A 56,143-nucleotide genomic window follows, 5' to 3' on the forward strand; every position below is an offset into this window, starting at 1 on the left:
GTCGACACGCCCGCGGCCGTGCGCATCGGCCCGCTGCGCAGCCGCGCGGCCAGCACGTCGGCCATGGTGAACCGCCCGGTGTTGCGCAGCAGTTCGGCCACCAGCAGCAGCGCGACCAGCCAGGCGACCAGGAAGCCGATCGAGTAGAGGAAGCCGTCGTACCCGGCCAGCGCGATGATCCCGGCGATGCCGAGGAACGAGGCCGCGGACAGGTAGTCGCCCGAGATCGCGATCCCGTTCTGCAGCGCCGAGAACTGGCCGCCGCCGGTGTAGAAGCCGCCGGTGCCCCGGGTGCTGCGGCGCGCCCAGAGGGTGATCACGAGGGTCACCGCCACGAGGGCGACGAACAGGCCGATGGTCAGGCCCTTGTGCGAGGCCGGCTGCGCCGCCGCGGCGGCGAGCTCGAGGTGCTGGGTCATGCCTGGGCCTCCGTCGCTTCCCGGGTGCCACGACCGGCCGGAGCCGCCGGGCGGTTCGCCGTCACGTCGCGCAGGGCCGCGGCCAGCGGGTCCAGCCGCCGGGCCGCGAACCGCCCGTAGGCCAGGGCGATGCCGAACGTCGAGACGAACTGCAGCAGCCCGAAGACCAGGGCCACGTTGACGTTCCCGGCGACCTTGGTCGCCATGAAGCCGCGGGCGTAGGCCGAGCAGAGCACGTACGCCAGGAACCAGAGCAGGAACGCCGCCGTCACCGGGAAGACGAACCTGCGGTAGGAGGCGCGCAACTCGGTGAAGCGCGGATCGTCGCCGATCCAGGGCGTGTCGCGGCGCGACGACACGGCGGGGTCGATCATGTCAGTCCTTCGGAGCGGTGCGGAACTTGCCGATGGACCGACCGTAGGAACCCGACGTCGACGCACGGTCAACGCGCCGTCAACGCGCGTCAACCGATCCGTCGGAGGCGTCCGGCCCCCGGCGGAGTGAGGCCGGGCAGGAGCGTCAGGCGCGGCCGAGGACGCGGTCGACGGTGATCTCCAGGACGACGCGGTCCGGGTTGACGCGCGGCTCGCGGTAGCGGGCGGCGTAGCGGCGCTCGGCGTCGGCCACCTCCTCGGCGGCGGAACGCACGACGGCGACGCCCTCCAGCGTGGACCAGCGGGCGCGGTCGACCTGGCAGACGGCGACGCGCTGGCCGCCGGGGCCGGCTTCGGCGACGTTGCGGGCCTTGCGGCTGGTGCGGCTGGTGATCACCCGGGCGATGCCGGTCTGCGGGTCGAAGGTGACGCCGACGGGTACGACGTGCGGGGAGCCGTCGGGGCGCCGAGTGGTGAGGGTGGCGATGTGACGCTCGCGCCAGAAGGCGAGGAACGCGTCGTCGAGGTCGCGGGGGTCGTGGGCCATGGCCGTGATCGTACGGCCCCCGGGGCGGGCGCACCCGCCCCGGGGCCGCCGGGCGTCAGTGCCCGCGGGCGATCCATTCGGGCAGGGCCGGGGCCTCGGCGCCGATCGTGGTCGGGTCGCCGTGGCCGGTGCGGACCACCGTCTCGGGCGGGAGGGTGAGGAGGCGGTCCCGGATGGAGTCGATGATCGTCGGGAAGTGCGAGAACGACCGGCCCGTCGCGCCCGGCCCGCCGTGGAAGAGGGTGTCGCCGGTGAAGACGGTGCCGAGCTCCGGGGCGTGCAGGCAGACGGCGCCCGGCGCGTGGCCGGGGGTGTGCAGGACGGTCAGCGCGGTGCCGGCCACCTCGATCCGCTGGCCGTCGGCGAGTTCGCCGTCCGGGAGGCGCTCGGGGTGGGTGAGCTTCCACAGCGGGAGGTCGTCGGGGTGCAGCAGGATCGGCGCGCCGGTGCGCTCGGCGAGCGCGGGGGCGGCGTCGACGTGGTCGTTGTGGGCGTGGGTGGAGACGATCGCCAGCAGTCGGCGCCCGCCGAGCGCGGCCTCGATCGCGTCGGCGTCGTGCGCGGCGTCGATCACCACGGCCTCGGTGTCGTCGCCGACGATCCAGACGTTGTTCTCCACCTCCCAGCTGCCGCCGTCGAGTTCGAAGACCCCGGCCGTCACGAGACGGTCCACGCGCGCGGTCACAGGACCACCACCGAGCGGAGCACGTCGCCCTGGTGCATGCGCTCGAACGCCTGCTCCACCGCGTCGAGTTCGATGGTCTCGGTGACGAACGCGCCGAGGTCCAGGCGGCCCTGGAGGTAGAGGTCGATGAGCATCGGGAAGTCCCGGGAGGGCAGGCAGTCGCCGTACCAGGAGGACTTGAGGGCGCCGCCGCGGCCGAAGACGTCGAGCAGCGGGAGCTCCAGCGTCATCTCCGGGGTGGGCACGCCGACCAGGACGACGGTGCCGGCGAGGTCGCGCGCGTAGAACGCTTGCTTGTAGGTCTCGGGGCGGCCGACCGCCTCGACGACGACGTCCGCGCCGTGGCCGCCGGTGAGCTCGCGGATGGCCTCGACCGGGTCGGTGGTGCGGGAGTTGACGGTGTGGGTGGCGCCGAGGCCGCGGGCCGTCTCCAGCTTGCGGTCGTCGATGTCGACGGCGATGATCCGCGCCGCGCCCGCCAGCCGGGAGCCCAGGACCGCCGCGCCGCCGACGCCGCCGCAGCCGATCACGGCGACCGAGTCGCCCCGCCCGACGCCGCCGGTGTTGATCGCGGCGCCGAGGCCCGCCATCACGCCGCAGCCCAGCAGGCCCGCGACGGCCGGCTCGGCGGCCGGGTCGACCTTGGTGCACTGGCCGGCCGCGACGAGGGTCTTCTCGGCGAACGCGCCGATGCCGAGCGCCGGGGACAGCTCGGTGCCGTCCAGCAGCGTCATCTTCTGCTTCGCGTTGTGGGTGTCGAAGCAGTACTGCGGACGGCCGCGCCGGCACGCCCGGCACTGGCCGCACACCGCGCGCCAGTTGAGGACGACGAAGTCGCCCGGGGCGACCTCGGTGACGCCCTCGCCGACCGACTCGACGACGCCCGCGGCCTCGTGGCCGAGGAGGAACGGGAACTCGTCGTTGATCCCGCCCTCGCGGTAGTGGAGGTCGGTGTGGCACACGCCGCAGGCCTGGATCCGGACGACGGCCTCGCCCGGCCCCGGGTCCGGCACGACGATCGTGGTCACCTCCACGGGCGCGCCCTTGGCACGCGCGATGACTGCCTTGACCTGCTGGGCCATCCGTTTCCACCTCCGTCGGCCGGGGCGCCGTCGCACCCGGCGTGACCTGCGTCGAACCACTTGCCCACGAAGCGTATCGTCCACGCCCGCGCCCGCCCGGCGGGCGGGTCCGGTCACCGGATCACCGTCCGCCCAGGTCCCGGGATATGACGGCGGCATACCCGGAGCCGATCGCGGCCCAGCTCGGCCGGGGGCGCACGGAGGGCGCCGGGCGCCCGTGCGTGCGCGCCGAAGTGCCCGGAAAGCATCGGCGTTGGCCGGAAGTACCGCAGACGCGCGGACCGCCGCCCACGTACGGTCGTAGCAGAAGCGGTCCACGCGATGACGCTCAGCACACTCCCGTGACGACCGGCGCGCCCCGGCACGACCGGCGCGCCCGACCTCGCCCGCCCCGGTCCCACCCGGTCCCACCCGTCGGCCGGGTCCGCGTACCCGGACCCCGGTCCCGTCCGATCCCGGTCCCACCCGCCGGCCAGAGCCGAGCCGTCCGCCGGCCCGCCCCACCCGTCCCCCGCACCTCCCCGGTTCCACCCCCCGCCGGGCCGCCCGCGCGGCCCACCGCCCTGGAGTCTGGAGTACGGATGTCCGCCGAGAACAGTGCGACCGGTGCCGGCACCGGCACCGCCCCGCTCACGCCGCTGCACTGCCCGCGCCACGCCGAGGCCGGTCCGCCCCGGCTCTCCGCGCTGCCCACCGGCACCCCGGTCTGGCTGGTCAGCCGGCACGCCGACGTGCGGCAGGTCCTCACCGACCCGCGGCTCGGCCGCGCTCCGCTGTACGCGCCGGACGCGCCGCCGCTCACCAACGCGCCCAACCTGCTGGACGATCCGAACAGCATGCTGAACATCGACGGCACCGAGCACCAGCGGCTGCGCCGCACCGTGCAGCGGGCGTTCACGCCGCGCGCGATCGCGCGCTGGCGGCCCTGGGTGGCCTCGGTGATCGAGGGCCTGATCGACGAGCTGATCGACCACGGCAACCCGGCCGACATCGTCGCCGGTTACACCCGCCCGCTGCCGGTCGCGGTGATCAGCCGGCTGATGGGGCTGGACAACCTGGACAGCAAGCGGCTCGCCCACTGGAGCGACCACGCGCTCTCCACCACCGCCCACAGCGCCGAGGCGATCGTCACCGCGATGGGCGAGTTCGCCGAATTCGGCTCCGCCGTGATCGCCGAGCGGCGCGCCGACCCGGGCGAGGACCTGGTCAGCAGCCTGCTGGCGGCCGCCGCCGAGGACGGCTCGATCACCGAGGGGCAGCTGGTCACGCTCGTGATCGGGCTCGTCGTGGCCGGGCACGAGACCACGATGACGTCCCTCGGCAACGCGCTCGTCTACCTCCTGGGCGACGGGCGCGACGCCTGGCAGCGGCTGGCCGCCGACGAGGCCAGCGCCGCCGCCGCGACCGAACAGCTGCTGCGGGCCGTGCCGCTCGGGGACACCGACTACTTCCCCGGCCTGCTGCGGCGCACCGTGGAGGAGGTCGAGATCGGCGGGGTGGTCATCCCGGCCGGCAGCGTGGTCGCCGCCGACACCAGCGCGGCCAACATGGACCCGGAGGTCTTCACCGGGGACCTGCTGACCGAGCTGTTCTCCCCGCTCGTCGCGCCGATGTACACCTTCGGCGCCGGACCGCACCACTGCCTGGGCGCGTGGCTGGCCCGGATGGAGCTCGAACTGGCCCTGCACCGGCTGGCCCGCCGGCTGCCCTCGCTGCGGCTCACCGACCCGGCCGGCTCGATCGACTGGCGGCGCGGGCTGCTGACCCGCAGTCCGAACTCGCTGCAGGTGGCCTGGTGACGGCCGGTCCAGAGACGGGTGCCGAGACCGGCTCCGCGGCGGGCGCCGAGACGGTCGTCGTCCGCGTCGACCGGGACCGCTGCATCGGCTCCGGGATGTGCGCCCTCAGCGCGCCCGATTCGCTGGCGCTCGGGGCGGAGGGCCTGGCCGAGCCGGTGGCCGGGTACGGCGGGGACGGCGCGGAGCTGACGGCCGAACTGACCGAGGCGGTCGACTTCTGTCCGGTCGAGGCGCTGACGCTGTACTCGGCGCGCGGCGGGTACCGGATCGCCCCGGCGGAGTGAGTCCCCGCGGTGCCGCCCGTCTCGCCGACACGGGCGGCACCGCGGCCGGGCGTGATTCATGAGCCGTGCTAATCAATGCATGAGCTGATCGATCTTGCTCGCCCCCGGGCCGGCTGATGAGCTTGGGCCATGAAGAACGCGGAAGTCCTCACTCCAGCCAACTCGCCTTCCACCGAGGCCCGTTGGTCCCCCGTCGTCGCCGTCGCCCTGAGCACGTTCACCGTGGTGTCCGCCGAGATGATGCCGGTCGGGCTGCTGACGCCGATGTCGGACAGCCTCTCCGTCACCGACGGTGTCACCGGCCTCTCCCTGACGATCACCGGGCTCATCGGCGCGGGCGTCTCCCCCTTCGTCCCGGCCCTCATCGGGCTGCGCGACCGCAGGAGCGTGCTCGTCGGCCACATGCTGCTGCTCGCCGTCGCCAACGCGGTGACCGCGATCGCCCCCGATTTCACCGTCCTGGTCGCCGGCCGGATCCTGCTCGGCCTGGCGATGGGCATCGTGTGGGGGCTCGTGCCCGGGCTGGCCCCTCGCCTCGTCGACGGGCCGCGGATCGCCCTCGCCTCCACCATGGTCTTCTCCGGCGTCTCGATCGCCTCCGTCCTCGGCGTCCCGCTGGGCACCTACCTCGCCGCGCTGCTCGACTGGCGCGCCGCGTTCTGGGCGCTCGCGCTCCTCGGCGTGGTCTGCGCCGCCGTCCTCGCGCGCACGCTGCCCGCCCTGCCCGTGCACGAGCGCGGCCGGCTCGACGGGATCGCGGGTGTGCTGCGACACCGGGGCGTCGCGACCGGGCTGGCCGTCACGACGCTCGTCGTCCTCGGCCACTTCGCCGGCTACACGTACGTCCGCCCGGTGCTCGAAGCCGACGCGGGCCTGGGCACCGGCGTCATCGCGGCCTGCCTCCTGGTGTACGGGCTCGCGGGCGTGGCCGGGAACTTCACGCTCGGCCCGCTCGCCGGCCGCAGCCCCAGGGCGGCCGTGACCACCGCCCTCGCGGGGGTCACGCTGGCGACCGGCCTGCTGCCCGTCCTCACCGGCAGCGTCGTGACGGTGGTGCTCGCGCTCGTCCTCTGGGGCGCGTCGTACGGCGGGGTGTCGGTCTCCACGCAGACCTGGGTCCGCACCGCCGACCCGGCCCGGATCGAGGCCTCGGGGGCGCTGTGGGCGGGCGTGTTCAACGCGAGCATCGCGGTCGGCTCCCTGGCGGGCGGCCTCGTCATCGACCACGCCGGGAACCGTGCGGTGCTCCTCGCGGCGGCGCTGGCGACGGCCTCCGGGCTGCTCGTCGCCGTCGCCTCCCGGCCGCGGCGCTAGCGGACGGGAGGGCCGGAGGGAGAGCGGATTGCCACGATGAGTGATCGACCGGATACTCGGCGTAGGGCGCCGTCGCGGCCCGCCACCTACGCAGGAGGACATCACATGACCGGCAAGGCCAGCATCGTCTTCGCCCACGGGCTCTGGGCCGACGGGTCGTGCTTCGGCAGGCTCATCCCCGCGCTCCAGGCCGAGGGCCACGAGGTCCTCAGCTCGCAGCACGGCCTCGACTCGCTCGAAGGCGACGTCGCGTGCGTCACCCGCGCGATCAACCGCGTGCCGGGACCGGTCGTGCTGGTCGGCCACTCCTACGGCGGGACCCTGATCACCAAGGCCGGCGTCCACGACCGGGTGGGCGCGCTGGTGTACATCGCGGCGCTCGCCCCCGACGAGGACGAGACCTCGCAGGGCCAGCAGGAGAAGTTCCCCGGCACGCCCGTCTTCAAGAACATCGAGGTCGCCGACGGCCGCATCTGGCTCCAGGAGTCGGGCCTCGGCGACTTCTGCGGCGATCTGCCGGAGACCGAGCAGAAGCTCGTCCTCGCGACGGGCGCCGTACCGGTCGCCGACCTGTTCACCCAGCAGGTCCCCGGCACCGCCTGGCGCACGAAGCCGAGCTGGTACATCGTCGCGAACGACGACCGCACCGTGCACCCCGACCTGGAGCGGGCCGCCGCCGAGCGCATGGGCGCGAAGACCTACGCCGTCGACAGCAGCCACGTGCCGATGCTCTCGCACCCGGCCTTCGTCCTCGACGTCATCCGCGACGCCGCGAGGAGCCTGGAGGCATAGGAAGGCGCTGGAAGGCCCAACGGCGCGACAGGTCAGCCGACGGATTCCGCGAGAAGCCCGAGGAAACGTTCCGTCAGTCCGTGCACCGCCCGCTCCCGCCGGACGACGAGCAGGGTCGACGGCTCCAGGTCGGGCACCGGGAGGTAGCGGATGTCCGGGCGCTGGACGTACCGCACGCTCGCCTCGCAGAGCAGCAGGCCCTGCGCGGTGCTGGCCACCGTCGACAACCCCTCCTGGAGCGTGGCGGCGCCCGCCGGGTACGCCAGGTCCCGCCCGTCGGGCAGCCGCCGGGGCGCGTTCGCCAGGCGCCAGTAGTCCGGCGCGGGGCCGCGCGGTTCGATGAGCCCGAGCCCGGCGAGGTCCCCGGCGGAGACCCCGGCCGCCCGGGCCAGCCGGTGGGCGGCGGACAGGGCGATGCGGACCGGCTGCCGCGAGAACTCCATGAGCACGCGCAGCCCCGGCTCCCGGCACGGCGCGAGCACGATGGCGAGGTCGACGTCGCCCTGCGCCAGCCGGGAGAACGGATCCCCCCAGGGCAGTTCGACGAGCTGGACCGAACCCTCCGGCAGGCCCGCGACGGCCCGCGCCACCGGCTCGTACACCACGCACTGGAAGCCGACCCGCATCGGCCGGTCCGCCGACGCCGCCCGCGCCCGGGCGGCGTCGAAGCCCTCCCGCAGCCGCTCGAAGGCCGGCACCACCTGCTCGGCCAGCTCCCGCCCCAGCTCCGTCAGTTCCACCCGGCGGCTGGTCCGCTCGAACACCGGCGCCCCGACCCGGCCCTCCAGCCGCTTGATCAGCTGCGAGACCCGGCCCTGCGACACCCCGAGCAGCCCGGCCGTGCGGCCGAAGTGCAGCTGGTGGACCAGCACGGAGAAGCACTCCAGCTCCTGGAGCGGCAGCTCGGGGAGTACGGGCGGTGTCCTGCGGTCCATCCCGGGAGTGTACGACCCGGCACCGACGGACCACAGTGGTCGTACGCCCCGAATCCGGGCCGGGTGCTACAGCCGCTCGGCCAGGGCCGCGTGGACGCGGCGCCAGGCGTCGGCGGTGGCGGCGGCGTCGTGGTCCGCCGGGCGGTCGGCGGCGAAGCCGTGGCGGGCGCCCGGGTAGGTGACCAGCTCGTGGCCGACCTCGGCCTCGGTGAGCTTCCGCTCGGCCTCCTGCCACTCCTCGGGCGGGAGGATGTGGTCCAGCTCGCCGCAGAAACCCAGCAGGTACACGCCGTTGGCGGCGATGCGCCCGGCCGTCTCCAGCGGCGGGACCGGGCCGACCAGCGGGAAGCCGGAGTTGAGCAGCCAGCCCGGGTAGAACACGGCGGCCAGGTCGAAGCGCAGCTCGGTGGCCGCGCGCACCGCGATGTGGCCGCCCATGCTCGTGCCCACGAAGGCCACGCCGTGGTCGTCGGCCCAGGCGACGGCCGAGTCCAGCGCCTCGGCGGCGTCGGCGACGAGCTCGTCGCGGTCCAGGGCGCGCATCAGCGTCAGGCCCTCTTCACGCTCCTCCGCGCTGTAGCCGAGCTCGGTGTGCCGCCGGCTGCGCCAGTAGAAGTCGGGGGCCAGCGCCACGTACCCGAGCCCGGCGAGCTCCGCGCAGATCCCGCGGACGTAGGCGTTCACCCCGTACAGCTCCGGGCAGACCACCACCGCGCCGCGCACCTCGCCCACCGGGCCGTGGACGTACGCCTCGATACCGCCCGGCGTGCCGAGCTCCAGCCACCGGCCACTCGTCTGATCAGTCATCAATTCCCCCGTGGAATGGACCCGCAGGTCCGGACGATGTCGCGCGCATCCTAGCGCCGCCCGGCACCCCCACCCCACCCGGCCACTATTCACACCCCTGTATACATGGTGTGTATAGTTCCCGGCATGTCACTAGGTCAGATGCTCCTCGGCCTGCTGGAAGGCCGGCCCCGCCACGGATACGACATCAAACGGCGCTACGACGAACACTTCGGGCGCGACCGCTCCCTGCACTACGGGCAGGTGTACTCGACGCTGTCCCGGCTCCTGAAGAACGGGCTCGTCGTCGTGGAGGGCGTCGAGGCGGGCGGCGGTCCCGACCGCAAGAAGTACGCGATCACCGAGGCCGGCGTCACCGACCTCGCCGACTGGCTCGGCCACCCGGAGAGCCCGCAGCCGTACCTGCAGAGCACGCTCTACCAGAAGGTCGTGCTCGCCCTGCTGACCGGCCGCCCGGCCGCCGACGTCCTCGACCTCCAGCGCGCCGAACACCTCAAGGCGATGCGCGAGCTGACCCGCCGCAAGCTCGACGGCGACCTCGCCGACGAACTGGTCTGCGACCACGCGCTGTTCCACCTGGAGGCCGACCTGCGCTGGCTCGAACTCACCGCCGCGCGCCTCGACGAACTCGCCGCCCGAATCACGGAGTCCCAGCGTTGACCGCCCCCGAACCCCTGCTCTCCGCCGAGGACCTGCACAAGTCCTACGGGCCCACCCCCGCCCTGGAGGGCGCCTCGCTCACCGTCGCGGCCGGCGAACTCGTCGCCGTGATGGGCCCGTCCGGCTCCGGCAAGTCCACGCTGCTGCACTGCCTCGCCGGGATCGCCCGCCCCGACAGCGGCACGATCACCTACCGCGGGCGTGACCTCACCGCCTGCTCGGACGCCGAGCTCTCCGCCCTGCGGCGCACCGAATTCGGGTTCCTCTTCCAGTTCGGCCAGCTCGTCCCCGAGCTGTCCTGCCTGGAGAACGTCGCCCTGCCGCTGCGCCTCAACGGGATCCGCCGCCGGGCCGCCGAGGCGCGCGCCGCCGAGTGGCTGGAGCGCCTGGAGGTGGCGGACGTCGCCGCCAAGCGCCCCGGCGAGGTCTCCGGCGGCCAGGGCCAGCGCGTGGGCGCCGCCCGGGCGCTGATCACCGAGCCCAGGGCCGTCTTCGCCGACGAGCCGACCGGCGCGCTCGACTCCCTCAACGGCGAGCGGGTCATGAAGCTCCTGACCCGCGCCGCCCGCGAGTCCGGCGCGGCCGTCGTCCTCGTCACCCACGAGGTCCGGGTCGCCGCCTACGCCGACCGCGAGGTCGTCGTCCGCGACGGCCGCACCCGCGACCTGGCGGCGGCGATATGAGCACCCGGACGGACGGGACGGTCCGCTCCCCCTTCCTCGACCACCTCGGCCTCGGAGTGCGCCTGGCACTGAACGGCGGCCGGGACGGCTGGGGCCGGCTGCTGCTCACCGCGTGCGGCGTCGGCCTCGGGGTGGCGCTGCTGCTGTTCACCGCGTCCTTCCCCGGCATCGTCCAGCACCGCAACGACCGCCTGTACACCCAGAACGACACCTTCCAGGACGAGGTCATCCCCTCCCCCGGCGACCGGACCGTCCTGATCGCCACCGCCGACACGACCTTCCGCGGCACCCCCGTCCGCGGCCGCGTCGTCCAGCCCGAGGGCGCCAACCCGCCGCTCCCGCCGGGCGTGGGCGCCTACCCCGGGCCCGGCCGGATGGTGGTCTCCCCCGCCCTCGCCGACCTCCTCCGGGACCCGGCCAACCAGCTCCTGCGCGACCGCCTCCCCTACCCCGTCGTCGGCACCATCGGCCCCGCCGGGCTGCTCGGACCGGCCCAGGCCGACTACGTGCTCGGCGGCGACGGCCTGACGGTGGACACCGGGGCCGTCCGGATCGACGCGTACGGGCACTTCTCGCCGCCCAAGCCGATGGACCCCAAGCTGATCCTGCTCAACGCCGTCGGCCTCATGGTGATGCTCGCGCCGGTCGGCGTCTTCCTCGCCGCCGCCGCGCGCTTCGGCGGCGAGCGGCGCGACCGCAGGCTCGCCGCACTGCGCCTGGGCGGCGCGGACCGCCGGATGACCGCCCGGATCGCCGCCGGGGAGTCGCTGGTGGGCGCCGTGCTCGGACTGGTCGCCGGCGCGGGCCTGTTCGCGGCCGCCCGGCAGCTGATCGGGCGGATCAGGCTCGCGGACCTCAGCTTCTACCCGCAGGACGTCGCGCCACACCCGGCGATCGCCGCCGTGATCGCGGTCGTCGTGCCGCTGCTGGCCGTCGGCGTCACCCTGGCCGCCCTGCGCCGGGTCGTCGTCGACCCGCTCGGCGTGGTCCGCCGCAGCGGCCCGGGCCGGCGCCGGATCGGCTGGCGGCTGTTGCTCCCGCCGGCCGGACTGGCCGTGACGGTCTTCGCGCTCGTGCTGCCCTCGCAGGACAACCCGAGCGGACTGCCGCGCACCGCCTTCCTCAACTCCGTGCAGGACACCCGCGGTTCGCTGCTGGTCGCGTTCGGCCTGCTGCTGATGCTGATCGGCGTCTGCGCGCTGCTGCCCTGGCTGGTCGAGGCCGTCACCCGGCGGGCGGGCGGCGGCGGGCTGTCCTGGCAGCTGGCGGTCCGCCGCCTCCAGCTGGGCTCCGGGCCCGCGTCGGCCGCCGTCAGCGGCGTCGTCGTGGCCATCGCCGGGTCGATCGCCCTGCAGACGCTCTTCCTCGGCGTCAGCGCGGGCTACGAGCGACTGCCCCGCCACCGCCCCGAGACCGGCCCGTACCAGCAGTCGGTCACCTTCCCCGGCGGCGCGCCCCGGGCCGACGGACTCGGCCAGCGGCTGGCCGGCACGACCGGGGTCGCCGCGACCGCCGCCTACACCGAGTTCTCCCTGGAGAGCCCCACCGGGAAGCCGTGGGAGATGCCCTCGGTGCGGATCGCCGGCTGCGCCGTGCTGCGCGGCTTCGTGACACTGCCCGACTGCAAGGACGGCGACGCGTTCGTCCTCAAGGGACCGGAGACGAGGCCGAGCAGCGGGGCGGAGCCCGGAACGACCGTCCACGCCGCCTTCTTCCGCGGCCAGGGCGAACCGGCGGCCTGGCAGCTGCCCGCCGCCACGCCCGTCCCGGGCATCGTGGGCGGCGACCCCGACGGGCGGATGGGCAGCGGCATGCTCCTGCTCACCCCCGGCTCCGTGCCCGCCGCCGCGCTGCGCGGCCAGCCGGCGACCGTCCTGGTGTCGATGGAGCCCGGACTGCCGGACACCAAGGAGCAGTTGACCAGCAAAGTCATGGCGATCGACCCGCAGGCGCGCACCGAGTTCCCGCTCGACCGCACGCTCGACCCGACCTACCTCGCCGTCAAGCGCCTGCTCACCGCGGGCTCCGCGGTCACCGTGCTGCTCGTCGCGCTCGGCCTGCTGGTCGGCCAGCTGGAGCGCTTCCGCGAGCAGCGCCGCGTCCTCGGCGTGCTGAACGCCGTCGGCACCCGGCGCAGGGTCCTCGGCCTCTCGGTGCTCTGGCAGACGCTCGTCCCGATGGCGCTCGGCGTGCTGCTGGCGACGGCGGGCGGCCTGGGGATGGGCGCGGTGCTGCAGTACACGGCCGGGCTCGACTTCGCCGTCGACTGGGGCGCGATGCTGTCCACGGCCGCGATCGCCGCCGGTGCCGTGCTCCTCACGACCGCCCTCGGACTGCCGCAACTCCTGCGCCTGATGCGGCCGAGCGGCCTGCGCTACGAGTGAGACGGGGTCAGGTCAGGGCCGGGCCAGCACGACGAAGCGCAGGTCCGGCCGGCCGCCGGGGCTGAGCACCTGGGCGACGACCTCGACGGGCTCGGGGCGGACGTGCGGCAGGTGCAGGCTGAACCGGTCGCCGTCGCGGTTGGCGACCACGCAGGCCCGGCCGGCCCACAGCCGGCGGCAGACCGGGTCGCGCAGGACCTCGGTGAGCAGCGCGACGAGCTGTTCGTCGCCGGGGTAGCCGGCCATGGCGAAGCGGATCATGGCGAGGGTCATCCGGGCCTGCCAGGTCCAGTCGGCCATCTGCGCGCGGGCCTCGGGGTCGGTCAGCAGCCAGCGGACGAAGTTGGCGCCGGGGCGGGCGACCCACGGGAACCACTCGGCGGCGGCCCGGTTGTGGCCGACGACGTTCCAGGCGTGGTCCGCGAGGTAGGCGGGCTCCGGCATCTGACGGTCGACCAGTTCCTGGAGGTTGCTCAGGTCACCGGGCGCGTGCGGTCCGACGGCCGGGGTGCCGCCCATCGCGTACAGGTACAGCGAGGCCCGCTCGTCGGCGTCGAGCAGCAGGACGTCGGCGAGCCTGCCCAGCAGCCTGGGGTCGAAGCGGGCGCTGCCGCCGCGCTCCAGGTCGCGGTACCAGCGCTCGCTCATGCCGAGCGTGGTGGCGACGGTCATCTGCGGCAGCGGCTTGCCGAGGCCGAGCCGCTGCCCGGCCCGGGCCCGCCAGTCGCGTAACAGGCTGGCGAGCCCCGGGAGTTCGGCGACGGCCGACTCGTCGTGGTCGAGGGGCGCGGGAATGTCCAGTGCCTCGCGCGGCACCGTGAGTCTCTCCGCCGACAAGAGTCCCCACCCCCATGGTTCCGTGCCGGAGGGGTGTCCTCGGCACGTTCAGGGGAGCCTAACTCCTGGCGTGTATTCAATCAAGCAACTATATACCTACTCAAGCAACACAGAGTGACATCAGCTGGTCAGCGCCTCCGGTTCGGCCGTGGAGGTGGCCCGCTCGGCCGCGACGGCGCCGCGCGAGGCGAGGACGGTGACGGCGGTGGCCCCGGCGAACAGCGCGGCGAGCAGCACCCAGCCCGCCGCGCCGGCCGGCAGCAGCAGGCCGGTGGCCAGGAACGGACCGATGATCAGCTGCGCGCTCATGCCGGTGCTGAACAGCGACAGGTAGCTGGACCGGCCCGCCGGCGGCGCGAGTTCGTAGGAGATCTCCCAGCGCGAGACGGCGTGGAGGTTCTCCCCGACGGTCAGCATCGCGACGGCGACCACCGCGGCCCCCAGCGCCAGGTACTCGCCCCGTCCGTCGGCGAAGGCGAAGAACGCGCAGGCCAGCACCAGGAACAGGCACGCGACGCGGAGCATCTTCAGCGCCCTGGCGAGCCCCTGCGCGAGGCGGCCCACGGAGAGTTGGAGCACCACGGTGAGGACGGTGTTGATCGCCAGCAGGCCGGAGCTGGCGCTGGCCGGCAGCCCGGCCCGCTCCACCACCCAGAGCGGGAGCAGGATGAACAGCACGCAGTCGTGCAGCATCAGGATCGCGTTGGCGGCGGTGACCAGCAGGAACCGCCGGTCCCGGTAGGGCGATCCGCCCGTCGCGGCGGCCTCGGCCGGTGCGGCCCCGGCGGCGGGCGCCGGCGCTTCGGCACCGCCCGCGACCCGGCCGGCCCGCACCACGGCGAGGGCCACCGCCGTGAAGGCCGCCGCGTTGAACAGGAACAGGGCGACGAACGCGGCCCGGGAGTGGGCGGCCTGCACCAGCGCGGCCAGCAGGAAGCCCGCGGTGAGGCCGATGTTGGTGATGGCCCGCAGCGAGGCCATGGTCTTCGTGCGCTCGGCGGCCCCCTCGAACTCGCCGACGATCACCTGCAGCAGCGGTGAACAGGCCCGCGCCGCCGCGATGGTGAAGCACGTGACGACGAGGTACCCGGCGTAGCTGCCGACCAGGGCGTACCCGATGAACCCGGCGCCGCGCGCGAGCGTGAGCGCGACGTAGACCGGGCGGGCGCCGAACCGGTCGGCGACCGGCCCGAAGACCAGCGGGCTGATCAGGCCCACGACGTTGGCGGAGGCGATCGCGGTGCCGACGGCGACGGCGCTGATGTTCAGGTAGTGGACGAAGTACAGCGTGGCGGTGGCCAGGTAGAGGCCGTTGGCCACGGCGTCCACGGTGGTGCCGGCGGCCATGATCCGGCCCTGCCGGGAGCCCGGCAGCAACGACGCAGTGAGCCGGCGCAGCAGACTCGCCGCCGGCGGGGCGGTGGCAGTCGTCGTCACTCGGACTCCACGGTGAAGCGGACCGAGTCGGCGAGTTCGCGGGCGAGCTTGCGGGCCTGGGCGGGGGTGTCGGCGCCGACGACGATGACGCCGGCCCGGTCCCCGGAGGTGCGCAGCGGGCGGACGGTGCCGCCGGGCGCGACGGCGAGTTCGGCGCGGAGCACGTCGGGGTGGGCCGCGGCCTCCTCCCAGCCGTCGACGGCGACGACCTTCCCCGGCGGCGGGGCGAGGTAGCGGGCGGCGGCGGCCCGGACCGGCGTCAGGTCGGCCGCTTCGCGCGGGAGGCCGAGCAGGTCGTCGTAGATGAGGCCGTAGACCTGGAACCCGGGGATCACGTGGCCGAGCATGCGGTGGATCCAGTCGCCGCCGTAGCGGTTGTGGACCTCGCCGAGCACGATGCCGTCGGGGCCGAGCCAGAGCTCGACGTGGAAGGCGCCGCGGCGCAGGCCGAGGACGTCGAGCGCCGCCGCGACCGTCCGCTCGATCTCCGTCCGCCGCGCGTCCGGGAGTTCGGCCGGGAGGATGTGGCCGACCTCGACGAAGAACGGCGGCTCGACCTTCTCCTTCTCGGTGACGGCGAGGACGACCGGCGCGCCGTCGAGGAAGAGCCCCTCGACGCTGTACTCGGCGCCCTCGACGAACTCCTCGACCAGGAACGGGCCGGTGCCGGGCAGCAGGGCGACGGCGTCCGCCAGCCCGTCCGGGCCGGTGATCCGGCTCACGCCCGTGCTGCCCATCGCGTCCCGGGGCTTGACGATCCAGGGCCCGGTGGACGCGGCGAGGAAGGCCGCGGCCTCGTCGGTGCCGGCGCAGAGGCGGACGGCGGGCTGGCGGAAGCCGGCCGCGGCGAGCGCCTCGCGGCAGGCGTCCTTGGTGCGCACGCGGCGGACGGCCTCCGGCGGGTTGCCCGGCAGCGCGAGGGCCTCGGCGGTGTCGGCGGCGGCGACCTGGGCCATCTCCTGGAGGGCGAGGACGGCGTCGAACCGGGTACCGTCCGCGACCTGGCGGCGCGCCCAGGCGGCCGTCTCGCCGGGGACGGTGAAGTCCACCGCCGAGACGGCGCCGGCCCGGCCGGTCACCGCCTCCGTGGCGGCGAGCACCGCCTCCTGGTTGGTGAGGTGGGTGCGCAGCCCCCGCTCGTGGGCTTGGTCGAGGGCGAGTTCCGCCATGTCGAGGCCGAGCGACACCGCCCGTACCCCGCCGACCAGCAACAGCGTGGCGGGGTCGGTTCCTGCGGACATGCGAGGGCTCCTTGCTCCAGGGGGTGGGTGGTGCGTGGGTCAGGCGTCGTCGTCGGCGGGCGCGAGTTCGACCAGGACCTGCTCGGTGGCGACCAGGTCGCGCACGGCGCACGTGATCGCGGTGACGACGCCGGTGAAGGGCGCGAGGATGCGGTTCTCCATCTTCATCGCCTCGACGACGACGAGGGCGGCCCCCTCCTCGACCCGGTCGCCGACCTCGCAGAGGAGGCCGACCACGGTGCCCGGCATCGGCGTCTTGACGGCGTTGTCGGCGGCCGCGGCGCCCGCGCCGGCGACGCTCCGGTCGGCCAGGGCCACCCGGTGCCCGTCGATGCCGAGCTCCCAGCCGGCCGCGGTGCGCAGGCCCGTCCAGGCGAGGCCGTCGACGGTCCCGCGGAACAGGCCCGGGCTGCCGGGCACGGCGGTGGCGGCGACGGTGAACGGCCGGCCCTCGACCTGCACCTCGACGCTCGCGCCGCGGCGGGCGGTGAGGCCGACGCCCAGGGTTCGTCTGCCGTGGCGCAGTTCGACCCGCCCGAACGGCGCGACCGGGTCGAGCCGGCGGCGGTCGGACGGGCCGACGGTGCCCTGCCAGGGGGAGGCGGGGGCGCCGTCGAGCGGCGGGAGCTGCATCGCGGCCGCGCACGCGGCGGCGGCCTCGGCGCGCTCGGCCGGGGTGGTGCTGCCCTCCGCCGGGGTGGCGACCAGGGCGTCCACCAGGTGGGTGTCCATCCGGCCGGCGACGACGGCGGGCGCCCGCAGGAGCTCGACGAGGAAGCCCAGGTTGGTGGTCAGGCCGAGCAGGGCGGTGCCGCGGACGGCGTCGGCCAGGCGGCGCAGCGCGGCCGGGCGGTCGGGCGCGTGGGCGATCAGCTTGGCGACCATGGGGTCGTAGAAGGCGGGCACCTCGGCGCCGCCGGTGAAGGCGGATCCGCCGAACTCCGGCTCGAAGGGGTCGAGTCCGGCATCGAATCCGGCGTCGAGGCCGGTGTCGAATCCCGCGTCGAATCCGGCCGCGCCGGTGCCGTGGCCGGTCGCGGTGTCGTCGAAGGCGGCCTCGACCCGGACGCCGGCCGGCCAGCGCACCGCGGCGGCGCGGCCGGGCGCGGGGCGGAAGCCCTCGGCCGGGTCCTCGGCGTAGACGCGGACCTCGACGGCGTGGCCGGTGGCGGTGATCTCGTCCTGGGCGAGCGGGAGCGGCTGCCCGTCGGCGACGCGCAGCTGCCACTCGACCAGGTCGACGCCGGTGATCTCCTCGGTGACCGGGTGCTCCACCTGGAGGCGGGTGTTGACCTCCAGGAAGTAGCAGCGGTCGGCCGGGTCGACGATGAACTCGAAGGTGCCGGCGTTGACGTAGCCGAGCGAACGGGCGCCGCGGACGGCCGCTTCCAGGAGCTCGGCGCGGACGGCGTCGGGCAGGTTGGCGGCCGGGGCCTCCTCGACGACCTTCTGGTGGCGGCGCTGCAGCGAGCACTCGCGCTCGAAGAGGTGGACGACGTTGCCGTGGCGGTCGCCGAAGACCTGGACCTCCAGGTGGCGGGGCCGCTCGACGTAGCGCTCGACGAGCAGCCGGCCGTCGCCGAAGCTGCTGCGGCCGAGCCGGACGGCCTCGGCGACGGCGTCGGGCAGTTCGGCGGCGGCGCGCACGACGCGCATGCCCTTGCCGCCGCCGCCCGCCACGGGCTTGAGCATCACGGGGTAGCCGATCCGCTCGGCGTCGGCGAGGATCGCCTCCGCCGATTCGGTGGCGGTCTCGGAGCCGGGCAGGACGGGCACGCCGGCGGCGGCCATCAGGGCGCGGGCGGTCGACTTGTCGCCCATGGCCGTGATCATCTCGGCGTCGGGGCCGACCCAGACCAGCCCGGCGGCGGCGACGGCCGCGGCGAAGCCGGGGTGCTCGGAGAGGAAGCCGTAGCCGGGGTGGACGGCGTCGCAGCCGGTGCGTAAGGCCGCGTCCACGAGCGCGGTGACGTCGAGGTAGCTCTCGGCGGCCGCGGCCGGCCCGATCCGGACGCGTTCGACGGCGCCTTCGAGGTGGGCGGAGCGGTGGTCCGCGTCGGAGTGCACGGCGACGTACTCGACGCCCAGGCGGCGGCAGGTGCGGGCGATCCGCCGGGCGATCTCGCCGCGGTTGGCGATCAGGACTCGTTTGATCATTTCGTCATCACATCCGGAACACGCCGAAGCGCGTCTCCTGCTTGGGAGCGTCGACGGACATGGCCAGGCACAGCGCCAGCCATTCGCGGGTCTCGGTCGGGTCCACCACGGCGTCCACCCACATCCGGGCGGCGTAGTAGAGCGGGTGGGACTGCCGCTCGTAGGTCTCGATGATGGGGCGCTTGATCGACTCCTCCTCCTCGGGGGAGAGGATCTTGCCCTCCTTCGCCAGCTGGTCGCTGCGCAGGAGCGCCATCACCGTCGCGGTCTGCTCGGCGCCGACCACCGTGGACTTGGCGCTCGGCCACATCGCCATCAGCCGCGGGCCCATCGAGCGCCCGCACATGGCGAGGTTGCCGGCGCCGTAGCTGCCGCCGACGACCAGGCTGAACTTGGGCACCTTGGCGGTGGAGACGGCGTTGACGAGCTTGGCGCCGTGCTTGGCGATGCCGTCGGCCTCGTACTCGGCGCCGACCATGAAACCGTTGATGTTGTGCAGGAACAGCAGCGGGATGTCCCGCTGGGTGCACAGCTCGATGAAGTTGGCGGCCTTCTGGGCGCTCTCCGGGAAGAGGACGCCGTCGTTGATCAGGACGCCCACCGGGTAGCCGCCGATGTGGCCGGTGCCGCAGACGATCGTCGGGCCGTAGCGGGCGCGGTACTCGACGAGCTCGCTGCCGTCCAGGAGGCGGGCGAGGACGTCCCTGGCCGGGATGTGCTCGCGCAGGGTCGCGCTGACGATGCCGGGCAGTTCCGCCGGGTCGTACAGCGGCGGGCGCGGGGCCCGCGGCGGCGGGGCGAGTGCCGGGCGGCTGTCGCGGGCCATGATCTCCCGGACGATCGCGAGCGCGTGCTCGTCGTCCTCGGCCAGGTGGTCGGCCACGCCGCTGACCCGGGTGTGCAGGTCGGCGCCGCCGAGGGTCTCGGCGTCCACCATCTCGCCGGTGGCGGCGCGCACGAGCTGCGGGCCGCCGAGGAACACCGTGCCGGTGCCGCGCACGATCACCGTCTCGTCGCACATCGAGGGGATGTACGCGCCGCCGGCGGTGCAGCTGCCCATGACCGCGGCGATCTGCGGCAGGCCGAGGGCGGACAGCTCGGCGATGTTGCGGAACATCCGGCCCAGGTGGTGCTCGCCCGGGAACAGGTGCTCCTGCAGCGGGAGGTAGACGCCGCCGGAGTCGACCAGGTAGATGCAGGGCAGGCCGTTCTCGCGGGCCACGTTCTGGGCGCGCAGCTGCTTCTCGACGGTCAGCGGGAAGTAGCTGCCGCCCTTGACGGTCGCGTCGTTGGCGAAGATCACGGCCGGCCGGCCGCTCACCACACCGATGCCGGTGACCAGGGCGGCCGAGGGCACGTGCTCGTCGTAGACCTCGTGCCCGGCCAGCTGGCCCAGCTCCATGAACGGCGTGCCCGGGTCCAGGAGCCGGTGCACGCGCTGACGGGCGGTCATCTTGCCGCGCTCGGTGTGGCGCCGCCGCGAGCGCTCGTCGCCGCCGGCCACGGCGGTGGCCCTGGCCCGCGCGATGACCTGCCGCTTCTCGTCGAACGCCGCCGAGTTGCGGCGGAACGCCTCGGAGGAGGTGTCGACGTGGGACTGCAGGACGGTCATCGGCGCTGCTCCTGGGCGCCTGCGGCCTTGGCTGCCAGGCCCTCGGCACGCAGGCCGTCGTTGAGGGCGGTGCAGAAGTCCCGGATCTCCGCCTCGGCCATGTTGGCGCGCAGCATCAGGCGCAGGCCGGCCTTGCCGCGGCCGATGACCGGGAAGAAGATCGGCGAGGTGTAGTAGCCGCGCTTCAGGAGCTCCCCGGCGAGGCGGATGGTGGCCTCCTCGGAGCCGATGTCCACGAAGCGGATCGGCAGGCCGTCGCCGCTGAACGAGGTGTCCACGAGCGAGTCGAAGAGGGAGATGTTGTCCTGCAGCCGCAGCTGGAGCTCCTTCAGCTCCGGGGAGCGGTGCAGTTCGACGGAGGCCATGACGGCGCCCAAGCCGGCGGTGTTGATGCGCTGCGACCACATCAGCGGGCCGCCGTTGCGCAGCGCGGTGTCACGGCGCTTCTGATCGCCGTTGCGGCCGAGGAAGATCGCCCCGCCGGACGCGCCGAAGCCCTTGTTGAGCGAAGTGATGATCAGCGTGCGGTCGTTCATGCCGCCGCGTGCGGCCATCTCCTCCAGGACGGCGCCGCGGCCGCGCTCGCCGACGGTGGAGACGCCGTGTGCCTCGTCGAAGAACAGGAACAGCCCGTACTTCTCCTGGAGGCGCAGCAGTTCGGCGATCGGGGCGGCGCCGCCGGTGCTGTAGACGCCGTCGGCGACGAAGGCGACCTGCGGGTGCTTGCGGCAGAGGTCTTCCAGGGCCGCCATGTCGTTGTGCGCGATGGTGACGATCTCGGCCTCGTCGGCGACGGCGGGCTTGAGCGCGTTGAGGCAGAAGTGCGCGTTCTTGTCGAAGACCATCAGCGGCGGCACGTCGTCGGTGAGCAGTCCGGAGGCGAGCAGCGGCAGGCTCGCCCAGGCCGCGGCGGCGCACGAGGCGACGGTGACGGCCTCGACGTCGAACAGCTCGGACAGCGCGGTCTCGGCGTCGCGCAGCGAACCGAAGCGGATGCGCATGCGGGAGGTCGAGCTGTTGAGCGCGCCCTCGGCGAGCACTGCGTCGGCGGCGGCCCGCACGATCCGGGGGTGGGTGTCGAGGCCGAGGTAGGAGTAGGAGGACATGTTCACGAACTCGTGGCCGTCGGCCAGCGCCCGGTGCCGCCCGTCACCGAGGCCGGACACCACGATGTCGAACATCCCGGCCTCGGAGGTGACCTCCCAGAAGTCGTGGCTGATCCGCGCGGACTTCTTGAGGTTCAGGTAAGTGTGCACGCCGGTTTCCTTGTCGGATTGCGGTACAAAAATGCAAGGCGAAGCCACCCGGAATGACGACGTCATTCGGGACCATCGGGGTCATTGGGGGAAAGGGCAACGCCGCTCAGCGAACGGAAGCATTGATCCAAAGAATTCAATACCCCGGAACGACTGTCAACCGGAAACTATTTGCCGCCTCGCAAAACGGACAGACCGGTATGCGCCGGGTGCACCGGAAAATATTTGCCGGTCGGCCGCCATTGACACCCCTCGGGCCATTGGATAAAAACCGGGGCGCATTGTGCCGACCGACCGGTCGGGTGGGAACCCGGGATTACCGGATCGGGACGGCGGCGCCCGAGACGCGGACGCGGGCGTCGCCCTCGCGCAGCTCGACGTGCAGCAGACCCGGGCGGCCGAGGTCCTCGCCCTGGTGGAGCGTCAGGACGGCCGGCGCGCCGACGGCGCCCAGCTCGCGCAGGTAGGCGCCGAACGCGGCGGCGGCCGTGCCGGTGGCCGGGTCCTCCACCACGCCGCCGACGGGGAACGGGTCGCGGACGTGGAAGACGTGCGCGCTCTCCCGCCACACCAGCTGGAGGGTCAGCAGGTCCCGGGCCGTCATGTAGGCGGCGAGGCCGTCGAAGTCGTACGCGAGGCGGGCCAGGCGGTCGCGGGTGGCGGCGGCGAGCACGAGGTGACGGGCCCCGGCGTAGGCGACGCGGGGCGGCAGGTCCGGGTCCAGATCGGCGGCGGCCCAGCCGAGGAGGGCGAGCGCCTCGGCGACGTCGCCCTCGCTCACGTCCTCGACCTTCGGCTCGACGCTGGTGAGGGTGGCGCGCAGCACGCCGTCCGCGTCCGCTGCCACCTCGACCGGGACCTCCCCGACCGCGGTGCTGAAGACGAACCGCCCGGGGCCGGTGCGCGCGGCGAGGGCGACGGCCGAGGCCACGGTCGCGTGCCCGCAGAACGGCACCTCGGCGAGCGGGCTGAAGTACCGGACGGCGTAGGCGCCCCGGCCGGTGCCGGGGGTGAGGAAGGCGGTCTCCGAGTAGCCGAGCTCGGCGGCGATGGCGAGCATCCGCCCGTCGGACAGCCCGGTGGCGTCCGGGACGACGCCGGCCGGGTTGCCGCCCTCCGGGCGGGTCGCGAAGGCGGTGTAACGGAGGATCTCGGGAGTGGTCGAGGACGTGTCACGGGTCATGCCCGACGAACGCGGGCCGCCACGGCCGTGTTCCCCCTGGTCACCGTTCCCCCGGTCACCGCAGGACGGCCTCCAGCAGGTCGGAGCCCAGCCGGGCGCTGCCGGCCAGGTCGAGCTCGTACAGCATGTACCGCCCGCGCCGCCGGGTGACCAGCAGTCCGGCCTTGCGCAGCACGGCGAGGTGGCGGGAGACCTCGGGGGCCGAGAGCTGCCAGGCGGCCGCGAGTTCGCCGGTGGTGTGCGGGCCGCGGGCGATCGTCCGGGCCAGGCGCAGCCGGATCGGGTGGGCGAGCGCCTCCAGCCGCTGCTGGACGAGCGCCAGCGAGACCGGCTCCGGCAGCCCGGCCTCGGCCACGGGGTACTGGACGACCGGCCGCCAGCCCGGGGCGTGCACGACGAGCAGGTGCGGACGGCCGAACGCGGTCGGGATGAACGTCACTCCCCCGCTCGCCACCCCACTGGTGGCGTTGTCCTGGAGCTTGTCGACGACGATCCGGCGCCGGCCGTCCGCGCCCTGCTCCAGCGCGACGGACGGCGATACCGCCGCGAGCGCCTCGCCGGCGCCGCGCAGGCGCACCAGGTCGGCCTTGCGCCGGGCGTCGGCGGCGAGGTCGGGCAGGACGCGCTGCCAGGCGTCGGCGAAGAACGCCGACCCGCAGTCCTCCAGCATCCGCCGCACCAGGGCGCGCACGGCGGGCGGGTCGGCCAGCAGCCGGTCCGCGAACGCGGCCTGACGGGGGCCGCGGGCGAGGGCGAGCTCGCGGGCCCGCTCGTTCGCGACGGGATCGCTCAGCGGGGAGGCCATCCGCCGGGTGAGCCTGGAGGAGCCGCACGTGGTGATGAGCGCGGCGGTGACGTACAGCTCGTCGTCGACCCGGTCGACGGCGTCGAGCTCCTCCGCGAGGGTGGCGCCGGGCAGGCCGGGCACGAGGAAGTCCGCACGGGAGGAGCGCCAGAGGAAGTCCGCCTCCAGCAGCCGCTCCGACAGCTCGGGCGGGATCGTCGCGGCCGTGGAGGAGGCCCAGCCGTGCAGCGCGGGGTGGTGCCCGGGCTCGGCGAGGACGTGCAGCATCGCGTTCAGCTCGGCGAGCGGGGACGGCGTGAAGACGAGGCGCTCGTCGGGCAGTCCGGTGATGTCGATGGTCAAGCTCACGGAAGGAATCCTCCCACCAGGCCTGATGCACCCCGCCGTCGATTGACGCGAACCGTCAATCGACGTGCCCCGGCGGCCGGCCGGGGCGCACGGTGTCGGCCATGAGCCTGATCCAGGAGAAGTCCGTCCACGACCACGCCGCCGCCCGGGCCGGTGAGCCGCCCGCGCCGCCGGTCGGCACGAGCCGCCGCGGCCCGTCCGCCCTCCTCACCCTGCTCACCGCCGCCGGCGGGCCCCGCTACGCCGCCGCCCTGCTCGTGGACGCGGTGGGCACCGGCCTGCTGCGCCCGTTCCTGCTGCTCTACGGCATCGAGGTGCTGCACCTGACCGCCGGCGGGGCCGGCCTCGCGATGACCCTCGGCATGGTCGTGGGCCTCATGGTGGTGCCGCTGACCGGCCGGTGGATCGACCGGGGCGCCCGCACCCTGCCGGCCGCGGCGACGCTCGCGGTGCGGTCGCTGGGCGCGCTCGCGCTGCTCGCGGCCGGCGGACTGCCCGGCTTCACGGCGGCGGCCGTGCTGATCGGCGTGGGCAGCCAGTCCTGGCCGGCCACCCACGCCGCCGTGGTCAGCACCCTGACCGAGGGCCGGCTGCGGGACGCGGCGCTGGCCGCCGGGCGCTCGCTGCGCAACGCCGGGATGGGCGCGGGCGCGCTGCTGGCCACCGTCGCGGTGACCGGCGGCGAGGGCGCGATCCGGCTGCTCGCGGGCGTGACGGGCGTGACGTGCCTCGGCGCCGCCGCCCTCGTCCGCTCGCTGCGGGTGACGGCTCCGCCCGCTCCCTCCGCTCCCGTCGGCGCTCCGCAGGCCGGCCCCCGCACGCCGATGCGGCGGATCACCCTGCTCAGCCTCGCCAACGTGCCGTACGCCTTCTGCTTCGACGTGCTGGAGGTGGCCCTGCCCGCGCTGCTCGTGCTGCACCTCCAGGCCTCGCCCGCGTGGTCGTCCGGCGTCTTCGTGGGCAACACGGTGCTGGTGCTCGCACTCCAGCTGGCCCTGGTGCTGCGCCTCGCGCACCGGCCGCGGCGCGTGGTCATGGCGGCCGCCGGGTTCGCGCTGTCGCTGTCGTTCCTGGGCTTCTGGGCGGCCGGTTCGCTGGGCGGCACGCCGGGCGCGGCGGGCATCGCGGTGGTCGCGGTGCTGTTCACGCTGGGCGAGATCCTCTACACCGGCTCCGGCACGGCCCTGGTGGCGGCCGTGGCGCCGCCGCACCTGCTCGGGCGGGCGCTGGCCCGCTGGGAGCTGTCGATGGGCGTGGGCAGGGCGGCGGCACCCGCGGTGCTGACGGCCCTGCTGGCGGCCGGGCCCGGGGTGCTGTGGTCCACGCTGGCGGTCGCCACGCTCGCGGGGGCGGTGGCGGTGCTGCGGCTGGGACCCGCGGAGTGACGCCGGCCGCGGCGGCCCTTCCCGGGATGCGGGCGGGCCGCCGAGCACCGATCCTGGGCGCGACGCCTGTCCCCGGAAGGAAGATGCATGAGCGAGCGAAGCGAGCAAATCATCGAGAGGTGCGTGTTGCGCGAAGCGCCTGCCGACCGAAGGGAGGCGGGCGCATGAGCGCGCTCGACTTCGAGGTCATCGACAGCCCGGACAGCTCCCTCAACAAGACCTCCGTCCTCGTCACCGGCCCGAACGACGCCCTGCTGGTGGACGCCGGCTTCACCCGCTCCGACGGCCGCCGCCTCGCCGAACGGATCCGGGCCACCGGCAAGCGGCTCACCACGGTGTTCGTCAGCCACGGCGACCCGGACTTCTACTTCGGCGCGCAGGAGGTCCAGGACGCCTTCCCCGAGGCCCGCTTCCTCGCCACCCCGTCCACCGTCCAGCACATCCAGGACACCTACGAGGCCAAGCTCGGGGCCTGGGCGCACCTCGGCCCCGAGCTGCCCACCCGGCTCGTGCGGCCCGAGCCCCTGCACGGCGACGAACTCGTCTTCGAGGGCCACCGGTTCGAACTGCGCGGCGCCGACTTCCACCTGCCCGACCGGCACTACCTGTGGCAGCACCACCACCACGCCGTCCTCGGCGGCGTGCTGCTGTTCGAGGGCCTGCACGTGTGGACCGCCGACACCCCCGCCCCCGAGCAACGGGCGGCCTGGATCGACCTGTTGGACGGCATCGAGGCGCTGGAACCGCAGTTCGTCGCGGCCGGCCACCGCACCGCCGGCGCGCCCACCAACCTCACCTCCGTCTTCCACACCCGCGACTACCTGCGCGCCTTCGAGACCGAGATCGGCCGTTCCCCGGACGCCGCCGCGGCCGAACAGGCCCTGGAGAAGCGCTTCCCGGACCTCGGCCTGGCGATCGCCGTCGACCTCGGCACGAAGGTCGCCATGGGCGAGACGACCTGGGGCTGAGCCACGATGATCGAGATCCCGCGCGGGACCGCCGCGTTCAACGAGTCCGCCGCCCCCGCCGACGTCGTCCGCCGCCAGTACCTCGCCTCCGCCCGCGGCGACCTCGCCGCCCTGCGCGCCACCCTCGCCGACGACATCGAGTGGACGGAGATGGCCGGCTTCCCCCTCGCCGGCACCTACCGCACCCCCAAGGGCGTCACCGGCAACGTGATGGAACGCCTCGCCGCCGAGTGGCACGACTGGACGGCCCACGACGACACCTACGTCGTGGACGGCGAGAACGTCGTCGTCCTGGCCCGCTACACGGCCGTCCACAAGACCACCGGCAAACCCCTCGCGGTGCGCGTCGCCCACCACTTCGTGGTGCGCGGCGGCCGCATCGTGCGTTTCGAGCAATTCACCGACACCGCCCTGGTCCGCGACGCGACACAACCGTAGGCCACGCCCCTCACCTGACTTCACCCGAACGGGGGAGCCGGTGGCGGCGCGCCCGGCGCGGTCTCGACAGGCCACCGGCGAGGCGGCAGGCTGGCCGTCGATCCGGGCCGGAGAGCGAGGAGTTCAGCATGGGAACCGCGGACGACAGCGGACGTGAGCGGCCGATCGTCATCGTCGGCGCGTCGCTCGGCGGGGCCAAGGCCGCGCAGGCGCTGCGCGAGGCCGGGCACCGGGGCGGCATCGTCCTGATCGGCGAGGAGCACGAGCGCCCGTACGAGCGGCCGCCGCTGTCCAAGGGCTACCTGCTCGGCAAGACGCCCCGCGAGAAGATCTACGTCCACCCGCCGCAGTGGTACGCCGAGAACGACATCACGCTGCGCCTCGGCACGGCCGTCTCAGCGATCGACCCCGCCGCGCACACCGTCACCCTCGCCGACGACGGGCGGATCGAGTACGCCAAACTCCTGCTCACCACCGGCTCGGTGCCGCGCCGCCTGCCGGTGCCCGGCGCCGACCAGGACGGCGTGCTCTACCTGCGCCGGGTCGAGGACAGCGACCGGATCAAGGCGGCGCTGCGCCCGGGCGCCCGGGTCGTGGTGATCGGCGCCGGCTGGATCGGCCTGGAGACCGCCGCCGCGGCCCGGGAGGCGGGCGCCGAGGTCACCGTGCTGGAGGCCGCCGAACTCCCGCTGCTGCGCGTGCTCGGGCGCGAGGTCGCCCAGGTCTTCGCCGACCTGCACCGCTCGCACGGCGTCGACCTGCGCTTCGAGGTCCGCGTCGAGGAACTCACCGGCGCCGACGGCACGGTGACGGGCGTCCGGCTCGGCGACGGCAGCACCGTCCCGGCCGACGTCGTCATCGTGGGCATCGGCATCGCGCCCGCCACGGCCCTCGCCGAGGCCGCCGGCCTGGAGACCGACAACGGCATCACGACCGACGAGCACTTGCGCACCTCCGCCCCCGACGTCTACGCGGCCGGCGACGTCGCCAACGCCTACCACCCGCTGTTCGCCCGCCACATCCGCGTCGAGCACTGGGCCAACGCCGTCAACCAGCCCCAGACCGCCGCCCGCGCGATGCTCGGCGGGGACGACGCCGGGTACGACCGCGTCCCGTACTTCTTCACCGACCAGTACGACCTCGGCATGGAGTACGTCGGCTACGTCGACCCGGGCGGCTACGACCGCGTGGTCTTCCGCGGTGACCCGGCCACCCGCGAGTTCATCGCCTTCTGGCTCGCCGACGGCCGGGTCCTCGCCGGCATGAACGTCAACGTCTGGGACGTCACCGACCCGATCCGCGAACTCGTCCGCTCCCGGCGGGTGGTGGACCCGGCCCGCCTCGCCGACCCGGCGGTCCCCCTCGGCGAGGTGTAGGGGCCCGGGAGGGGCGCGACCGCTTCTGGGCGGGCACATGGGGCCGCCCGAGCTCGGAGAGCTCGAACCGACACGATCGCCGGGGCCCGAACCGGTGTCAGTGCGGCGACGAGGGCGGGACCCACGGGTGGGTGCCGGACTCGTTCGGGGTGCTCGCAGGGGGGCCTGCGGGGGCGGGCGGATCGCCTGCCGGACCGGTGGGGTCGGGCGTCGTCGGTGGCGGGGCCGGTTCGGTCCGGTCCCGCCGCAGTGCGACCAGGGACACGACCGCGGTGAGCACGGCGGCGATGGCCGACAGCAGTCCCGCCAGCGCGCTGACGAGTGCCGTGATCTCCGCGGTGCGGTCGACGGGTTGGCCCTCGCCGCACAGGCACGGGAAGTGGATGGCCTGGAAGAAGGCCAGGACACCGCCGGCCACGAGCAGGAAGGCCAGCACGCCGAGGCCCGCCGCCACGCGCATCCGGCGGACGAACCAGCGCGGACGCGCCGCGACGGCCCGGACCCGATCAGGACGCGGACGCCAGTCGAACTCGCCGTTGCTGCGGTCGGATTCCACCACGCCAGGGTAGTCCCGGGGGACGGGCCACGTGTCCATTTCAGGACGTGACCACCGCTCGGCCGACGGCTGACGAACTGCCCGTCCGTGATACTGGAGGTCCTGGGACGGCGGCGCGGGCAGGGAGGCGTGGTGGGTGGGACGGCCGGGTTCGCCGTGGTGGTGTTCGGCGGGCTGGGGGGCGTGGTCGCGTACCTGGCCGGGGTGGTCGGGTTGCGGGACGTGCGGCGGCTGCGGCGGGTCGGGGTGCCGGTGCGGGCGCTGGTGCGCGAGCGCGTGCCGACGCCCGACGACCGGGTCTCGCCGCCGCGTCCGCTGCTGCAGTTCGAGACCGAGGACGGCCGGGTGGTCGAGGTCTTCTCCCCCGTCCCGTCCACCCGGCGTCACCCCCTGCCGGACGGCGGCCACGTGCCGCTGCGCTACGACCCGGCCGACCCGCGCCAGGTGCTCGTCGAGGGGCGCGAACGGCGGCCGCTGGAGTACGGGTTCATCGCGCTGGGGCTGTCGATGGTCCTGATCGCGCTCGTCCTGGCGGTCGTGGCGCTCTAGGCGGACCGGACCGCCTCAGGCCCCGACGGTGGCGAGGGCCGGGCGGAAGCCCGTGCTCGCCCCGAAGATCGGCTGGGGATCGGACCAGACGCTGCCGCCCGGGTCGAACCGGTTCCACCAGATGCGCTGGTCGCCGTCCGCCCCCTTCCACGTCATGACGGTGGAGCCGCCGTAGACGGCGAGGGCGGGCCCGACGCCGCTGCGCGCCCCGGGCACCGGCTGGGGCGGGGTCCAGACCGTCGAGGACGGGTAGAGCCGGCTCCACCAGATGCGCTGGTCGCCGTCCACCCCCTTCCACGCCATGAGCAGTCCGCCGCCCGGCTGCCCGGCCAGGGCGACCCCGGCGCTGGTGGCGGCGCCGTCGACCGGCTGCGGCCCGGTCCAGGAGTTGCTGCCCGTCGAACCGCCCCGGTAGCTGCTCCACCAGATGCGCTGGTCGCCGTCGACGCCCTTCCACGCCATGCACGGCACGCCGTACGGCCCACCGCTCCGGTCGACCGCCAGAGCAGGCCCGAAGCCACTGGACGCCCCGGGGACCGCCTGCGGTGCCGTCCACCCGCCGTAGTAGCTGTTCCACCAGATCTACTGGTCCCCCGTGACGCCCTTCCACGCCATGAAGACCCCGGCGTAGTCGGTCAGCGCCGGGCCGACGCTGCTCGCGGCGCCCGGCACCTGCTGGGGCGCGGACCAGGCGCCCCCGTCGAACGAGTTCCACCAGATCCGCTCGTCGCCGAGGACACCCTTCCAGGCCATGAACAACGGCCCGCCCCACGGCCCGGCCAGGGCGACCCCGGCACTGGTGGCGGCGCCGTCGACCGGCTGCGGCCCGGTCCAACCGGTGCCGTTCACAAGCTGGTTCCACCAGATCCGCTGGTCCCCGTCGACGCCCTTCCACGCCATGAACGTGCTCCCGTCGGCGACGCCCGCGAGATTCGGCAGCCGCTCGGCACCGACCGCGACCGGCACCACCGATCCGCCGACTCCGGCCACGGCCACGGCCGTTGCCCCCAGGCGGAGCAGACGCCTCCGGCTCAACCCCGAGCCCAGAGCTTCTTGCGACACTGTTGACCCTCCGTCACATGAGAGGTGCTCATCGAACCCTGTGTGCGCCGGGGAGCGTACGGAAGCCACTATGACACGGGCGAACGGCGGTGGGGGGGAGGCCGAGTTCAGCCGCCCTAGTCCCGGCTCGCCCGCAGCGCCGACGGGGTGGTGCCCGTGTGGAGGCGCATCGTGCGGGTGAGGTGACTCTGGTCGGCGAAGCCGCAGAGCTGGGCGATCGCGGCGATGGGGGTGTCGGTGGTGAGCAGGGCCCGGCGGGCGTGTTCGAGGCGCAGGCGGACGAGGTACTGGTGCGGCGACTGGCCGGTCGAGGCGCGGAACGCCCGGGTGAAGTGGGACGGGCTGACGCCGGCCACGGCGGCGAGGTCGGTGAGGGAGAGCCGGCCGTCGAGGTAGCCGTTCATGTGGTCGACGACCCGGTCGAGCCGCTTCGGGGTGAGGCCGCCGTCCCGTTCGGGCAGGCCGGGGCCGCGGGTGGCGGCCGTGCGGATGAGGTGGGCGGCGAGGGCCTGGAGCAGGGACTGCGCGTAGAGCGGGTCGGCGGGGCGGGGGCCCTCGTACTCGGCGACCAGGCGCTCGACGAGCATGGCGAGGAACGGGTCGGTCAGGTGGAAGCGCGGGGCGAGTTCCAGCGGCCCCGGCAGGTCGCTCTCGGTGGCGAGCTTCTCCAGCCAGGCCGGTTCGAGGGCGACGATCATGAGTTCGGCGTCCTGCCCCCAGCGCGGGCGGGAGGCCCAGCCGGCCGGGTTGATCAGCGCCTGGCCGCGGTGGAAGCGCTCGCGCCGGGGCCGGCCGTCGGCGGACCAGGCGAGGTCGGCCGAGGTGCCCGCGTGCACGGCGAGGACGTGCCGGGTGGGCCCGTCCTCCATCGGGGAGTCCCCGGTGGCGGCCCGTTCGAGGCCGCGCTCGACCACGGCCTCGTCGAGGTCCTGGCCGCTGCCGGAGAGCCGGAGCAGGTGCGGCTTGATGGCGGACAGGAACGTCGCGTGGGTGGTCATACCGTCGATTCTGGTCCGTCCGGGGGACGGATGACGACCGCGGGCGGCGGCGGATCCGGGTGCCGCGCGAGATCGTGAGCGGTTCGTTCCAGGGGGCGCCGGATCGTTCAAGCCCCGGAGGGGCCTCGCGGCGGACAGTGGTGCGGCGAACACATCCCCCATCTGGCGAGGAGCCGTAGATCATGAGCAGCAACCACTCCCTGGCCGGCAAGGTCGTCCTGGTCGGCGCCGGTGCGAAGAACCTCGGCGGACTGATCAGCCGCACCGCGGGCGCCGACGGCGCGAAGGTCGTCGTGCACTACCACTCGGACGGGACCGCGGCGGAGGCCGAGGCGACGGTCGCCGCGGTCAAGGCGGCCGGCGGCGAGGCGGTGGCCGTGCAGGGCGACCTGACGAAGCCCGCCGAGGTGGAGCGCGTCTTCGCCGTCGCGAAGGAGACCTTCGGCGGCGTCGACGTCGCCGTCAACACGGCCGGCATGGTGCTGCGCAAGCCGATCGTGGAGACCACCGAGGCCGAGTACGACGTGATGCACGCCGTGAACGCCAAGGCCGCGTACTTCTTCATCCGCGAGGCGGGCCGGCAGCTGAACGACGGCGGCAAGGTCGTCACGATCCTGACGTCGCTGCTCGCCGCGTTCACCGACGGCTACTCCACCTACGCGGGCGCCAAGGCCCCGGTCGAGCACTACACGCGGGCCGCGGCCAAGGAGTTCGCCGCGCGCGGGATCTCGGTGAACAACGTCGCCCCGGGCCCGATGGACACCCCGTTCTTCTACGGCCAGGAGACCCCGGAGCGCGTGGCGTTCCACAAGTCGCAGGCGATGGGCAACGACCTGACGAAGATCGAGGACATCGTCCCGATCGTCACGTTCCTCGCCACCGACGGCTGGTGGATCACCGGCCAGACCCTCTTCGCCAACGGCGGCTACACCACCCGCTGATCCGAAAGACGCGCCCCGGCGCTGCCCCGGGCCCGTCGGGTCCGGGGCAGCGCGCCGTCACGTGATGACCGCCGTCGTCGCGGCCGTGGCGGCGGTGACGGCGGTGATCGCCGCGATCGCGGCCTGCATGTTCCGGATCGCCTCGCCGACCGGTCCGCTCGCCCACTCGCCGGCCGCGATGGCCGCGAACCGCGGCTCGACCTCCTTGCGGGGCAGGTCGGGGAAGGCCAGGCGGTGCAGGCGGGTCGCGTGGATCAGGGCGATCAGCGTGGCGGTGCGGGCGTCCGGGTCCTCGCCGCGCAGGACGGCGGCGGCGAGGCGCTCGCGCAGTTCGCGCTCGACGGTCGGGTCGGCCTCGGGGTAGCGGCGGACCGGGAAGATGCCAAGGGCGCGGTGGCGCTCCTCGGTGACCAGGCCGCGCTCGCACAGGCGCTGGACGGCGTCGCGGACGGCGGTGGGGCGGTCCGTGGTGAGCCAGCCGGACGCCTTCCCCGCCCCCCGACCCGCGCCCTTGCGCTCGGCCCACTCGGCGAGCCGGTCGAGGCGGCCGTCCAGGAGCGGGTCGCCGGTGGGGGTGCGGTCGGCGACGGCGAGCCGGCCGTCGTCGACGGTGACGCGCCCGGCCAGCACGAGGTCCGCGAGGATGCCGCCCGCGACGGCCCAGCCCGCGCTCGCCGCCTCCTTCGCGACGCCGGACTCGTCGTCCAGCGAGAGCAGCATCAGTTCTTCGCCGATGGTCACCTGCATGTCCCGGCCCCTTCCGTGGTTCGTGATCATTGTTCCAGGAGGCCCTCGGGGCCCGTGAGGTCGGCCCCCAGGGTCTCGGCGAGGCGGCGGGCCCGGGTGTCCTCGCGCAGCAGCGTCCGGAGCAGGGCGTCGGTGTCGCGGGCGCCGGCCAGGTAGGCCTCGACGGAGCGCGGGTCGGCGGGCAGCGGCAGCCCGCCGTCGGCGAGGGCGGCGTGCGCGCGGGCGTGGTCGAGGCCGAGCCGGGCGGCGAGTGCGGAGTCCTCACCGTCCGCCGAGCCGCCCGCCGAGCCGTCCGCCGGGCCGCTGTCCGGGTCGCCGCCGGGGGACTGCCGCTGGTGGCGGGCGACCTCGTGCAGGGCGAGGACGGCGAGCAGGACGTGTTCGGTGCCGGGCGAGCGCCGGCCGAGGCGCTCGGCCTGGGCGTCGGTCTCCCGCCGGACGGCGGCGAGGGCGGCTCCGGCGGCGGCCGGGCGCGTCAGCATCCGTTTCCAGCGCGGCTGCCGGCCCGCGCGGTGGGCGAGGACGGCGTCCCGGGTGGGGCGCAGCAGGGGGTGGAGGCCGCCGCGGGCCGCCGGGGCGTCGAGGTGCGCGAGGACGGCGGCGGAGGCGACGCCGCAGCGGGCGAGCAGTTCGGCGGCGCGGTTGCCGGGGTCCGCGAGGACGGCGCGCAGGACGTGTTCGGCGGTGAACCTCGGGGCGTGTTCGTCGCGGGCGTGGTCCATCGCCGTGCCGAGGGCGTGGGCGGCGGCGGCGGAGATCCGGCGCTCGGCGTCCGCGAGCCCGCCGTCGTCGGCCGTCCACTCCACGTGGCGGTCGCGCAGGGCGGCGTGCAGGGCGGGCGCGGGCGCTCCGGCGGCGGTGAGGGCTCGGGCGGCGCCGCCGCCGGCGTCGGCCGCGGCGGCGAGCAGGTGTTCGGTGCCCAGCCGCCCGCCGCTGACCTGCCGCGCGGTGTCCAGGACGTCCAGCGCCCGCCGGTCCGGTTCCAGTGTCGTCTCCATGCCGGCCCTCCCCATTCCTTGGCCGCGACCATACGTCGAATTTGCCTTCACTTTGCCGAATTCGACGTAGGGAACGCGTCAAGAAATCCCGGCGCGGACCGGGGAAGCCGCCGACCAGGCACGAAGGTCTGCCCGTTCGGGCAGCGGTCCCGAGTGGGGCGGCGCTTACCGTGGACGGGTGAGCGTACGGGCGGGGGCACGGCGGGGCGGAGCGTCGGGGGCAGGCCCGGGGATGGCGCCCGGCACGAGCCCGGTGGCACACACTCCCGCCGCCGCCCTGCTGTCCCTGCAACGGGCGGCGGGGAACGCGGCCACCACCGCGCTCGTCCGGTCGGTGCGATCCGCGCCCACGGCCGTCGTCCAGCGCGTCGACGGCGTCGTCCAGCGCGTCGACGGCGCGGACACGGCTCCCGTGAGCGATCCGGAGGCGCTCGCGGCCGTCAACGCGCTCCCCGCGCACGTCCTGAGCGGGGGCGGCGGGGTCCCGCTCACCACCGACACGCAGAAGGGGCACTTCCTGCGGGCCGGCCTCGGCTGGTTCGGCACGGTGGCCGCGCTCGTCGCCCACTACTCCGCGATCGAGCAGTCCGCGGTGCCCGGCCGGCCCTGGCTGCACCGCGACGCCAAGGCCCGGCTGGAGGGGGTGGCGACGGCGCTGGAGGGCCCGATGCCGTCGTCCAGCACCGCCTTCGCCTTCCGCAAGTCCTTCGACGCGAACACCAAGTTCACCCCGGCGTCCATGCACACCCTCGGGTACGCCATCGACTACGACGCCACGAACATGCCGCAGATCGGCAAGGCCGAGACCGCGGAGCTGGTCCGGTCCGTCACCGGCGCGGAGAGCCACGCCGACCTGGGCGAGTACGGGCAGCGCAGGGCGTTGATCCGCGCGACCGGCGACGCGACCGCCGGGGACCCCGACGCCGCGCCCTCCCCCGCCGCCCAGGCGCACTTCGACCGGCTGCGCGCCGAGTCCGGGCGCCTCGCGCAGACCTCGGCGGCCTTCCAGGCCTCCCTCGGCGACAACCGCGACGCCTTCCTCGACCTGCGCACCCGCTACTTCGAGGCCGCCACCGACGCCGACCGCGCCGCCCTCCTCGCCCAGGTGCCCGCCCTCATCGCACCCTGGACGGCGGCGATCACCGCCGAGGAGCAACGGATCGCCCGGGCCGCCGCCGCGGCCGGTCTCGACGCGGCCGACCTGCCGAGCCGCCAGCGGCTCACCACCCAACTCGCCAACCTCGACGCGGTGAAGGCCGCCGCCGTCCGCGACCAGCGGGCGGTCCGGCACTCCGCCGAGCCGGCCGAGACGAGCCCGGCCGGCCGCCGGCTCGCACAGTGGGAGCAGAAGCTCGACCTGACGGCCTCCGGCGGCTACGCGGACCGGCTGACCGCCGTCGTCAACGCGGCCGAGGACCGCCGCACCGCGCTCGCCCCGCTGCTCGGCGCCCGCGAGCAGGCCGCGACGCTCACCTCCCTGCGCGCCAAACTCGCGACTCCCGCCTACCTGTTCGGGCAGAAGAAGGCGGGCAAGAAGGGCACCCGGCCGACCACGGCCGCCGCCGTCGCCTCCCCCTCGATGGCGCAGCTGGTCGAACGCGGTTTCTACAACCCCCGGGAGCGGACGGCCGGTTCGGAGCACTTCGACGCCGAGTTCCTGGTGCAGCTTGCGCGGCACGGCTTCGACGGCGGCCTGGCCTGGGGCGGGGAGTCCACCGACTCCATGCACATGGAACTGGTCGTCGACCGCCCGGCGGCCCAGCCCCCGGCCGGCGCACACCCGTAGCGCGCCGGATCGCCACAGGCCCCGGCCCCGGCCCCGGCCCGCGATCGGCATATTCGCGGCCCGGCATATCCGGCGACAGGGCGGCCCCGTTCCAGTAGTCTACCAACGATCACACTGAGTGATCATCATGGAGCTCTACCAGTGCGGGGGGAGCTGACCCTCGATGCACGATCGCGCCCACCACATCCACTCCGCCCCAGGTGATCCGGCACGGACCTCCTGGGTGATCCGCGACCACCTCCTCGACCGGCTGGCCCGCGCCTCGCCCGGTGCCCTGACGCTCCTGGTCGCACCCGCCGGCTACGGAAAGACGACACTGCTCGCGCAGCACCTCGAACGGTTCGCGGGCACGATCGTGCGCTGGCGCCCCTGGCGCGGCACGAGCGAGGCCGGGGCCCTCCTCTCCGCCGTCCGCCACGCGCTCGGCGGCGGCGCCGGACCGCTCACCGTCGAGAGCGTGCTGCGCCGCGTGGAGCGGCGGCCGGGCCCGGTGCTGCTCGCCGTCGACGACCTGCACCTGATCCACGGGACCGAGGCCGAGGCCGCGCTGGAGGAGATCGCGCTGCTCGCCCCGCCCAACCTCCGTCTCCTGCTGGCCGGCCAGCGGCTGCCCCAGTTCAACCTGACCCGCTGGGAGCTCGCCACGAGCACCGTCCTCGGCCCCGCCGACCTGCGGCTGCGCTCCGACGAGGTCCGCCGGCTGCTGCACGACGCGCACGGCGGCCGACCCTCCGCCCGGCAGACGGCGCAGGTGGACGGGCTCACCCAGGGCTGGCCCGCCGCGCTGCGGCTGGCCGGCCCCGCGCTCCTGCACCCGCCGGAGGCCGTCGCGGCCGTCGTCGGCTCCCTCACTCACGCCTACCTGGAGCGCGAGGTGATCCGGCCGCTCCCGGAGCGGCTCGTGCGCTTCCTGGAGCAGGTCAGCCCGCTGTCGCGGCTCGACGCGGCGCGCTGCGACGCGCTCGTCGGCGGCACGGAGAGCGCCTGGCTGCTGGGCGTCCTGGCCGACGAGCGCGGCCTGCTCAGGCGCGACCCGGCCGACGGCACCTTCCACTGGGGCCCGCTGCTCCGCGGCCACCTGCTGCGTCGCCGGCCGACCGGGACCACCGGCGGCGGGCGGGAGCGCCCGCCGTCCCGCGGCGTCGCGTCGACAGCCGCACCCGCGCCCGCCGTCGAATCGGCCACGCTGTCGCTGCGCTGCTTCGGCGGTTTCGAACTCACACTGGGGGAAAGGGACTTGACCTGGACGGCGATCCGCCCCCGGGCCCGGGCGCTGCTGCGACTGCTGGCGATCCACGCCGGCCAGCCCGTCCACCGGGAGCTGCTGGTCGAGGCACTGTGGCCCGAGCGCCCGCCCGCCACCGCCGCGCGCTGCCTGCACGTCGCCGTCTCCGCACTGCGGACCTTCCTGGAGCCCGGCGTCACCCGCGGCGGATCGCGGCTGCTGGTCCGCTCCGGCGAGGCCTACCTGCTGCGCATCCCCCCGGAGGGCAGCTACGACCTGCGGCGGTTCGAGACCTCGCTCGCGGAGGGCCGGGACGCCGAGGCGGCCGCCCGGCCGGAGGCGGCGGCCCGGGCCCTCCGCGCCGCGCTGGACGCGTACGCCGGGGAGCTGCTGCCCGAGGACGGTCCGGCGGAGTGGGTCGTGGAGCGCAGGGAGCACTACCGGCACGCCGCCGCCGAGGCCGCGCTGGTCCTCGCCAAGCTCGAACTCGCCCGCGGGCGGCCGGTCGCGGGCGCCCGGGCGGCGGCGCGCAGCGTGCAGATCGACCCGTTCCGGGACGACGCCTGGCAGACGCTGATCGTCGCCCACGAGCGGAGCGGGGAGACGGCGGCGGCCGAGCGCAGCCGGAAGGGGCACGCGCGGATGCTGCTCTCGCTCGGGCTCCCGGCCGCCCCGGTGGAAGTGATCTGATGCACAGTCAATTTCCGTAACCCTCATGGGCGTTCGAAGAACTCCAACTCGGCGACGGCCACCCTGCGGTCCGGTCCCGTGCCGTAGGCGGCGTCGACCGTCAGGCGGATCCGCACCACGTCGCCGACGGCGAGGTGGAAGCGCTGCTCGCCCGGCGCGTCGGCCGGATGGACCGTCCGGGTCGTCGCCCTGCCGTCCGAGCCGGTCAGGGTGACGGTGAGTTCGCGCGGGCGGGCCTGGGTGAGGAACTGCTCGGCGGTGGTCGAGGTGCCGGGGTAGACCACGAGGTCGAGCAGCCGGAACGGCGACGCGAAGTCCATCTCCAGGTACTCGCCGCGGCCGTCCCCGGGGCGGGCGGGCGCCCAGTAGCGGTCGGTGGTCCCGTCGACGGCGAGCGCCGCCGGGTGGGCCGGGTCCTCGCTGGAGGCCCGGACCGCGGTGGGGTGGACCTGCTGCGGCGTGGCGAGCCGGTCGCGGACCACCTCGACGCCGGCGGCCAGCTCGCCCCGGTACGCGTAGCCCCCGGCGGCGAGCAGCGCCACCAGCACCAGCGGCACGACGAACCGCGGGCGGCGCAGCCGGCGCACGCGCGGACGGTCCCCCGCGACCGGGCCCGGCCTCGGCCGGCGGACGAACGGCCGCCGCCACCACGGCGGCTTCGGCGCGACCCGGGCGTCTTCGAGCGGGTCGCCGCAGCGGCGGCAGTAGCGCCGGGTGGGCACGTTGCCGGTGCCGCACTGGCCGCAGATCAGGTCGCCGGGGGCGATCGGCTCCCGGTCGGCCGCCGGCCGGGGCGGGCGCGGCGGCGGGGGCGCGGACTCCTCGCCCGGCTGGACGGCCTTCGGCTGGACGGCGTGCGGCCGGGCTTTCGGCTCGGGTCTCGGGTGGGCTTTCGGGCGGGGCTTCGGGCGAGGTTTCGCCGGTGTCGATGCCGGTACCGGCGCCTCGGCCCCGGCGGCGGGTTCCGGTCGAGCGGCCGGAACCCCCGGCGGTGCGGACGGAGGCCCCGGCGGTGCGGACGGAGGCCCGGACGGGCGGGGCGGGACGACAGGGGCAGGCCCGGACGGGCGGGGCAGGACGGCCGGCGCGGGCCCGGACGCGGGAGGCGAAGGAGCAGGCGCAGAGGCCGTCTCCCGTGGCTCCTCCTCCCACGACAGGTACGCCCCGCACGCGCCGCAGAAGTCCTCGCCCCGCGCGCAGGGCTGACCGCAGTGCTCACACGTCGTCATGGTGCCCGTCCTCCTCCTCGGCCCTCCCGGGCCGCGCCGCCACCACCTCGACCGTGAACGGCACGTGCGCCGGCCGGTTGGCGGCCACCAGCTCCCGCACCGCCCGCAGGTCCACGACCGCCGGGTCCGGCACCCGCAGCCGCACCACCAGCCGGGGCGCGGCCTCCCCCGGCAGCGCCGCGTCCGGCCGGGCCGACCACCGGGCCCCGCCGCTCTCGTCGATCTCCGGCTCCACCCCGAACACCAGCCGCAGCTGTGCGGCCAGCCCCGCCCGCGTCCCGCGCACCGCGTGCAGCGCCGCCGCGTGGACGACGGCGGCGCGCCGCCGCTCCGGCGGGAGGTCCGGCCCGGTCGGCGCGCCGACCCATTGCGCCAGGTAGGCGAGGAAGTCCGGCGGCGCGAGCCGGGGGTCGAAGTACGCGGCCAGGTTGTCCAGCGTGCACAGCACCGGCGCGAGCACCTCGTCCAGCGCGCCCGTGAAGCGCTGGAGGAACAGGTTCTCCCCCGCGCCGTCCCCGTCGTCGGCGTAGACGCCGGGAAGCTGCGCCCCGAGCGGGTGGCGGCTGGGCAGGTCCGGGACGGGACCGCGTCCGTGCGACCGGGTCGGCATCCGTCCTCATTCCGCCGCGACGCGGACCTGGTGCTCGTACGAGAACACCAGGGCGTGCGGGGCGAGGTGGATCCGGTCGGTGGCCTCGCCGCGGTGGCCGTGTTCCGGGTCGGCCGGGAACAACCGGACGCTCTCGACCAGTTCGACGCCTGGCACCCGCTGCAGCACGGCGAAGACCTCGCCGGCGTGCAGCGGGCGGCCGAACGGCCAGCCGGTGCCGTCCGGCCCGCCGGTGAGCGGGTGGAGGTGGCGGTGGAGCGCGGCCAGCGCGGCCCGCTGCACGGCGCCCGGCGTGCTGCGCGGCCTGGCCCTCAGCGCGGCGACGACCGTGACGCCCTGGTAGTGCGGCGGCTCCACCAGCAGCCGCGCGCCGAGCAGCCTGCGTTCGTCCAGGTAGCCGGTGACCTGCTCCAACAACTCCTGCGAGCAGGCGAGTTGGGCGAAGGCCAGGCGGCCCTCGCCGTCGTCCTCGGCGTTCGGCACGAGCAGCACCCGCACCCCGCCGGCGTCCGGCCCGGTCTCGGTGGCGACGCAGCGCACCCGGCCGACGGCGGGCGCGGCCTCGCGCGCCAGCTCCTCGTAGTCCTCGGCGGTGACGGCCCGGCGGCGCGTGCGCAGCACGATCGGGCCGCGCAGCCGGGCACCCGCGACGTCCTCGCCGTCGACGCCGCCCTCCGCCGCCCGCGCGTTCTCCACCCGGGCCACGTACGGGACGGAGGTGCGCAGCACGGCCAGCGCGCCGCGGGCGACGTTGCCGCGGCGCCCGCCGCCGGTGGCGTACGCGCGGACCCGGACCGCCGTGCCCTCGGGCGGCACCGCGCCGTACCGGCGGAGCGTGCCGTCGGGTTCGCGCACGGCCGGGCCGAAGGCGATCTCGCCGGTGCTGCGGTCGAGCCGGAAGTGGCGGTCCTCGGAGGTCGAGCGGGCGAAGTCCTCCACCTCCTGCCACTCCTGCGTCCCGTCGGTGCCGGTGGTCTCGACGGTGACCGGCTCGCCGCCGGCGACCACGGGCGGGCGGGCGAGGATGAAGGTCTGGCCCGGCAGCCCGTCGGAGCGGCCGAGGGCCTCGCCCTCGACGCGCTCCGCGTGGACGGCGGTCGTGGTGCCGCCGACCGTGAACGCCTCGGCGGAGATCAGCACCGGCGTCGCGGAGTAGGACGGACGGCCGGGGACCGGCGCGGTGATCCGGCAGCGCAGCCAGCCGGCCCGGTGGCGGGCCTCCACCGAGGCGGCGTGGTCGGGCGGCAGCCGGAGGATGACGTCGCCGGGCCGGTTGAAGCCGCCGGTGGTGTCCCGCTGGACGGCGCAGCCCGCCCAGCCGTCGCCGGTCCAGGCCTCCCAGGCGAGCGGCGAGTGGTCGGGGTTGATGCCGTGCCCGCTGACCGGGAACTCCAGGCGCAGCGCCACGAGGCAGTGCGGCACGGCCTGCGAGAGGCCGAAGAGCAGGACGTCGCCGGGCACCGGGACGGCGGCGAAGCACGCGACGCCGCGGCCGTCGGCGAGGTCGGCGTCGCGGTCCACCGGGGCGCCCTGGGAGGCGGTCGCGAGGTGCGTCAACGTGCAGGGGAGGATGGCGAGTTCGCGGGCGGTGGAAAAGACCACGGCCGCCTCGGTCGCGGTCCGCACGGTGGCCACCTCCGCTCCGGCCCGCACCGGGACGGTCCGCTCCTGCGGCGCGGAGAGCCAGAAGGTGACCTCCGTCCGGGCGGCGGCCGGCGGGAGCAGGCGGACCCCGATCAGGTCGAGGAAGGCCAGGTGGTTCTTGTCGGGCACCCGGTTGAGCCGGTAGATCAGCTGGTCGACCATGTGGGCAAAGGTCTCGATCAGCGTCACGCCCGGGTCGGAGACGTTGTGGTCGCTCCACTCCGGGCAGCGCTGCTGGACGAGCCGCTTGGCCTCGTCGACGAGGTCCTGGAAGCGGCGGTCGTCCAGGTTGGGCTGCGGCAGGGGCATCAGGGGCTCCCCGGGTGGTCGGGGCGGTCGGGAACGTCGGCGCCGTCGGCGCCGTCGGCGCCGTCGGGGCCATCAGGGCCGTGCGCGGGGATGACGTAGAACGGGAAGACGAGGTTGCGCGGGTCGTTGGTGCCGCGCAGCGCGTAGCGGACGTCGATCCAGAGCGTGCCGGAGTCGACCGCGTCGAAGCCGACGACCACGTCCACGAGGTCGATCCGCGGCTCCCACCGCTCCAGCGACAGCCGCACCTCGTAGGCGATCAGACCTGCGGTGGCGCTGTCGGCGGGCGCGAAGACGTGGTCGTGGATGGCGCAGCCGAACAGCGGGCGCATCGGCCGCTCGCCCGGCGCGGTGGAGAGGATCAGACGGATGCTCTCCTCGACCTCGCGCTCCTGGGCGACCAGCGCGATCGACCCGGTCGGGTCGGTGCGGACCGGGAAGGCCCATCCCGCACCGATGAACCGACGTCCCATCACCCTCACCCGCCGATCAGCACGGTCGGGCAGCCACCGACGATCGGCGCGCCGCAGGCCGCGAGGTCGCCCGCGCGGGCCGCGGGCAGGCCGCCGATCAGGACGGTGGGGCAGCACGGCGGGGCGACGGCGCTCGGCGGGTGGACGGCGGGCGGCGGGAAGGAGCACACGTGCGGCGTGCCGACGACGGCCGCGGGCTGCCCGCCGATGAGAACGGTGGGGATCCCGGGCGGGGCGAGCACGCCGGGGTGCCCGGTCGGGTCCCCGACCCTGGCGGCAGGTGGCATCGGTGGTGCTCCTTCGCTCGTCCTCGTTCACCGGAGGTCAGTCATCGGAGGTCAGTCATCGGAGGTCAGTCATCGGAGGTCAGTCATTGGAGGTCGGTCATCGGAAGTCAGTTGATCTTGATGAGGGCGGCACTGATCGAGCAGGTCGCGCCGCCCTTGATCTCGGTGCTCGCCGTCCCGGACACGCCGACGGTCGCGCCCCTGACGTCGACCTGCCCCTGCGTCTGCAGCTTCACCGCGCCCGCGCCGCCGTCCAGTTGGACCCCCGAGCGGGCCGTCACCCGTACGGAGTCCCCGGCGAGTTCGAGCTTCCCCTGCCCGGCGTCGACGCTGACGCCCTGCGCGGCCTTGACGGTCACCTTCTCCTTGGCCTCGATCTCCACCGTGCCGTCGCTGTGCACGACCACGGACGTCGCCTTCCCGTCCAGGTGCAGCGTCACCTTGCCGTCCCCGGTGGACAGCCGGACGCCCTTCGGACCGGCGGCGGCGTCCAGCAGCTCCAGCCGGTTGCCGCTGCGCGACACCAGCGAGCGACGGTTGACGGCGCCGCTCGTCCCGTCCACCGCCTCCACGTCGTGCCGGGACGGCCGGTCCTCGCCGTTGTACAGCCCGCCGATCACGTACGGCCGGTCCACCAGGCCCTGCTCGAAGCCGACCAGCACCTCGTCCCCCACCTCCGGGCCGAACACCCCGCCCCCGCCCTTGCCGCCGGACTGCGCCGTCCGGGCCCAGTCGCTGACGTAGTCGTCCGAGAGCCACGGGAACGCCAGCCGCACCCGGCCCTGGTGCTCCGGGTCCCTGGTGTCCGTCACCGTCGCGTTGACCAGCCCCGCCACCCGGTCCCGGGGCCGGCCCCCGCCCGCCGTCAGACCGAGGAGCGAGCGGTCGGTGCGGCCGCTCACGGTGATCCACGTCTGGTAGCCGACCCCCGGATCGAACACGTGCCGGACCGCGGTGACGGTGTACTTGCCCTCGAACGGCGTCCCGACGTTCGTCAGCGTCACCGCACTGCCCGCCCGCAGCCGCGGGATGCCCATCGCCACCGCCGACAGCTCCGCGAACGACGCCGCCAGGTCGGCGGCCAGCGAGCGCGCCGCCCGGTCCGCCTCGGCCTGCGCCCCGAACGGGACGTCGACGGCCAGGAACGCCGCGTCCCCGAAGGGCTCGGCGGCCCGGGCCGGCGTCAGTCCGAGCGCGAGCAGGTCACTGGCGCCGGCCGGCGCGTGCGCGACCACCGCGCGCTTGGCCTGCACGTCCCAGCCGCGCGCCTCCACCTCCCGCACCTGGTCGGCGGACGTGACGACCGCGTGGCAGCGCAGCAGGTTGCGGCCCAGTTCCAGGACGAACGGGCTGGCCCGGACGGACGTCGACGTGCCCGGCGCACCGGCGGCCGGGGTCGGACGGCGGAAGTGGAACCGGCCGTCCACCACGGCCACCTCCCGGCCCGACCGGACGGCCAGGCGGCCCAGGAACTCCCAGTCGGTGAGGCCGGCCTGGGCCAGGTGCGGGTGGACGGTCGTCGTCGCGTCGACCGTGCCGAGCCGCAGCCCGGCCCGGCGCGCGACGGCCGTCGCGACGTCGGAGGCCGTCATCTGCCGGTAGCCGACCACCCGGCGCCCGCGCAGCAGCCGGTGCGAGTGGTCCAGCCCGCGGACGACGGTGAACGTGCCCGTCGCGTCCGCGTCCACCTCCAGCGCGGTGACCTCCCCGGACACCAGCAGCTCGCGCTGCGGGTCGTCGGCGACCCGCGCGAACAGCTTCACCTGCACGCCGATCGTCAGGCCCGCCTTGGCCAGGACCAGGTGGTGCGGGTCGCGGAAGCGCAGCACGAAGAGGTCCGGCAGGTGGCGGCTGCCGTCCACGTGGGCGGAGACGAGGAGCTCGGCGACGGCAGCGGCGAGCGGCTGCCCGCCGACCTCGACGGCGAGCGTGTTCACGAAGGCCTCACCGGCCATGGTCAGCGCCTCCCGCGGTTCATCGGGCCGTTCCCGTCCGCGATCTCCTCCGCGCCGGGCAGCAGCAGTTCGGTGCCGGGGTTCAGCCGCGTCGGATCGTCGATGCCGTTCGCCTCGGCGATCGCCCGCCAGGCCGCCGGATCGCCGTACTCGCGCCACGCCAGCAGGGCCAGGGTGTCCCCCGCCACGACGCGGTGCACACGGCGGGCGGCGAGTGCGCCCGAGGACGGGTTCTGGCCGGGGAGCTCGCCGCTGATCTCCTCCAAGGTCACCTGGCACACGGCGCGCACCGGCAGACCGCCGGCCGTGAACAGCGTGTACTTGGCCTGCACCTGGCTCACGTACGCGAGGAAGCCGGTCAGCCCGCCCCAGTGGAAGATCACCCACGGCGGCACGCCCTGCTGCTTGCCGTGGCTCTGGGCCGTCGGCACGCAGCACGCGAACAGCTGCTCCACCGCTTTGACCACCCGGTCGGAGGGGTGATCGGTGGTGTCGAAGAACATCTCCAGCGACAGCTTGCTGGGCTCGGCCCCCTTGAACTCGACCGGCCCCGCCTTCCGGGCGCCCTTCGACGTCTTGCGCTCCCACTTCGCGGACTTGGCGAGAGCGAGCTCCCGGGGGTTGAACTGGAAGTCGATCTTGTCGATCCGGGGTCCGGGCGTCGTCGTGCCGCCGTCGGCGGGCGGATGGCGCAGCTCCAGGTACGCCCGCTCCAGCTTCGGCCGGGCACCGGCCGGACCGCCGCCGGTCGCGCCGGCGGAGAAGACCACGGGTGAGGACGGCATGCTGCTCTCCTTTCAGGCCGTCGGACGTGGCCTCAGGCCCGGTCCGGGTCGAGGAAGCCGTGGTGCGCGATCTCCAGCGTCTCGGTCGCCACCTTGGGCGTCTCCGGGCTCAGCGACGGCCCCTGCCAGCGCACCGGCACCACGTCCAGCAGGCTCCACCGGGCGACCACCCGGCCGTCCGCCGTCATCGCACTGATGTGGCCGGTCTTGCGCGTCACCCCGGACACCATGCCCGCGATCCAGCGGGTCACCTTCTCGGTGTCCTTGGTGACGGGACGAGTCAGCTTGATGTTCGAGTACTTGATGCGGGACGGGAGTTGCCACACGTACCCGTTGTTGCCGCCCTCCTCGCGCTGCTCCATCACCACCTCGCAGCCCAGCCCCTCGCAGGAGTTGAACGTCCCGAGCTTGAAGTCGTCGATCTCGACGATGAAGCACACGCTCACCGCCGGGTCGTCATCGGCCATCGCGGGGCTCCTCTCAGTGGTAGGGGTGGGTGTCGAAGCGGAGGCCGGCGCGCTCGCGGTCCTGCCGGAGCTCGGCCCGGAGCAGGCGACCCAGGGGGTCGATCAGACGGCGGACGAGCTCGTCGGTGCTTTCGGGTGAGGCGGGGGGTGGAGCTGTGGGTGCGGCCGTGGGTGCGGCCGTGGGTGCGGCCGTGGTGCGGGCTTCCGCGCGCTGGACGGGCGGGGGCGGCGGTTCGGGTGACGGCGGCTCGGCCGGTTGCGGGGCCGGCGGCGCGAAGACCACGGACCCGTCGGGCATCCGCTGGGCGATGCCCGCGGCCACGGCGACCGTTCCCGGGTCGGCGGGAGTCCTGACCTGTGGCGGCGGCACGGCCGGCGGCGAGGCCTGGTAGTCCTCGCCGAGACCCTGCAACGGCAGCAGTGGGGACGTACGGCGCTGGACGGGCGTCGACGGGTCCGCTCGGCGAACGGCGCCGGCCGGCTCGACGCGGGCGGCCGGTGCCCAGACGACCGGGACGGCACTCGGCTCGGCCGTCACAGCGCCGGGAGGAGTCGCCTGCGGCGCGGGAGCCGAACGAAGCTGCAGCCCACGTTCACCGACGAGCCCGACGCTCGGTGCGCTCGCGGTGATCACGGCCGGGTCGGCGACACTGGCGGACTCACCCTCCGGGGGCGGAATCCGCTGCAACCTCACGGGCGTCACGGTCAGTTGCAGAGATCCGTGCGCTCCACCGGCGGCGACATCGGCGGCCCTCGGCAGCGCTACGGACGCACCCCCGCCACTCGTCGGCACCGCGTCGCCGACCGTCGGCGCCACGAGCCCCGCGCCTTCCGGCCCGCCCGAGCGCTGCACCGGCACACTCGACGTCGGACCGCCAACTCCGCTGACTCCCAACGGCGTTGAGCCACCGAGTAGCGGCGCAACGGACCCCGCACCTTCCGGACCGGCCGCCGCACCCGACGTCGGCTCACCAACTCCACTGATCACCGCCGGCGTTGAGCCACCGACCAGCGGCGCCACGAACCCCGCGTCCTCCGATCCGGCCGAACGCTGGACCGGCGCACCCGACTCATTCCGGGCCCCCGAACCACCAACCATCCCTGCCGCCGGCGGCGTTGCTCCGCTCGCCGACGGCACTGCGACGTCGCCCGACCAATGCTCCGGCTGAACCGGCGGGTTCGCCGCTACGACCGGCACCTCGCCCACCAACGGTGCCATGGGCAGGGACTCCGGCTCGGGCGCAGGCCCGTCGTCCGGCCGTACCGACGCCTTGGTCCCGGGAGGTCCGACCGCCGCAACCATCGGCGGCGGGGCGTCTTCCCATTGCGCCCCGACCGGCTGCGCCTCTCCTGCCGCCCGCTGCACGGTCGGCGACGGACCCGGCAACGGCGCACCGAGCCCGCCCGACCGCCGTGAGACGTGCGGCAGTCCCGGGTTGCCACTCGGAGTCACCCGAACCGGCGGAAGGGTTCCGGAGCCGCCCGCCTCCGCCGCCCGCTGCACGGCGGGACGAGACGCGAGCGGTGCGCCGAGGCCCAAGCGGCGGCTCGGCGGGGGTACCGCATCCGCCGCCCGCTGTCCCGCCTGCGCCGACCGCTGCACGGCGGGAGGCGGCATCGTCGACGGTCCGCCCTCCCTCCGCTGCGGTTCCTCGACTCGCTGCACCGGCACCGCCGGAACCGCCGGCGCCTCCGTTGCTGCCATCGCTGCCGTCACTGCCGCCTCAGGCGCCGATTCGCCGACGAGGGGCCGCTCCGGCACTCCGGCGGTCGCCAGTTTCCGCACCGGCAGTTGCTCGACCGACCGCGCGACCACCGTCATGGCCGCACCCGGCGCCGACGGCACGACCACCGGCTCCACGATCGACGGCTCAACGCCCGATGACGGCACGACCGACCGCCCCACAACCACCGGCTCCACGAGCGGCGACTCCAGGCCCGACGGCCCCGCAACCACCGGCTCCACGACCACCCCGGCCGACACCGCCGACGGGTCCGCCCCCGCCGCCCCCGCCACACCGCCCGCCGGCCGCACCAGCCCGTCCCCCGTCCCGCCCGGCGCCGCCGGGTGGACGAGGTGGCCGAGCGGCCCGAGGAAGGACGGGTCCTGCCGGCTCGTCAACCCGTCCCGGAAGCCCGCCGGGTCCGTGACGAGTTCCGGCGCACCGAAGGTGAGCCGCTGCACCGGCACCTCGCGCCAGTCGCCCCTCGGGCCCCGTGCCGCCGCCTGCGCCGCCGATTGCGGAACCGACTGCGGCACCGGCCCAGGGCCGACGGACCGCCCCCTCCTCAGCCACCCCCACACCGCCGCCTCACCGTCCCTGCGCGGCCAGGGCGTTGAGCCGGCCGATCTGTGCGACGAAGCGCAGCCGTTCAGGGTGTTCCAGGTCCAGGATCGAGTCCAGCGGCCAGTGGAAGTGGTAGGCGACGTACGCGACCTCCTCGTACAACCGCTCGGTCGCGTACGTCATGATTCCCCCAGGCGGCCGCCGGCGAGGTCGACCGCGAAGTCGCAGGAGCAGGACGGGCAGGTGACCTGCGCGCGGGTGTGTCCCTCGGCGTTGATCCGGCGGTAGAAGTCCTGGAGGAACGCCAGGTCGGAGGCGAACAGGTCCTCGATCACGCCCGCGTGCACGTCCGTGACGCCCCCGATCCGGGTGACCACCCGCCCGAGGAGCACCACGGAGAGGTACGCGGGGTTCTCCCGCACCCGGTCGTCCCGCAGCGGCACCAGTTCGTCCCGGGCCGTCGCGAGCCGCATGACGCCGGAGCGGTGCACCTGTCCGGAGTCGTCCAGGTACCCGCGCGGCAGCTCGAACGCGAACTCGGTCCGCATCGGCTCCCGCTGCCCGCCGACGGACGCGACCGGCTCGGCCACCCGTTCCGCCCCGGGCGGGGCGGCCATCTGTCGTCGCATCAGGGCCGCCTCAAGCCACGTCCATGGATTCGTACGTGATGACGATCTTCTCCGTGAGCACGCTGGTGTCGCCGGCCTTGAGCGAGCCGATCTCCAGGCTCTTCGGCCAGGCGTTGACGAGGTTGTAGCGCTTGATCGCGTTGCCCTCGTAGTCGAAGACGATGATCGCGCCGCCCTTCCTGACCTGCGCCATCTTGCCGAAGCGGGAGTCCTTGATCCACTTCTCGAAGCTGCTGTCGCCGGTCAGGCCACGGGTCAGCGTGACCTCGCCCGCCTTCGGCCGGCCGGGGAGCTTCTTGACCACGTACTTGCCGTCCGCGGTGTTCGCCTTCAGCTCGATGACGTCCTGTTCCATCTTCAGGCCCGTCACCTCGCTGATCTGTTTGATCACCACGCCGTCGAACTCCAGACCGAAGGAGTGGCCGACCGAACTGTCCTGGTCGGGAAGTGCCATCGCGCGCCAACCGCCTTTCCCTGCTCACTGATCGACGAGTACTCACCCGCCGACGGGTACTCACTCGTTGACGAGGCTCGTCCCGCCGGAGAACTGGGAGAGCCGGAAGACCACGAATTCGGCGGGCTTCACCGGCGCGACGCCGATCTCGCAGATCACCTGCCCGGCGTCGATGCCCTCGGCCGGGTTGGTCTCCCGGTCGCACTTCACGTAGAACGCCTCCTCGGGCGTGAGGCCGAACAGTGCGCCCTTGCGCCACTCGTTCACCAGGAACGCGGAGATCGTCCGCCGGATGCGCGCCCACAGCGCGTCGTCGTTCGGCTCGAACACCACCCACTGGGTGCCGATCAGGATCGACTCCTCCAGGTAGTTGAAGAGCCGGCGCACGTTCAGGTAGCGCCAGCTCGGGTCGGAGGAGAGGGTGCGCGCACCCCAGACCCGGATGCCCCGGCCCGGGAAGGCCCGGATGCAGTTGACGCCGATCGGGTTGAGCAGGTCGTGCTCGCCCTTGGTCAGGTTGACGGCGAGGTCGACGGCGCCGCGCACCACCTCGTTCGCGGGTGCCTTGTGCACGCCCCGGCTCTCGTCGTTGCGCGCCCACACGCCCGCCATCGCGCCGCTCGGCGGCACGAACCGCAGCCGGCCGTCGGACGGGTCCGCGACCTTCAGCCACGGGTAGTACAGGGCAGCGTGCTTGGAGTCGTAGCCGGCGCCGACCGTCCGCCACTCCTTGACCTGCTGCGGGGTCAGGTCGGGCAGGGGGTCGAGGATCGCGACGCGGTTGCCCATCAGCTCGCAGTGCGCGATCAGGGCGTGCTGCACCGCCTTGACCTGGTCGCCGTCCAGCGTGCCCTGCTCGTAGGCGCTCATCAGGTCGGGGACGGCGACCATCGTGATCTCGTCGACCGCCTCCAGGCCGCCGAGGCCCGTGCGGTCGTCGGCGCTGCCGACGTACTCGGCGGGCGTCGGGGCGCTCCCGACGGGCTGCGGCTGCGCGGGGGGCGCCGGGACGGCCACTTCCTGGTTCGCCGGACGGGCCGCGGCCTGGGCGCCGGCCTCCTCCACGGCGATCAGCCGCGAACGCTCCCGGACCACCGCCACCACGTAGGTGCGCTGGCCCCGCTTCGCGGACACGTCGAAGCTCTCCTCGACCTGCTCGCCGCGCTTGACCCGCAGCGTGAACGCGTCCTCGCCCGGCGACTCTCCGGCGGCGTCCGCGACCTCGACCGACAACCCCTCGCCCGCACCCGGCAACGCGGCGACCTGGAACCCGCCGAGCGTGGCCTTGCCTCCCCGGCGCTTGACCGGCCCCGGGGACGGCGGCGCAGCCGCGTTCCCGCCGCCGACCCGGACGACGTAGCAGACGCCGCCACCGTTGAGGAAGTACGCGTAGACCGCGTGCGCGAGGTAGCAGCCGTCGGCGAACTCCCCGAACTCCCGGGTGTACTGGCTCCAGTTGGTCACCAGCGTGGGCGTGTTCGGCGGCCCGCACGGCGCCAGGCCCACGAACGCCGCGACCGCCGTCCCGACCCCCTCGATCGGACGCGAACCCGCCTCGACCTCTTCGACGTAGACGCCCGGCGACAAATACGACGGCATCCCTCAGCCCCCTTCGGACCCAACCGGCCACGCCCAGCCTGGTGTCCCGGGGCGACCAAGGTCATGACCGCCGGTACGGCCTATCGGGTCTCCCCCCGTGCCCGATCGGGCAATCAGCACATGGATCGGTCCTCAAGCACGCGCACTTCCGCCGACGGCATCGATCGCCTCGTTGACGATCTCGGCCTTCCGCGCCAACCTGACCCGGACTTCGGGGGTCAGGGATTCCATCGTGAGCTTGCCGTGCCTACCCTTGTTGATTTCTTCCAGGATGTTCCACGGCTCCACCCGATGGCCTTCTTCGAGCAGCATCTGGATGTTCGCCACGGATTGCCCTGCCTGATGGTCACGCCCTTCGTAGAGGCTCGCCAGCCGCAGCGTCAGGCGGGCGTTCTGCTCCCGGGCGGCCGTCTGAAGGGCGTGTGCACAGTCGTGATTCCGGTTGTCGGCGAGATCCGGCACTCCAGGACCGCACGGGGACCGGCTGATGTCCATCCTGATCACCCTGCCGACGGGCCATTCGCGAATTCCCGTCCAGCCCTTCGCACGGATCGCCGCGATGGCGCGCTGTTCGGCGTGCAGGCCGCCACCGGATCTGAACGTCCCGACGAACTCTCCGCACATCCACACCTGTGCCACGGTCGGCGTGCTCTGGCCGAATTCGATGTCACTCACGTCGAGGGCCATCCGCGCGGCCGACGAGGTGTCGACCGACTTGGTCGGGTTCACCGCCCCGCGCACCGACCACGCGCCGTTCCGAACCGCTGGAACGAGTTCGGTCATCCCGTATCTCGACTTGATCCCGGCGAACAGCACCGGAATCGCCTTGATGCCTACTGGACTTCCGGAGACCCGTCCGAGCAGCCGCGCGGCCGCATCCACCCCGCGATCCAGCCGACGCTGCTTCCCCTCGGGGGTGTCCTCCCCCTGAGCCTTGCTCCTCGCCCTGCCCAGGAGGCTCTTCCCCGCCGCGACGATCTTGCCGATCACCCAGTCGACGGCCTTCGTCACCGGGGCCTGGACCTTCTCCAGGATGCCCCGGATCTTCTCCGAGATGCCGCCGAGGCCCAGCAGGCTCGCGAGGAAGTCCAGGACCAGGGGCAGCGCCTTCGCCAGGGCCGCTTCGATCTTCGCGGGGATGCCGCCTCCGGCGCCCGCCGCGATGCCCTCGATCGAGTCCAGGACGGTGTCGACGAAGTCCTTGAGCCGGGCGGCCTGGTGGACGAAGAACATGATGACGTCGTAGATCGCCTTGCACGCCCGGACGAAGGCGGAGGCCGGGTTGAGCAGGGAGACGATCCACGTGACGCCGGCGGTGACGATCTTCTCCAGGACGAAGTCCTTGATCGCGCCGATCACCGTGTCCTTGAGGTCGCCGAGCTTCCCGAGGATCCAGCGCCACAGGCCGCCGACGCCCTCCGCCATCAGGACCCGGACCATCTCGAAGGAGCCCTCCAGCGCCCGCATCGCCGGTTCCGGGATCTGCCGCACCACGCGGGCCCGGATGTTGGCCCAGGTCAGGCCGAGGACCGACAGGACGAGCTTGAGGATGCCCTTGGCGTCCAGAGTCTCCGGGAGTTCGATGCCACCGGCCGCCAACCGGCCCAGCAGCCAGTCCTTCAGGCCCTGCTTCAGGTGCTCGCCGGCCCGGGCGGCGAAGCCGAGGACGCCGGACTTGACGGCGTCGACGAGGTGGCCGAGGAACTCGATCGGCTTCGCGATGATCCGCTGCACCGCGCCGGCCGCTCGCGAGGCGACGCCCGCGAGCAGGTCGGCGAGCTGCTTGACGGTCGCGGCGGTCTCGGCGAGGGCGTCCATCGCGGCGTCCAGCAGGCCCTTGTTCTCGGCCTGGAGGGCCTTGATCTCGTCGTCGACGGCGCTGCGCGCGGCGGTGTAGCGCTGGGCGAGGTCGTCCACCAGGGCCTTGGACTTGTCGTCGACGGCCGAATCCAGCTCCGCGAACCGCCCGCCGAACTCCCGGGCCGCGTCGGCGGCGAAGCGCTGGAGTTCGCGCGGCTGCCGGGCGACAATCCCGGCGGTCGCCTCCCGTCCGCGCGCGATCCTCGCCTTGGCGGCGGTGAGTTGACGGCCAATCAGATCGGCGACGTCCGAGATGACCGCACGCATCCTGGACTCGTAGAGGGCGCGCGAGAGTTGGAAGATCTGGCCCGCCTCCGCCGGAAGGCCGGTGAACTTGTCGGCGACCCACCGCGCCGCGCCCGAGACCCCGGCGTACCGCTCGTCCTTGTACCGCTGCATCCGGGCCTGGTGGTCGGCGGTGAAGGCCGCCTTGGCCTGGGCCTCGCCCTGGTCGAAGGCGGCGCCCACCTGACCGTCGAGGTCGGCGAGCAGCTTGTCGACATCGGACTTCGTCCCGTCGTAGACGGCCTTCAGCTCGGCGGAGACCTTCGCCCGCGCCTCCTCGTCGCGGGCCTTGGCGGCGGCCTGGCCGGCCGTCACGTGCGCGCCGGTCGTGGTCCGGGCCGCCGCCATTCCCTGCATCCCCGCCGCCCCCAGCGCCGACGCGGCGGAACGCTCGGCCGCCACCTTCTGCTGCTCGGCAGCGCGGAGGGCGGCAGGGGCGGTGGCGGCGTGGTGGTCGGCGGCCTGCTTGGCGGCGAGGGCGGATTCGAACTGCGGCTCGTTGGAGGCGGCGAGTTGGGCGGGCGTGAGGCCGGACTCGGCCATGGTGGCGTCGGTGCGCTGCGGGGTGGCGGAGAGGTCGGTCTGCGGGGGCGGGGCCGGGGCGACGGCCATCGCAGCGGGGTCGGGGGCCGACGGGGCGACGGCGGCGGGGCGCTCGGGCAGGGCGGTGACCGGCCGGTCGACCACGCGGGACGGGTCCGGAGGCTCGGCCGCCCGCTCGGCGACGTCCCGGGCCGAGGCCTGCCGGCCGGCGGTGACCTGACCGAGCACCTGGCTCCTGATCCCGTCGGCCCGGCCGGAGGAGGCGAAGGATTCGGCCTCGTCGAGGTTCTTCGGCGCCTGGGCGGCCACCGCCCGCTCCACGGCGGCCACGAAGGCGGCCTTGTCGAACGCGCCGGGCTTCGCGGCGTCCATCCGGCCGACCTGCGCCGCCTTGGCCTGCGCCTCCCGGTCGTCGGCCGGGGCGACGGCGGCGTCCTGTGCCGCACGCGCCTCGGCAGCGGGCGGGGGATGTCCGGCGAGGGCCCGGCCCTTGGCGCGGATCTCGCCGGCGGCGGCGCGGAAGCGGGGATCGTCCTGCGGCTGGGTCTTCGCGGGTGCCTCCGGGAGGCCGGAGGCGAGGCGCTGGACGGGCTGCGCCGCCCGCTGCGCGACCAGCCGGGACACCGCTGCATTGCCCGCCCCCGCCTGGAGGCGCCGCAGCGCGTGCGGGTCGAGCCTCCCCCGTGCGGGCGGCGGGCCGTCCCCGTGCTGGGTGGCCGGCGCGCGTGCAGGGGCCACCGCCTGGTCGTCGGAGCGCTCCGGGACGGCCTTCACGTGCGGCAGCCTCTCAACTGTCCTGGGACGCGGCTGCTTCGTCCTCCTCGGGCGCCTCCGTCCGCTGCACGAACAGGCCCTGCACCGAGGGCTCTTCCTCTTCCACGTCCCGCTGGACCGCCGGCACCGCCATCACCCGTTCGGCCGTCGCCGCCGCCTCCCGCTCGAAGCGGTCGCCCGGGTCGCTCACCGCGATGCCGCCCGCCGCCGGGGTGCCGTCGACCGGACCGGAGCGTTGCTGCACGACGTGGGTGAGCTCGTGGGCGAGCGTCGTCCGGCCCTGGTGGGAGCCGGGGTCGTAGGCGTCGCGCTGGAACACGATGTGCGAACCGACGGTGTAGGCATGGGCGTTGACGGCCTTGGCGGAGTCGTGGGCGGCACTGTCGGTGTGCACGCGGACGTCGCCGAAGTCGTGGCCGAGGCGGGCCTCCATATCCGAACGCACGTCCCCGTCAAGGGCGTTGCCGCCGGACGCGACGACGTCGTGCACGGGAGAGACCGGCGCACGCTCCTCCTCCAGCGCCGCGCCGACGGCGGCATTGCCCACCGCACGCTGCAGCCCGAGCAGACCGCCCGCTCCCAGCAGGCCCGCGCGCCCGCCCGCGGCCGCCCGGAGCAGCAGCCCGGCGTGGTCGTGCGGCGCCCGTTCGGTCCGGGGCCCGGCGTCGGCGAGCTGATCGGCCCCGAGTTCGTGATCGCGCATCCCATCACTCCCCAACCACGGTCGTCATCACCAGAGTTGCCCCCGGCCCGCACCGACCGCCAGGAGCACCCGACGTGCCGACCGGACACCCCGCGCTGCCCGAACGGGCACTACGCAGCGAGCCGGGTGAGCGCGTGGTACGGCCCGAACTCGCTCTCCAGGCACAGCCGCCCCAGCTTCCGGTACTCCCGCGCCACCGCCGCGATCAGGTCCGCCATGGCAACCGGGCGGCCGGCCTCGGCGGCCAGGTACGCGGCGGTGACGGCGGCGGAGCGGATGTCACCGCCGGCCAACTCGAAGGCTCTGCCGCAGAATTCGAGGTCGAGGTCGTCGGCGCGCGGCAGCGCGGGCCCGAGGCAGCGTGCCCAGAGCGCCGTCCGCTGGCCGGCCTCGGGCCGGGGGAAGTCGACGACCAGGTCGAGCCGGCGGGTGAAGGCGTCGTCGAGGTTGGCGCGCAGGTTGGTCGCGAGGACGGCCAGGCCGTCGAAGGACTCCATCCGCTGGAGCAGGTAGGCGCTCTCGACGTTGGCGTAGCGGTCGTGGGCGTCCTTGACCTCGGAGCGCTTGCCGAAGATCGCGTCGGCCTCGTCGAAGAGCAGCACGGCGTTGACCCCGGCGGCCTCGGTGAAGATGCGTTCGAGGTTCTTCTCGGTCTCGCCGACGTACTTGTCGACCACCGTCGCGAGGTCGACGGTGTAGAGGTCGAGGCCGAGGTCGCCGGCGATCACCTCGGCCGACATCGTCTTCCCGGTGCCCGAGTCGCCCGCGAACAGCGCCATGACGCCGCGCCCGCGCCCGCCGCCGGGCCGCATCGCCCAGTCGCCGAGCACGCGGTCGCGGTGCCGGGCCCGGGCGGCGAGTTCGTGCAGCCGGGCCAGGACGGGCGGGGGCAGGACGAGGTCGGCCCAGCCGACCGTGGGCCGGATCCGCCGGGCGAGGCGCTCCAGCCCGGCACTGTTCTGCGCGCGGGCGCCGTGCAGGAGGTGGTCCTCGGTGAGCGGGCCCCCGGCGAGGACGGCCTGCTGGTGCGCGGTCCGGACGGCGCGCTCCACCTGGTCGGGGGTGAGGACGAAGGCGGCGGCGGCGTCGTGGTCGACGGGTGCCCCGCCCAGCGCCGCCCGCCACAGTGCGGCCCGGGTGGCGGCGCCGGTGCGGGCCACGTCCACCAGGAGCGGCACGGCCGACGACCACTCGGGCTCCCAGGAGACGCGCCCGGTGAGCAGCACCTGGCACGGCAGCGCGGCCAACGCCCGGAGCAGTGCGGGACGTTCGGCGGCGAGTGCCTCCACGGGACCGGCGACGAGCCCGGCGCCGGTCAGGCCCGCCTCCCGGCCGGCCGCGACGACGGCCCCGGGCGCGGCCGGGTCGCGGGCGAGCTGCCCGAGGTCGAGGGCGAGTGCCCGGCGCCCGGCGATGCGCAGCGCGTCGGCGGCGAGGGTGCGGGCCGAGCCGCCGGGCGGTTCGCGCAGGTAGGCGAGGGCGAGGCCGCCGGCCAGCGCGGCGCCGAGCGGGGCGGCCGGGGTGCCCGGTTGCCCGGGTTCCAGTGGCGTGAGGAGGTCGGCGAGCCGGTGGTCGGGGGTGTCGTCCCCGAGCAGGTGCGCCGCGACGCGGTCGGGCACGCGCAACGACCGGCTGAGGAAGGGGCGTTCGGTCTCCTCGACGAGCAGGACTCCGCGGGCCACCAGGGGCGCGGTCGGGTCCAGCCGTCGGCGGGCGGCGGCCGAGGCGGCCGGGGCGCCGCACAGCGCCAGGGCGAGCCCGGCGGTGGGCCGGCGGCGGGTGACGTCGTCGTTGAGGTAGCCGTAGAGCTGTTCGAAGCGGCTGTCCAGGTCGGGTGCGAGGGCGACGAGGAGGAGTTCGGTGTCGAGCGGATTCAGGTCGAACTCCAC

Annotated in this window: 52 protein-coding genes (2 of these 52 cut by a window edge); 15 read left to right on the plus strand and 37 right to left on the minus strand. The window is 74.5% G+C overall.

Annotated features, from left to right (window positions below; translation table 11 throughout):
* The 5 genes from ACFVSN_RS04540 to ACFVSN_RS04560 all read right to left on the minus strand — a co-directional run.
* Positions 1-419 carry the 5' portion of a cation acetate symporter gene (locus tag ACFVSN_RS04540; protein WP_387602051.1) on the minus strand. It extends 1,312 nt beyond the left edge of the window, so 419 of the gene's 1,731 nt are visible here — the first part of the coding sequence; its start codon is at positions 417-419; its stop codon lies off the left edge, out of view.
* The gene (locus ACFVSN_RS04545; RefSeq protein WP_380439216.1) at positions 416-793 is read right to left on the minus strand and encodes a DUF485 domain-containing protein; all 378 of its coding nucleotides are present in this window, start codon (positions 791-793) and stop codon (positions 416-418) included. Before ACFVSN_RS04545 ends, ACFVSN_RS04540 begins: the two co-directional genes overlap by 4 nt.
* Before the next feature lie 145 nt (positions 794-938).
* On the minus strand, positions 939-1,340 hold the full coding sequence (locus ACFVSN_RS04550; RefSeq protein ID WP_380439218.1) for a pyridoxamine 5'-phosphate oxidase family protein: 402 nt from the start codon (positions 1,338-1,340) through the stop codon (positions 939-941).
* Positions 1,341-1,395: 55 nt separating this feature from the next.
* Positions 1,396-2,025 (minus strand): MBL fold metallo-hydrolase, encoded by a 630-nt coding sequence (locus ACFVSN_RS04555; protein ID WP_387602048.1) that lies wholly within the window; start codon positions 2,023-2,025, stop codon positions 1,396-1,398.
* Positions 2,022-3,107, minus strand: a complete 1,086-nt coding sequence (locus ACFVSN_RS04560; RefSeq protein WP_359970931.1) for an S-(hydroxymethyl)mycothiol dehydrogenase — start codon at positions 3,105-3,107, stop codon at positions 2,022-2,024. The genes ACFVSN_RS04555 and ACFVSN_RS04560 overlap by 4 nt, the downstream gene beginning before the upstream one ends.
* A gap of 581 nt (positions 3,108-3,688) precedes the next feature.
* Here ACFVSN_RS04560 and ACFVSN_RS04565 point away from each other — a divergent pair.
* The 4 genes from ACFVSN_RS04565 (at position 3,689) to ACFVSN_RS04580 (ending at position 7,296) form a co-directional block, all read left to right on the plus strand.
* Positions 3,689-4,906 (plus strand): cytochrome P450, encoded by a 1,218-nt coding sequence (locus ACFVSN_RS04565; protein ID WP_380439224.1) that lies wholly within the window; start codon positions 3,689-3,691, stop codon positions 4,904-4,906.
* Positions 4,903-5,190, plus strand: a complete 288-nt coding sequence (locus tag ACFVSN_RS04570; RefSeq protein ID WP_380495419.1) for a ferredoxin — start codon at positions 4,903-4,905, stop codon at positions 5,188-5,190. The genes ACFVSN_RS04565 and ACFVSN_RS04570 overlap by 4 nt, the downstream gene beginning before the upstream one ends.
* Before the next feature lie 129 nt (positions 5,191-5,319).
* On the plus strand, positions 5,320-6,504 hold the full coding sequence (locus ACFVSN_RS04575; RefSeq protein ID WP_387592844.1) for an MFS transporter: 1,185 nt from the start codon (positions 5,320-5,322) through the stop codon (positions 6,502-6,504).
* A gap of 105 nt (positions 6,505-6,609) precedes the next feature.
* A complete protein-coding gene (locus ACFVSN_RS04580) occupies positions 6,610-7,296 on the plus strand; it encodes an alpha/beta fold hydrolase (protein WP_380439229.1) in 687 nt (228 codons plus the stop codon).
* A 32-nt stretch (positions 7,297-7,328) separates the two neighbouring features.
* Here ACFVSN_RS04580 and ACFVSN_RS04585 read toward each other — a convergent pair whose 3' ends face one another.
* Positions 7,329-8,231: a LysR family transcriptional regulator gene (locus tag ACFVSN_RS04585; RefSeq protein WP_387592847.1), complete on the minus strand. Its 903-nt coding sequence runs from the start codon at positions 8,229-8,231 to the stop codon at positions 7,329-7,331.
* A gap of 66 nt (positions 8,232-8,297) precedes the next feature.
* A complete protein-coding gene (locus ACFVSN_RS04590; protein ID WP_387592850.1) occupies positions 8,298-9,038 on the minus strand; it encodes a dienelactone hydrolase family protein in 741 nt (246 codons plus the stop codon).
* 126 nt (positions 9,039-9,164) lie between these two features.
* Between ACFVSN_RS04590 and ACFVSN_RS04595 the strand changes: the two genes are divergently transcribed.
* Genes ACFVSN_RS04595 through ACFVSN_RS04605 form a run of 3 tightly spaced genes read left to right on the plus strand, consistent with a single transcriptional unit; the run spans position 9,165 to position 12,765 of the window.
* On the plus strand, positions 9,165-9,698 hold the full coding sequence (locus ACFVSN_RS04595) for a PadR family transcriptional regulator (RefSeq protein WP_380439235.1): 534 nt from the start codon (positions 9,165-9,167) through the stop codon (positions 9,696-9,698).
* A complete protein-coding gene (locus tag ACFVSN_RS04600; protein WP_380495408.1) occupies positions 9,695-10,381 on the plus strand; it encodes an ABC transporter ATP-binding protein in 687 nt (228 codons plus the stop codon). Before ACFVSN_RS04595 ends, ACFVSN_RS04600 begins: the two co-directional genes overlap by 4 nt.
* Positions 10,378-12,765 carry an FtsX-like permease family protein gene (locus ACFVSN_RS04605; protein WP_387592854.1) on the plus strand — a complete coding sequence of 796 codons (2,388 nt, stop codon included), beginning with the start codon at positions 10,378-10,380 and terminating at the stop codon, positions 12,763-12,765. Before ACFVSN_RS04600 ends, ACFVSN_RS04605 begins: the two co-directional genes overlap by 4 nt.
* A gap of 12 nt (positions 12,766-12,777) precedes the next feature.
* Here the strand turns inward: ACFVSN_RS04605 and ACFVSN_RS04610 are convergent, their stop codons facing one another.
* From ACFVSN_RS04610 to ACFVSN_RS04645, 8 genes are all read right to left on the minus strand, one after another.
* On the minus strand, positions 12,778-13,602 hold the full coding sequence (locus ACFVSN_RS04610; protein WP_380439241.1) for a helix-turn-helix transcriptional regulator: 825 nt from the start codon (positions 13,600-13,602) through the stop codon (positions 12,778-12,780).
* A gap of 120 nt (positions 13,603-13,722) precedes the next feature.
* On the minus strand, positions 13,723-15,039 hold the full coding sequence (locus ACFVSN_RS04615; protein WP_387592857.1) for an MFS transporter: 1,317 nt from the start codon (positions 15,037-15,039) through the stop codon (positions 13,723-13,725).
* A complete protein-coding gene (locus ACFVSN_RS04620) occupies positions 15,036-16,280 on the minus strand; it encodes an ATP-grasp domain-containing protein (RefSeq protein ID WP_387592860.1) in 1,245 nt (414 codons plus the stop codon). The genes ACFVSN_RS04615 and ACFVSN_RS04620 overlap by 4 nt, the downstream gene beginning before the upstream one ends.
* 39 nt (positions 16,281-16,319) lie before the next feature.
* Positions 16,320-18,437, minus strand: a complete 2,118-nt coding sequence (locus ACFVSN_RS04625; protein ID WP_387592863.1) for a biotin carboxylase N-terminal domain-containing protein — start codon at positions 18,435-18,437, stop codon at positions 16,320-16,322.
* 7 nt (positions 18,438-18,444) lie between these two features.
* Positions 18,445-20,049, minus strand: coding sequence for a carboxyl transferase domain-containing protein (locus ACFVSN_RS04630; RefSeq protein ID WP_387592866.1), 1,605 nt, complete (start codon positions 20,047-20,049; stop codon positions 18,445-18,447).
* Positions 20,046-21,305 (minus strand): aminotransferase class I/II-fold pyridoxal phosphate-dependent enzyme, encoded by a 1,260-nt coding sequence (locus tag ACFVSN_RS04635; RefSeq protein ID WP_380439248.1) that lies wholly within the window; start codon positions 21,303-21,305, stop codon positions 20,046-20,048. The genes ACFVSN_RS04630 and ACFVSN_RS04635 overlap by 4 nt, the downstream gene beginning before the upstream one ends.
* Before the next feature lie 316 nt (positions 21,306-21,621).
* Complete coding sequence (locus tag ACFVSN_RS04640; RefSeq protein ID WP_387592869.1) at positions 21,622-22,488, minus strand: PhzF family phenazine biosynthesis protein; 867 nt, start codon at positions 22,486-22,488, stop codon at positions 21,622-21,624.
* 55 nt (positions 22,489-22,543) lie between these two features.
* Complete coding sequence (locus tag ACFVSN_RS04645; protein WP_380439251.1) at positions 22,544-23,641, minus strand: DUF5937 family protein; 1,098 nt, start codon at positions 23,639-23,641, stop codon at positions 22,544-22,546.
* 101 nt (positions 23,642-23,742) lie between these two features.
* Between ACFVSN_RS04645 and ACFVSN_RS04650 the strand changes: the two genes are divergently transcribed.
* The 4 genes from ACFVSN_RS04650 (at position 23,743) to ACFVSN_RS04665 (ending at position 27,808) form a co-directional block, all read left to right on the plus strand.
* Complete coding sequence (locus tag ACFVSN_RS04650) at positions 23,743-25,026, plus strand: MFS transporter (protein WP_387592872.1); 1,284 nt, start codon at positions 23,743-23,745, stop codon at positions 25,024-25,026.
* Positions 25,027-25,190: 164 nt separating this feature from the next.
* Positions 25,191-25,994, plus strand: a complete 804-nt coding sequence (locus ACFVSN_RS04655) for an MBL fold metallo-hydrolase (protein ID WP_387592875.1) — start codon at positions 25,191-25,193, stop codon at positions 25,992-25,994.
* 6 nt (positions 25,995-26,000) lie between these two features.
* Entirely contained in the window at positions 26,001-26,432 is a 432-nt protein-coding gene (locus tag ACFVSN_RS04660; protein WP_380495384.1) for a nuclear transport factor 2 family protein, read from the plus strand.
* Positions 26,433-26,560: 128 nt separating this feature from the next.
* Positions 26,561-27,808 (plus strand): NAD(P)/FAD-dependent oxidoreductase, encoded by a 1,248-nt coding sequence (locus tag ACFVSN_RS04665; RefSeq protein ID WP_387953691.1) that lies wholly within the window; start codon positions 26,561-26,563, stop codon positions 27,806-27,808.
* A gap of 97 nt (positions 27,809-27,905) precedes the next feature.
* Here the strand turns inward: ACFVSN_RS04665 and ACFVSN_RS04670 are convergent, their stop codons facing one another.
* Positions 27,906-28,364 (minus strand): hypothetical protein, encoded by a 459-nt coding sequence (locus ACFVSN_RS04670; protein WP_380495380.1) that lies wholly within the window; start codon positions 28,362-28,364, stop codon positions 27,906-27,908.
* 132 nt (positions 28,365-28,496) lie between these two features.
* On the opposite strand from ACFVSN_RS04670, the gene ACFVSN_RS04675 reads away from it, so the two are divergent.
* On the plus strand, positions 28,497-28,913 hold the full coding sequence (locus ACFVSN_RS04675; protein WP_387593709.1) for a DUF3592 domain-containing protein: 417 nt from the start codon (positions 28,497-28,499) through the stop codon (positions 28,911-28,913).
* A gap of 15 nt (positions 28,914-28,928) precedes the next feature.
* On the opposite strand, the gene ACFVSN_RS04680 is transcribed toward ACFVSN_RS04675, so the two are convergent.
* From ACFVSN_RS04680 to ACFVSN_RS04690, 3 genes are all read right to left on the minus strand, one after another.
* Positions 28,929-29,375, minus strand: a complete 447-nt coding sequence (locus ACFVSN_RS04680; RefSeq protein WP_387593707.1) for a hypothetical protein — start codon at positions 29,373-29,375, stop codon at positions 28,929-28,931.
* A gap of 120 nt (positions 29,376-29,495) precedes the next feature.
* Complete coding sequence (locus tag ACFVSN_RS04685; RefSeq protein ID WP_387593705.1) at positions 29,496-29,909, minus strand: hypothetical protein; 414 nt, start codon at positions 29,907-29,909, stop codon at positions 29,496-29,498.
* Positions 29,910-30,091: 182 nt separating this feature from the next.
* A complete protein-coding gene (locus tag ACFVSN_RS04690; protein ID WP_387593703.1) occupies positions 30,092-30,973 on the minus strand; it encodes a helix-turn-helix domain-containing protein in 882 nt (293 codons plus the stop codon).
* Between the two features lie 182 nt (positions 30,974-31,155).
* Here ACFVSN_RS04690 and ACFVSN_RS04695 point away from each other — a divergent pair, with 182 nt between their 5' ends.
* Positions 31,156-31,914: an SDR family oxidoreductase gene (locus ACFVSN_RS04695; RefSeq protein ID WP_387593701.1), complete on the plus strand. Its 759-nt coding sequence runs from the start codon at positions 31,156-31,158 to the stop codon at positions 31,912-31,914.
* Positions 31,915-31,971: 57 nt separating this feature from the next.
* On the opposite strand, the gene ACFVSN_RS04700 is transcribed toward ACFVSN_RS04695, so the two are convergent.
* Positions 31,972-32,661, minus strand: coding sequence for a GPP34 family phosphoprotein (locus tag ACFVSN_RS04700; RefSeq protein ID WP_387593699.1), 690 nt, complete (start codon positions 32,659-32,661; stop codon positions 31,972-31,974).
* A gap of 26 nt (positions 32,662-32,687) precedes the next feature.
* Entirely contained in the window at positions 32,688-33,659 is a 972-nt protein-coding gene (locus ACFVSN_RS04705; protein WP_387593697.1) for a Clp protease N-terminal domain-containing protein, read from the minus strand.
* 253 nt (positions 33,660-33,912) lie between these two features.
* Here ACFVSN_RS04705 and ACFVSN_RS04710 point away from each other — a divergent pair, with 253 nt between their 5' ends.
* Both ACFVSN_RS04710 and ACFVSN_RS04715 read left to right on the plus strand, forming a co-directional pair.
* The gene (locus ACFVSN_RS04710; protein ID WP_387593695.1) at positions 33,913-35,445 is read left to right on the plus strand and encodes a hypothetical protein; all 1,533 of its coding nucleotides are present in this window, start codon (positions 33,913-33,915) and stop codon (positions 35,443-35,445) included.
* Between the two features lie 163 nt (positions 35,446-35,608).
* Entirely contained in the window at positions 35,609-37,360 is a 1,752-nt protein-coding gene (locus ACFVSN_RS04715; RefSeq protein WP_387593693.1) for a BTAD domain-containing putative transcriptional regulator, read from the plus strand.
* 23 nt (positions 37,361-37,383) lie between these two features.
* On the opposite strand, the gene ACFVSN_RS04720 is transcribed toward ACFVSN_RS04715, so the two are convergent.
* The 16 genes from ACFVSN_RS04720 to ACFVSN_RS04795 all read right to left on the minus strand — a co-directional run.
* Entirely contained in the window at positions 37,384-38,082 is a 699-nt protein-coding gene (locus tag ACFVSN_RS04720; RefSeq protein WP_387593691.1) for a discoidin domain-containing protein, read from the minus strand.
* A 493-nt stretch (positions 38,083-38,575) separates the two neighbouring features.
* Complete coding sequence (locus ACFVSN_RS04725; RefSeq protein ID WP_380442598.1) at positions 38,576-39,199, minus strand: phage tail protein; 624 nt, start codon at positions 39,197-39,199, stop codon at positions 38,576-38,578.
* 6 nt (positions 39,200-39,205) lie between these two features.
* Positions 39,206-41,152: a putative baseplate assembly protein gene (locus ACFVSN_RS04730; protein WP_387953693.1), complete on the minus strand. Its 1,947-nt coding sequence runs from the start codon at positions 41,150-41,152 to the stop codon at positions 39,206-39,208.
* The gene (locus ACFVSN_RS04735) at positions 41,152-41,625 is read right to left on the minus strand and encodes a GPW/gp25 family protein (protein WP_387593687.1); all 474 of its coding nucleotides are present in this window, start codon (positions 41,623-41,625) and stop codon (positions 41,152-41,154) included. Before ACFVSN_RS04735 ends, ACFVSN_RS04730 begins: the two co-directional genes overlap by 1 nt.
* 5 nt (positions 41,626-41,630) lie before the next feature.
* Positions 41,631-41,912 (minus strand): PAAR domain-containing protein, encoded by a 282-nt coding sequence (locus ACFVSN_RS04740; RefSeq protein WP_380442607.1) that lies wholly within the window; start codon positions 41,910-41,912, stop codon positions 41,631-41,633.
* A 107-nt stretch (positions 41,913-42,019) separates the two neighbouring features.
* A complete protein-coding gene (locus tag ACFVSN_RS04745; protein ID WP_387593685.1) occupies positions 42,020-43,867 on the minus strand; it encodes a VgrG-related protein in 1,848 nt (615 codons plus the stop codon).
* A gap of 2 nt (positions 43,868-43,869) precedes the next feature.
* On the minus strand, positions 43,870-44,652 hold the full coding sequence (locus ACFVSN_RS04750; RefSeq protein ID WP_387593683.1) for a LysM peptidoglycan-binding domain-containing protein: 783 nt from the start codon (positions 44,650-44,652) through the stop codon (positions 43,870-43,872).
* A 32-nt stretch (positions 44,653-44,684) separates the two neighbouring features.
* A complete protein-coding gene (locus ACFVSN_RS04755; RefSeq protein WP_380442621.1) occupies positions 44,685-45,119 on the minus strand; it encodes a phage tail protein in 435 nt (144 codons plus the stop codon).
* Between the two features lie 13 nt (positions 45,120-45,132).
* Entirely contained in the window at positions 45,133-47,304 is a 2,172-nt protein-coding gene (locus ACFVSN_RS04760) for a hypothetical protein (protein WP_387953695.1), read from the minus strand.
* A gap of 127 nt (positions 47,305-47,431) precedes the next feature.
* Complete coding sequence (locus ACFVSN_RS04765; protein ID WP_380442626.1) at positions 47,432-47,590, minus strand: DUF6760 family protein; 159 nt, start codon at positions 47,588-47,590, stop codon at positions 47,432-47,434.
* Positions 47,587-48,036: a hypothetical protein gene (locus tag ACFVSN_RS04770; protein ID WP_380507366.1), complete on the minus strand. Its 450-nt coding sequence runs from the start codon at positions 48,034-48,036 to the stop codon at positions 47,587-47,589. Before ACFVSN_RS04770 ends, ACFVSN_RS04765 begins: the two co-directional genes overlap by 4 nt.
* Positions 48,037-48,046: 10 nt before the next feature.
* The gene (locus ACFVSN_RS04775; protein ID WP_380442630.1) at positions 48,047-48,490 is read right to left on the minus strand and encodes a phage tail protein; all 444 of its coding nucleotides are present in this window, start codon (positions 48,488-48,490) and stop codon (positions 48,047-48,049) included.
* A gap of 60 nt (positions 48,491-48,550) precedes the next feature.
* Positions 48,551-50,089: a phage tail sheath family protein gene (locus ACFVSN_RS04780; RefSeq protein ID WP_387593679.1), complete on the minus strand. Its 1,539-nt coding sequence runs from the start codon at positions 50,087-50,089 to the stop codon at positions 48,551-48,553.
* Between the two features lie 132 nt (positions 50,090-50,221).
* Positions 50,222-53,551 (minus strand): hypothetical protein, encoded by a 3,330-nt coding sequence (locus ACFVSN_RS04785; RefSeq protein ID WP_387593677.1) that lies wholly within the window; start codon positions 53,549-53,551, stop codon positions 50,222-50,224.
* Positions 53,552-53,564: 13 nt separating this feature from the next.
* Positions 53,565-54,254, minus strand: a complete 690-nt coding sequence (locus ACFVSN_RS04790; RefSeq protein ID WP_387593675.1) for a DUF4157 domain-containing protein — start codon at positions 54,252-54,254, stop codon at positions 53,565-53,567.
* A gap of 110 nt (positions 54,255-54,364) precedes the next feature.
* Positions 54,365-56,143 carry the 3' portion of an ATP-binding protein gene (locus ACFVSN_RS04795; RefSeq protein WP_387593673.1) on the minus strand. It continues 276 nt past the right edge of the window, so 1,779 of the gene's 2,055 nt are visible here — the last part of the coding sequence; its start codon lies beyond the right edge, outside the window — the gene reads right to left on this strand; it ends in the stop codon at positions 54,365-54,367.

Origin of the sequence: Kitasatospora sp. NPDC057904, assembly GCF_042887925.1 — a bacterium.
Taxonomy (GTDB): domain Bacteria; phylum Actinomycetota; class Actinomycetes; order Streptomycetales; family Streptomycetaceae; genus Kitasatospora.

Bases quoted from the DNA above. Each gene is read 5' to 3' on its own strand.
- ACFVSN_RS04695 (WP_387593701.1), top strand. From the start codon at position 31,156: ATGAGCAGCAACCACTCCCTGGCCGGCAAGGTCGTCCTGGTCGGCGCC.
- ACFVSN_RS04700 (WP_387593699.1), bottom strand. From the start codon at position 32,661: ATGCAGGTGACCATCGGCGAAGAACTGATGCTGCTCTCGCTGGACGAC.
- ACFVSN_RS04590 (WP_387592850.1), bottom strand. From the start codon at position 9,038: ATGACTGATCAGACGAGTGGCCGGTGGCTGGAGCTCGGCACGCCGGGC.
- ACFVSN_RS04715 (WP_387593693.1), top strand. From the start codon at position 35,609: ATGCACGATCGCGCCCACCACATCCACTCCGCCCCAGGTGATCCGGCA.
- ACFVSN_RS04705 (WP_387593697.1), bottom strand. From the start codon at position 33,659: ATGGAGACGACACTGGAACCGGACCGGCGGGCGCTGGACGTCCTGGAC.
- ACFVSN_RS04750 (WP_387593683.1), bottom strand. From the start codon at position 44,652: ATGCCGTCCTCACCCGTGGTCTTCTCCGCCGGCGCGACCGGCGGCGGT.
- ACFVSN_RS04680 (WP_387593707.1), bottom strand. From the start codon at position 29,375: ATGGCGTGGAAGGGCGTCGACGGCGACCAGCGCATCTGGTGGAGCAGC.
- ACFVSN_RS04665 (WP_387953691.1), top strand. From the start codon at position 26,561: ATGGGAACCGCGGACGACAGCGGACGTGAGCGGCCGATCGTCATCGTC.
- ACFVSN_RS04630 (WP_387592866.1), bottom strand. From the start codon at position 20,049: ATGACCGTCCTGCAGTCCCACGTCGACACCTCCTCCGAGGCGTTCCGC.
- ACFVSN_RS04655 (WP_387592875.1), top strand. From the start codon at position 25,191: ATGAGCGCGCTCGACTTCGAGGTCATCGACAGCCCGGACAGCTCCCTC.
- ACFVSN_RS04690 (WP_387593703.1), bottom strand. From the start codon at position 30,973: ATGACCACCCACGCGACGTTCCTGTCCGCCATCAAGCCGCACCTGCTC.
- ACFVSN_RS04790 (WP_387593675.1), bottom strand. From the start codon at position 54,254: ATGCGCGATCACGAACTCGGGGCCGATCAGCTCGCCGACGCCGGGCCC.
- ACFVSN_RS04560 (WP_359970931.1), bottom strand. From the start codon at position 3,107: ATGGCCCAGCAGGTCAAGGCAGTCATCGCGCGTGCCAAGGGCGCGCCC.
- ACFVSN_RS04755 (WP_380442621.1), bottom strand. From the start codon at position 45,119: ATGGCCGATGACGACCCGGCGGTGAGCGTGTGCTTCATCGTCGAGATC.
- ACFVSN_RS04740 (WP_380442607.1), bottom strand. From the start codon at position 41,912: ATGCCACCTGCCGCCAGGGTCGGGGACCCGACCGGGCACCCCGGCGTG.
- ACFVSN_RS04605 (WP_387592854.1), top strand. From the start codon at position 10,378: ATGAGCACCCGGACGGACGGGACGGTCCGCTCCCCCTTCCTCGACCAC.
- ACFVSN_RS04550 (WP_380439218.1), bottom strand. From the start codon at position 1,340: ATGGCCCACGACCCCCGCGACCTCGACGACGCGTTCCTCGCCTTCTGG.
- ACFVSN_RS04660 (WP_380495384.1), top strand. From the start codon at position 26,001: ATGATCGAGATCCCGCGCGGGACCGCCGCGTTCAACGAGTCCGCCGCC.
- ACFVSN_RS04620 (WP_387592860.1), bottom strand. From the start codon at position 16,280: ATGTCCGCAGGAACCGACCCCGCCACGCTGTTGCTGGTCGGCGGGGTA.
- ACFVSN_RS04585 (WP_387592847.1), bottom strand. From the start codon at position 8,231: ATGGACCGCAGGACACCGCCCGTACTCCCCGAGCTGCCGCTCCAGGAG.
- ACFVSN_RS04775 (WP_380442630.1), bottom strand. From the start codon at position 48,490: ATGGCACTTCCCGACCAGGACAGTTCGGTCGGCCACTCCTTCGGTCTG.
- ACFVSN_RS04735 (WP_387593687.1), bottom strand. From the start codon at position 41,625: ATGGGACGTCGGTTCATCGGTGCGGGATGGGCCTTCCCGGTCCGCACC.
- ACFVSN_RS04580 (WP_380439229.1), top strand. From the start codon at position 6,610: ATGACCGGCAAGGCCAGCATCGTCTTCGCCCACGGGCTCTGGGCCGAC.
- ACFVSN_RS04625 (WP_387592863.1), bottom strand. From the start codon at position 18,437: ATGATCAAACGAGTCCTGATCGCCAACCGCGGCGAGATCGCCCGGCGG.
- ACFVSN_RS04565 (WP_380439224.1), top strand. From the start codon at position 3,689: ATGTCCGCCGAGAACAGTGCGACCGGTGCCGGCACCGGCACCGCCCCG.
- ACFVSN_RS04780 (WP_387593679.1), bottom strand. From the start codon at position 50,089: ATGCCGTCGTATTTGTCGCCGGGCGTCTACGTCGAAGAGGTCGAGGCG.
- ACFVSN_RS04545 (WP_380439216.1), bottom strand. From the start codon at position 793: ATGATCGACCCCGCCGTGTCGTCGCGCCGCGACACGCCCTGGATCGGC.
- ACFVSN_RS04745 (WP_387593685.1), bottom strand. From the start codon at position 43,867: ATGGCCGGTGAGGCCTTCGTGAACACGCTCGCCGTCGAGGTCGGCGGG.
- ACFVSN_RS04595 (WP_380439235.1), top strand. From the start codon at position 9,165: ATGTCACTAGGTCAGATGCTCCTCGGCCTGCTGGAAGGCCGGCCCCGC.
- ACFVSN_RS04770 (WP_380507366.1), bottom strand. From the start codon at position 48,036: ATGCGACGACAGATGGCCGCCCCGCCCGGGGCGGAACGGGTGGCCGAG.
- ACFVSN_RS04730 (WP_387953693.1), bottom strand. From the start codon at position 41,152: ATGCCCCTGCCGCAGCCCAACCTGGACGACCGCCGCTTCCAGGACCTC.
- ACFVSN_RS04650 (WP_387592872.1), top strand. From the start codon at position 23,743: ATGAGCCTGATCCAGGAGAAGTCCGTCCACGACCACGCCGCCGCCCGG.
- ACFVSN_RS04725 (WP_380442598.1), bottom strand. From the start codon at position 39,199: ATGCCGACCCGGTCGCACGGACGCGGTCCCGTCCCGGACCTGCCCAGC.
- ACFVSN_RS04640 (WP_387592869.1), bottom strand. From the start codon at position 22,488: ATGACCCGTGACACGTCCTCGACCACTCCCGAGATCCTCCGTTACACC.
- ACFVSN_RS04575 (WP_387592844.1), top strand. From the start codon at position 5,320: ATGAAGAACGCGGAAGTCCTCACTCCAGCCAACTCGCCTTCCACCGAG.
- ACFVSN_RS04765 (WP_380442626.1), bottom strand. From the start codon at position 47,590: ATGACGTACGCGACCGAGCGGTTGTACGAGGAGGTCGCGTACGTCGCC.